The sequence below is a fragment of the Microbacterium sp. F2E genome, from assembly GCF_020905435.1.
GTDB classification, from domain to species: domain Bacteria; phylum Actinomycetota; class Actinomycetes; order Actinomycetales; family Microbacteriaceae; genus Microbacterium; species Microbacterium lacticum.
Genome location: NZ_JAJJIB010000005.1, coordinates 57,672 through 114,265, shown reverse-complemented (window position 1 = coordinate 114,265; position 56,594 = coordinate 57,672). Strand labels below are relative to the sequence as shown.

General features: G+C 70.9%; 53 protein-coding genes and 6 pseudogenes (1 of these 59 only partly in view). 38 read left to right on the top strand and 21 right to left on the bottom strand.

Annotated elements, in window-relative coordinates:
• Nucleotides 1–16: 16 nt before the first annotated feature.
• The 5 genes from LOK55_RS05985 to LOK55_RS05965 all read left to right on the top strand — a co-directional run bounded on the left by LOK55_RS05985 (nt 17) and on the right by LOK55_RS05965 (nt 5,908).
• On the top strand, nt 17–1,291 hold the full coding sequence (locus tag LOK55_RS05985; protein WP_229934652.1) for an ABC transporter substrate-binding protein: 1,275 nt from the start codon (nt 17–19) through the stop codon (nt 1,289–1,291).
• Nucleotides 1,292–1,354: 63 nt separating this feature from the next.
• Nucleotides 1,355–2,437, top strand: a complete 1,083-nt coding sequence (locus LOK55_RS05980; RefSeq protein WP_229934651.1) for a carbohydrate ABC transporter permease — start codon at nt 1,355–1,357, stop codon at nt 2,435–2,437.
• Nucleotides 2,434–3,342, top strand: a complete 909-nt coding sequence (locus LOK55_RS05975) for a carbohydrate ABC transporter permease (RefSeq protein WP_229934650.1) — start codon at nt 2,434–2,436, stop codon at nt 3,340–3,342. The genes LOK55_RS05980 and LOK55_RS05975 overlap by 4 nt, the downstream gene beginning before the upstream one ends.
• Before the next feature lie 27 nt (nt 3,343–3,369).
• Nucleotides 3,370–4,884 carry a GH1 family beta-glucosidase gene (locus tag LOK55_RS05970; protein ID WP_229934649.1) on the top strand — a complete coding sequence of 505 codons (1,515 nt, stop codon included), beginning with the start codon at nt 3,370–3,372 and terminating at the stop codon, nt 4,882–4,884.
• Nucleotides 4,885–4,894: 10 nt separating this feature from the next.
• Nucleotides 4,895–5,908, top strand: a complete 1,014-nt coding sequence (locus LOK55_RS05965; RefSeq protein ID WP_229934648.1) for a LacI family DNA-binding transcriptional regulator — start codon at nt 4,895–4,897, stop codon at nt 5,906–5,908.
• A 164-nt stretch (nt 5,909–6,072) separates the two neighbouring features.
• Here the strand turns inward: LOK55_RS05965 and LOK55_RS05960 are convergent.
• The 3 genes and pseudogenes from LOK55_RS05960 to LOK55_RS05950 all read right to left on the bottom strand — a co-directional run.
• Nucleotides 6,073–6,468: pseudogene (locus LOK55_RS05960) on the bottom strand (VOC family protein); the annotation flags it as partial.
• A gap of 194 nt (nt 6,469–6,662) precedes the next feature.
• Nucleotides 6,663–8,003, bottom strand: coding sequence for a uracil-xanthine permease family protein (locus LOK55_RS05955; protein WP_229934647.1), 1,341 nt, complete (start codon nt 8,001–8,003; stop codon nt 6,663–6,665).
• Nucleotides 8,004–8,121: 118 nt separating this feature from the next.
• A complete protein-coding gene (locus tag LOK55_RS05950; protein ID WP_229934646.1) occupies nt 8,122–9,084 on the bottom strand; it encodes a phosphoribosylaminoimidazolesuccinocarboxamide synthase in 963 nt (320 codons plus the stop codon).
• Nucleotides 9,085–9,211: 127 nt separating this feature from the next.
• On the opposite strand from LOK55_RS05950, the gene LOK55_RS05945 reads away from it, so the two are divergent.
• Genes LOK55_RS05945 through LOK55_RS05935 form a run of 3 tightly spaced genes read left to right on the top strand, consistent with a single transcriptional unit; the run spans nt 9,212 to nt 12,166 of the window.
• Entirely contained in the window at nt 9,212–10,183 is a 972-nt protein-coding gene (locus LOK55_RS05945) for an intradiol ring-cleavage dioxygenase (RefSeq protein WP_229934645.1), read from the top strand.
• 4 nt (nt 10,184–10,187) lie between these two features.
• Nucleotides 10,188–10,685, top strand: coding sequence for a PadR family transcriptional regulator (locus LOK55_RS05940; RefSeq protein ID WP_229934684.1), 498 nt, complete (start codon nt 10,188–10,190; stop codon nt 10,683–10,685).
• Nucleotides 10,682–12,166: a DHA2 family efflux MFS transporter permease subunit gene (locus tag LOK55_RS05935; protein ID WP_229934644.1), complete on the top strand. Its 1,485-nt coding sequence runs from the start codon at nt 10,682–10,684 to the stop codon at nt 12,164–12,166. The genes LOK55_RS05940 and LOK55_RS05935 overlap by 4 nt, the downstream gene beginning before the upstream one ends.
• Nucleotides 12,167–12,341: 175 nt before the next feature.
• On the opposite strand, the gene purD is transcribed toward LOK55_RS05935, so the two are convergent.
• Complete coding sequence (gene purD, locus LOK55_RS05930) at nt 12,342–13,643, bottom strand: phosphoribosylamine--glycine ligase (RefSeq protein WP_229934643.1); 1,302 nt, start codon at nt 13,641–13,643, stop codon at nt 12,342–12,344.
• Between the two features lie 332 nt (nt 13,644–13,975).
• Here purD and LOK55_RS05925 point away from each other — a divergent pair, with 332 nt between their 5' ends.
• The 5 genes and pseudogenes from LOK55_RS05925 (at nt 13,976) to LOK55_RS05915 (ending at nt 15,528) form a co-directional block, all read left to right on the top strand.
• Nucleotides 13,976–14,365 carry a sterol carrier family protein gene (locus LOK55_RS05925; RefSeq protein WP_229934642.1) on the top strand — a complete coding sequence of 130 codons (390 nt, stop codon included), beginning with the start codon at nt 13,976–13,978 and terminating at the stop codon, nt 14,363–14,365.
• A 136-nt stretch (nt 14,366–14,501) separates the two neighbouring features.
• A pseudogene (locus LOK55_RS14395) lies at nt 14,502–14,579 on the top strand (hypothetical protein); the annotation flags it as partial.
• Nucleotides 14,580–14,625: 46 nt separating this feature from the next.
• Nucleotides 14,626–14,856: pseudogene (locus tag LOK55_RS14390) on the top strand (integrase core domain-containing protein); the annotation flags it as partial.
• A 146-nt stretch (nt 14,857–15,002) separates the two neighbouring features.
• Nucleotides 15,003–15,134 carry a hypothetical protein gene (locus LOK55_RS14030; protein ID WP_268252363.1) on the top strand — a complete coding sequence of 44 codons (132 nt, stop codon included), beginning with the start codon at nt 15,003–15,005 and terminating at the stop codon, nt 15,132–15,134.
• 52 nt (nt 15,135–15,186) lie between these two features.
• Nucleotides 15,187–15,528, top strand: coding sequence for a potassium transporter Trk (locus LOK55_RS05915; RefSeq protein WP_229934641.1), 342 nt, complete (start codon nt 15,187–15,189; stop codon nt 15,526–15,528).
• Nucleotides 15,529–15,576: 48 nt separating this feature from the next.
• On the opposite strand, the gene LOK55_RS05910 is transcribed toward LOK55_RS05915, so the two are convergent.
• Nucleotides 15,577–16,191, bottom strand: a complete 615-nt coding sequence (locus LOK55_RS05910) for a zinc-binding alcohol dehydrogenase (protein WP_229934640.1) — start codon at nt 16,189–16,191, stop codon at nt 15,577–15,579.
• 114 nt (nt 16,192–16,305) lie between these two features.
• On the opposite strand from LOK55_RS05910, the gene purM reads away from it, so the two are divergent.
• Genes purM through LOK55_RS05895 form a run of 3 tightly spaced genes read left to right on the top strand, consistent with a single transcriptional unit; the run spans nt 16,306 to nt 20,272 of the window.
• On the top strand, nt 16,306–17,436 hold the full coding sequence (purM, locus tag LOK55_RS05905; protein WP_229934639.1) for a phosphoribosylformylglycinamidine cyclo-ligase: 1,131 nt from the start codon (nt 16,306–16,308) through the stop codon (nt 17,434–17,436).
• Between the two features lie 37 nt (nt 17,437–17,473).
• The gene (gene purF / locus LOK55_RS05900) at nt 17,474–18,937 is read left to right on the top strand and encodes an amidophosphoribosyltransferase (protein ID WP_229934638.1); all 1,464 of its coding nucleotides are present in this window, start codon (nt 17,474–17,476) and stop codon (nt 18,935–18,937) included.
• Between the two features lie 39 nt (nt 18,938–18,976).
• Complete coding sequence (locus LOK55_RS05895; RefSeq protein ID WP_229934637.1) at nt 18,977–20,272, top strand: CynX/NimT family MFS transporter; 1,296 nt, start codon at nt 18,977–18,979, stop codon at nt 20,270–20,272.
• A gap of 54 nt (nt 20,273–20,326) precedes the next feature.
• On the opposite strand, the gene LOK55_RS05890 is transcribed toward LOK55_RS05895, so the two are convergent.
• Nucleotides 20,327–20,512: a DUF3073 family protein gene (locus LOK55_RS05890; protein WP_196323494.1), complete on the bottom strand. Its 186-nt coding sequence runs from the start codon at nt 20,510–20,512 to the stop codon at nt 20,327–20,329.
• A 244-nt stretch (nt 20,513–20,756) separates the two neighbouring features.
• Here LOK55_RS05890 and LOK55_RS05885 point away from each other — a divergent pair, with 244 nt between their 5' ends.
• Nucleotides 20,757–21,311, top strand: coding sequence for a universal stress protein (locus LOK55_RS05885; RefSeq protein WP_229934636.1), 555 nt, complete (start codon nt 20,757–20,759; stop codon nt 21,309–21,311).
• A 539-nt stretch (nt 21,312–21,850) separates the two neighbouring features.
• On the opposite strand, the gene LOK55_RS05880 is transcribed toward LOK55_RS05885, so the two are convergent.
• Nucleotides 21,851–22,486, bottom strand: coding sequence for a PadR family transcriptional regulator (locus LOK55_RS05880; RefSeq protein ID WP_141381218.1), 636 nt, complete (start codon nt 22,484–22,486; stop codon nt 21,851–21,853).
• 212 nt (nt 22,487–22,698) lie between these two features.
• A pseudogene (locus LOK55_RS05875) lies at nt 22,699–23,502 on the bottom strand (DUF4097 family beta strand repeat-containing protein); the annotation flags it as partial.
• A 159-nt stretch (nt 23,503–23,661) separates the two neighbouring features.
• Here LOK55_RS05875 and LOK55_RS05870 point away from each other — a divergent pair.
• On the top strand, nt 23,662–24,291 hold the full coding sequence (locus LOK55_RS05870; RefSeq protein WP_229934634.1) for a TipAS antibiotic-recognition domain-containing protein: 630 nt from the start codon (nt 23,662–23,664) through the stop codon (nt 24,289–24,291).
• Between the two features lie 94 nt (nt 24,292–24,385).
• Here the strand turns inward: LOK55_RS05870 and LOK55_RS05865 are convergent, their stop codons facing one another.
• The gene (locus LOK55_RS05865) at nt 24,386–24,547 is read right to left on the bottom strand and encodes a DUF2207 domain-containing protein (protein ID WP_141381220.1); all 162 of its coding nucleotides are present in this window, start codon (nt 24,545–24,547) and stop codon (nt 24,386–24,388) included.
• 151 nt (nt 24,548–24,698) lie between these two features.
• Between LOK55_RS05865 and LOK55_RS05860 the strand changes: the two genes are divergently transcribed.
• The 5 genes from LOK55_RS05860 (at nt 24,699) to LOK55_RS05840 (ending at nt 30,080) form a co-directional block, all read left to right on the top strand.
• Entirely contained in the window at nt 24,699–24,968 is a 270-nt protein-coding gene (locus LOK55_RS05860; protein WP_141381221.1) for a Rho termination factor N-terminal domain-containing protein, read from the top strand.
• Nucleotide 24,969: 1 nt separating this feature from the next.
• Complete coding sequence (locus tag LOK55_RS05855; protein ID WP_229934633.1) at nt 24,970–25,932, top strand: DNA topoisomerase IB; 963 nt, start codon at nt 24,970–24,972, stop codon at nt 25,930–25,932.
• A gap of 20 nt (nt 25,933–25,952) precedes the next feature.
• Nucleotides 25,953–26,381, top strand: coding sequence for a CrcB family protein (locus tag LOK55_RS05850; protein WP_229934632.1), 429 nt, complete (start codon nt 25,953–25,955; stop codon nt 26,379–26,381).
• The gene (gene crcB, locus LOK55_RS05845; protein ID WP_229934631.1) at nt 26,378–26,752 is read left to right on the top strand and encodes a fluoride efflux transporter CrcB; all 375 of its coding nucleotides are present in this window, start codon (nt 26,378–26,380) and stop codon (nt 26,750–26,752) included. The genes LOK55_RS05850 and crcB overlap by 4 nt, the downstream gene beginning before the upstream one ends.
• A gap of 91 nt (nt 26,753–26,843) precedes the next feature.
• The gene (locus LOK55_RS05840) at nt 26,844–30,080 is read left to right on the top strand and encodes an efflux RND transporter permease subunit (protein WP_229934630.1); all 3,237 of its coding nucleotides are present in this window, start codon (nt 26,844–26,846) and stop codon (nt 30,078–30,080) included.
• Between the two features lie 18 nt (nt 30,081–30,098).
• Here LOK55_RS05840 and LOK55_RS05835 read toward each other — a convergent pair whose 3' ends face one another.
• Nucleotides 30,099–30,743 (bottom strand): antibiotic biosynthesis monooxygenase, encoded by a 645-nt coding sequence (locus LOK55_RS05835; RefSeq protein WP_229934629.1) that lies wholly within the window; start codon nt 30,741–30,743, stop codon nt 30,099–30,101.
• 350 nt (nt 30,744–31,093) lie between these two features.
• Between LOK55_RS05835 and LOK55_RS05830 the strand changes: the two genes are divergently transcribed.
• Both LOK55_RS05830 and LOK55_RS05825 read left to right on the top strand, forming a co-directional pair.
• Complete coding sequence (locus tag LOK55_RS05830) at nt 31,094–32,986, top strand: DEAD/DEAH box helicase (protein ID WP_229934628.1); 1,893 nt, start codon at nt 31,094–31,096, stop codon at nt 32,984–32,986.
• 99 nt (nt 32,987–33,085) lie between these two features.
• A complete protein-coding gene (locus tag LOK55_RS05825) occupies nt 33,086–33,739 on the top strand; it encodes a hypothetical protein (RefSeq protein WP_229934627.1) in 654 nt (217 codons plus the stop codon).
• Nucleotides 33,740–33,765: 26 nt separating this feature from the next.
• Here LOK55_RS05825 and LOK55_RS05820 read toward each other — a convergent pair whose 3' ends face one another.
• Nucleotides 33,766–35,829 carry an intein-containing Rv2578c family radical SAM protein gene (locus tag LOK55_RS05820; RefSeq protein ID WP_374107625.1) on the bottom strand — a complete coding sequence of 688 codons (2,064 nt, stop codon included), beginning with the start codon at nt 35,827–35,829 and terminating at the stop codon, nt 33,766–33,768.
• 93 nt (nt 35,830–35,922) lie between these two features.
• On the opposite strand from LOK55_RS05820, the gene LOK55_RS05815 reads away from it, so the two are divergent.
• Entirely contained in the window at nt 35,923–36,927 is a 1,005-nt protein-coding gene (locus tag LOK55_RS05815; RefSeq protein ID WP_229934625.1) for a M15 family metallopeptidase, read from the top strand.
• Nucleotides 36,928–37,060: 133 nt separating this feature from the next.
• Nucleotides 37,061–38,224 (top strand): acyl-CoA dehydrogenase family protein, encoded by a 1,164-nt coding sequence (locus LOK55_RS05810; protein WP_141381229.1) that lies wholly within the window; start codon nt 37,061–37,063, stop codon nt 38,222–38,224.
• Nucleotides 38,225–38,254: 30 nt separating this feature from the next.
• Here LOK55_RS05810 and LOK55_RS05805 read toward each other — a convergent pair whose 3' ends face one another.
• The gene (locus tag LOK55_RS05805) at nt 38,255–38,512 is read right to left on the bottom strand and encodes a hypothetical protein (protein WP_229934687.1); all 258 of its coding nucleotides are present in this window, start codon (nt 38,510–38,512) and stop codon (nt 38,255–38,257) included.
• A 21-nt stretch (nt 38,513–38,533) separates the two neighbouring features.
• Here LOK55_RS05805 and LOK55_RS05800 point away from each other — a divergent pair.
• Nucleotides 38,534–38,972 (top strand): annotated as a pseudogene (locus LOK55_RS05800) (transposase); the annotation flags it as partial.
• Nucleotides 38,962–40,052, top strand: a pseudogene (locus LOK55_RS14220) (hypothetical protein). The pseudogenes LOK55_RS05800 and LOK55_RS14220, both read left to right, overlap by 11 nt.
• Before the next feature lie 256 nt (nt 40,053–40,308).
• On the opposite strand, the gene LOK55_RS05785 reads toward LOK55_RS14220, so the two are convergent.
• Both LOK55_RS05785 and LOK55_RS05780 read right to left on the bottom strand, forming a co-directional pair.
• Nucleotides 40,309–40,494, bottom strand: a complete 186-nt coding sequence (locus tag LOK55_RS05785) for a hypothetical protein (RefSeq protein WP_268252350.1) — start codon at nt 40,492–40,494, stop codon at nt 40,309–40,311.
• Between the two features lie 100 nt (nt 40,495–40,594).
• Nucleotides 40,595–41,131, bottom strand: a complete 537-nt coding sequence (locus LOK55_RS05780) for a hypothetical protein (RefSeq protein WP_229934621.1) — start codon at nt 41,129–41,131, stop codon at nt 40,595–40,597.
• Here LOK55_RS05780 and LOK55_RS05775 point away from each other — a divergent pair.
• Nucleotides 41,130–41,963, top strand: coding sequence for a hypothetical protein (locus tag LOK55_RS05775; RefSeq protein ID WP_229934620.1), 834 nt, complete (start codon nt 41,130–41,132; stop codon nt 41,961–41,963). The genes LOK55_RS05780 and LOK55_RS05775 overlap by 2 nt on opposite strands.
• Nucleotides 41,870–42,220, top strand: coding sequence for a TetR/AcrR family transcriptional regulator C-terminal domain-containing protein (locus LOK55_RS05770; RefSeq protein WP_229934619.1), 351 nt, complete (start codon nt 41,870–41,872; stop codon nt 42,218–42,220). The genes LOK55_RS05775 and LOK55_RS05770 overlap by 94 nt, the downstream gene beginning before the upstream one ends.
• A gap of 66 nt (nt 42,221–42,286) precedes the next feature.
• On the opposite strand, the gene LOK55_RS05765 is transcribed toward LOK55_RS05770, so the two are convergent.
• The 7 genes from LOK55_RS05765 to LOK55_RS05735 form a co-directional block, all read right to left on the bottom strand.
• Complete coding sequence (locus tag LOK55_RS05765) at nt 42,287–42,907, bottom strand: ECF transporter S component (RefSeq protein WP_141381110.1); 621 nt, start codon at nt 42,905–42,907, stop codon at nt 42,287–42,289.
• Nucleotides 42,907–43,788 carry a siderophore-interacting protein gene (locus tag LOK55_RS05760; protein ID WP_229934618.1) on the bottom strand — a complete coding sequence of 294 codons (882 nt, stop codon included), beginning with the start codon at nt 43,786–43,788 and terminating at the stop codon, nt 42,907–42,909. Before LOK55_RS05760 ends, LOK55_RS05765 begins: the two co-directional genes overlap by 1 nt.
• Before the next feature lie 110 nt (nt 43,789–43,898).
• Nucleotides 43,899–44,708: an energy-coupling factor transporter transmembrane component T gene (locus tag LOK55_RS05755; protein WP_229934617.1), complete on the bottom strand. Its 810-nt coding sequence runs from the start codon at nt 44,706–44,708 to the stop codon at nt 43,899–43,901.
• Nucleotides 44,705–46,561: an ABC transporter ATP-binding protein gene (locus LOK55_RS05750; RefSeq protein WP_229934616.1), complete on the bottom strand. Its 1,857-nt coding sequence runs from the start codon at nt 46,559–46,561 to the stop codon at nt 44,705–44,707. The genes LOK55_RS05755 and LOK55_RS05750 overlap by 4 nt, the downstream gene beginning before the upstream one ends.
• A gap of 206 nt (nt 46,562–46,767) precedes the next feature.
• Complete coding sequence (locus LOK55_RS05745) at nt 46,768–47,322, bottom strand: ECF transporter S component (RefSeq protein WP_229934615.1); 555 nt, start codon at nt 47,320–47,322, stop codon at nt 46,768–46,770.
• Between the two features lie 95 nt (nt 47,323–47,417).
• Nucleotides 47,418–47,936, bottom strand: a complete 519-nt coding sequence (locus LOK55_RS05740; protein ID WP_308066641.1) for a pirin family protein — start codon at nt 47,934–47,936, stop codon at nt 47,418–47,420.
• Entirely contained in the window at nt 47,933–48,304 is a 372-nt protein-coding gene (locus LOK55_RS05735) for a GNAT family N-acetyltransferase (RefSeq protein WP_229934614.1), read from the bottom strand. The genes LOK55_RS05740 and LOK55_RS05735 overlap by 4 nt, the downstream gene beginning before the upstream one ends.
• Nucleotides 48,305–48,507: 203 nt before the next feature.
• Between LOK55_RS05735 and LOK55_RS05730 the strand changes: the two genes are divergently transcribed.
• The 7 genes from LOK55_RS05730 to LOK55_RS05700 all read left to right on the top strand — a co-directional run.
• Complete coding sequence (locus LOK55_RS05730) at nt 48,508–50,799, top strand: carbon starvation CstA family protein (protein ID WP_229934613.1); 2,292 nt, start codon at nt 48,508–48,510, stop codon at nt 50,797–50,799.
• Between the two features lie 36 nt (nt 50,800–50,835).
• A complete protein-coding gene (locus LOK55_RS05725) occupies nt 50,836–51,129 on the top strand; it encodes a YbdD/YjiX family protein (protein ID WP_374107624.1) in 294 nt (97 codons plus the stop codon).
• Between the two features lie 272 nt (nt 51,130–51,401).
• A complete protein-coding gene (locus LOK55_RS05720) occupies nt 51,402–52,604 on the top strand; it encodes a sensor histidine kinase (protein WP_229934612.1) in 1,203 nt (400 codons plus the stop codon).
• The gene (locus tag LOK55_RS05715; RefSeq protein ID WP_229934611.1) at nt 52,601–53,323 is read left to right on the top strand and encodes a LytTR family DNA-binding domain-containing protein; all 723 of its coding nucleotides are present in this window, start codon (nt 52,601–52,603) and stop codon (nt 53,321–53,323) included. The genes LOK55_RS05720 and LOK55_RS05715 overlap by 4 nt, the downstream gene beginning before the upstream one ends.
• Nucleotides 53,320–53,733: a heavy metal transporter gene (locus tag LOK55_RS05710; RefSeq protein WP_141381099.1), complete on the top strand. Its 414-nt coding sequence runs from the start codon at nt 53,320–53,322 to the stop codon at nt 53,731–53,733. The genes LOK55_RS05715 and LOK55_RS05710 overlap by 4 nt, the downstream gene beginning before the upstream one ends.
• Nucleotides 53,730–55,187, top strand: coding sequence for a cation acetate symporter (locus LOK55_RS05705; protein ID WP_229934610.1), 1,458 nt, complete (start codon nt 53,730–53,732; stop codon nt 55,185–55,187). Before LOK55_RS05710 ends, LOK55_RS05705 begins: the two co-directional genes overlap by 4 nt.
• 120 nt (nt 55,188–55,307) lie before the next feature.
• Nucleotides 55,308–56,594: the 5' portion of an RNA helicase gene (locus LOK55_RS05700; protein WP_229934609.1), read on the top strand. 1,239 nt of this gene lie beyond the right edge of the window; 1,287 of the gene's 2,526 nt are visible here — the first part of the coding sequence; its start codon is at nt 55,308–55,310; its stop codon lies off the right edge, out of view.

Here is a 56,594-nt window from a genome sequence, read left to right as displayed (position 1 = left end):
CACAAAGGAGTGACACGTGAACACACGCGCACTGCGTCGCATCGGCCTCGTCGCCGGCGTCGCCGCCACCTCCGCCATCGTCCTGGCCGGCTGCGCCGGCGGCAGCGGCGGCGATGCGACGGCAGACCCCAACGAGAAGGTCGAACTGACCGTCGCCACCTTCAACGACTTCGGGTACACCGACGAGCTGCTCGCCGAGTACACGAAGGAGCACCCGAACGTCACGATCGTGCACAACAAGGCCGCCACCTCGAACGACGCGCGCGCCAACTACTTCCAGAAGCTCGGCAAGACCGGCCTCGCCGACATCGAGGCCATCGAGATCGACTGGATGCCCGAGGTCATGAAGTACGCCGACCTGCTGGCACCCGTGCCCGACAGCCTCAAGGGCCGCTGGCTCGACTGGAAGGAGAAGGGCGCCACCGACTCCGAGGGCAACCTCATCGGCTACGGCACCGACATCGGCCCCGAGGGCGTCTGCTACCGCTCCGACCTGTTCGCTGCGGCGGGCCTGCCCACCGACCGCGACGAGGTCGCGAAGCTGCTCGAGGGCGACTGGGCGAAGTACTTCTCCGTCGGCGCCGACTACACCGCCAAGACCGGCAAGGCGTTCTTCGACTCGGCCGGCGGCACCTACCAGGGCATGATCAACCAGGTCGAGGCGGCCTACGAAGACCCCTCGAGCGGCAAGATCGACATCGACCCGCAGGTCGAGAAGCTCTACAATCAGGTGCTGGGCGCCGCGTCGACCCAGTCGGCGCACTTCAGCCAGTGGTCGGATGACTGGTTCGCGGGCCTGTCCAACGGCGCGTTCGCGACGATGCTCTGCCCGGGCTGGATGCTCGGTGTCATCTCCGGCAACGCCAAGGACGTCAAGGGATGGGACATCGCCAACGTCTTCCCCGGCGGCGGCGGCAACTGGGGCGGTTCGTACCTGACGGTCCCCGCGAACGGCAAGCACGTCGCGGCGGCGCAGGAACTCGCTGACTGGCTGACGAGCCCGGAGACGCAGCTCAAGGCCTTCACCAACGCGGGCACCTTCCCGAGCCAGCTCGACGCCATGAAGTCGGACACGCTGCTCAGCGCGACCAACGAGTTCTTCAACAACGCCCCGACCGGTCAGATCCCCACGGATCGCGCCAACGCGGTGACGGTGTCGCCGTTCAAGGGCCAGTTCTACTTCCAGATCAACGACGCGATGCAGAAGGCTCTCACGCGCGTCGAAGAGGGAACGCAGGACGCGGCCGCCTCGTGGGCCCAGTGGAAGACCGAAGTCGACGCCATCAAGTAACCCCCTTCTCACCGGCCGCCCCCGCGCGGGGCGGCCGGTGAGACCCCGAAAGGACCGGTCGACATGACCAGCACCGCGGCACGCCCGACGAAGCGCATCGGCTTCGGCAGCAAGATGAGCGCGTGGGACCTGAAGATCTCGCCGTACCTCTACATCTCGCCGTTCTTCATCCTCTTCTTCGTCGTCGGACTGTTCCCCCTCGGGTACACCGCGGTCATCTCGTTCATGGACTGGGACCTGGTGCGGGGCTCCGGCACGTTCGTCGGCTTCGACCAATACGCCACCGTGCTCGCCGACCCGAAGTTCTGGACGGCCCTGCGCAACACGTTCAGCATCTTCCTGCTGTCCACCGTGCCGCAGCTGATCGCGGCGGTGTTCATCGCGGCGATGCTCGACCAGAACATCCGCGCCAAGACCTTCTGGCGGATGGGCGTGCTGCTGCCCTACGTGATGGCGCCCGTGGCCGTCGCGCTCATCTTCTCGAACATGTTCGGCGACCAGTACGGCATCGTGAACACCTGGCTCGGCGCCATCGGCCTCGACCCGGTGAGGTGGCACTCCAACGCGTTCGCGAGCCACATCGCGATCGCGACGATGGTGAACTTCCGCTGGACCGGCTACAACACCCTGATCCTCCTCGCCGCGATGCAGGCGATTCCCCGCGACTACTACGAGGCGGCGACCGTCGACGGCGCCGGCAAGGTGCGCCAGTTCTTCGCGATCACCCTGCCGAGCCTGCGCCCGACGCTCATCTTCGTGATCATCACCTCGACGATCGGGGGCCTCCAGATCTTCGACGAGCCGCGCATGTACGACCAGTACGGCACCGGCGGCGCGAATTACCAGTGGCTGACGATCACCCTCTGGCTCTACAACATCGGCTGGGGCGAGTGGAACTTCGGCCGGGCCGCGGCGCTCGCCTGGATCCTGTTCCTCATCATCCTCGTCATCGGCGTGATCAACCTCTTCATCACCCGCAACCTCGTGCGCGACGAGGGCAGCCGCAGCGACCTCACGCGGGCTCAGATGCGCGCCGCGCGACGGGATGCCAAGGCATCCGTCGCGGCGGATCGCGTGGCATCCCGCACCGCATCCGCGCAGCGCACCGCGCATACCACCCACCACACCGAGGAGGTCTCGCGATGACCGTTCTCAACGAGCAGCCCGTCGCCGTCGTCGACGACGACGTGGTCGCCACCACGAAGACCCGGCGCCCGCGCCACGTGAAGGGCACCCGCCCCGGCTGGTTCATCTACGCGTGCCTGGGCGTGGTGCTGCTGGCGAGCGTGTTCCCGTTCTACTGGTCGCTGCTCATCGGGTCGGGCGACTCGTACACGATCCGCGACCCCCACATGTCGTGGATCCCGGGCGGCAACTTCTTCTCCAACGCGGCGAAGGTGATCAACGACCCGGCAGTGAACTTCTGGGTCGCCCTGTGGAACTCGATCATCAGCTCGGGCCTCATCGCCCTGTCGGTCGTGTTCTTCTCGACGCTCGCGGGCTGGGCGTTCGCGAAGCTGAAGTTCCGCGGATCGAGCTGGCTGCTCGTGTTCGTCATCGCGACGATGGCCGTTCCCACGCAGCTCGGCGTCGTGCCGCTGTACATCCTGTTCAGCGACCTCGGGTGGACGGGGCAGCTCGGCGCGATCATCGTGCCGGCCCTCGTCAGCGCCTTCGGCGTGTTCTGGATGACCCAGTACCTGCGCCAGGCCGTGCCCGACGAGCTCATCGAGGCCGCGCGCGTCGACGGGGCGACCTCGTTCCGCACGTTCCTGACCGTCGGCCTTCCCGCCGCCCGACCGGCCGCCGCGATGCTCGCCCTGTTCACCTTCGTCTCGGCGTGGAACAACTTCTTCTGGCCGTTCATCGTGCTCGACCGGCAGAACCCGACCCTGCCGGTGGCGCTGTCGCTCTTGCAGTCGAACTACTTCGTCGACTATTCGATCGTGCTCGCCGGCGTGCTGCTGGCGACCATCCCGCTGCTGATCCTGTTCGTCTTCGCCGGCAGACAGCTCGTCAGTGGCATCATGCAAGGTGCGGTCAAGGGCTGACGCCCGACCGGCCTCGGAAGGATCATCATGAGTGAGAACCCCCGCGCCTTCGCGCCCGGATTCCTCTTCGGCGCCGCGACGGCCGCCTACCAGATCGAGGGCGCCGCCTTCGAAGACGGCCGTACCGCCTCGATCTGGGACACGTTCAGCCGCGAGCCCGGCGCCGTGCTGCACGGCGACACCGGCGACGTCGCGTGCGACCACTACCACCGCTACCCGGCCGACGTCGCGATGATGCGCGAGCTCGGGCTCGACACCTACCGGTTCTCGGTGTCATGGGCGCGGGTGCGACCCGACGGCGGTGCGGTCAACCAGAAGGGCCTCGACTTCTACAAGCGGCTCGTCGACGAGCTGCGCGAGAACGACATCCTGCCCTGGCTGACGCTCTACCACTGGGATCTGCCGCAGGCGATCGAAGACCGCGGCGGTTGGACGGCGCGGTCGACCGCCGAGCAGTTCACCGAGTACGCGCTGTCGGTGCACGACGCGCTCGGCGACCGGGTGCAGCACTGGACGACCCTCAACGAGCCGTGGTGCTCGTCGTTCCTGAGCTACACCGCAGGCATCCACGCACCAGGTCGCACGAGTGTCACCGACGGCGTGCTCGCCGCGCACCACCTGCTGCTCGGCCACGGGCAGACGGTGCGCGAGCTGCGCGCGCGCGACGCGTCGCTCGACCTCGGCATCACGCTGAACCTCACCGTCGCCGAGCCGGTCGACCCGGGCGTGCCCGCCGACGTCGACGCCGCCCGCCGCATCGACGGTCAGTTCAACCGCTGGTTCCTCGACCCGATCTTCCGCGGCGCCTACCCGACCGACGTCGTCGAAGACATCCGCGCCGTCTCGCCCGCCGCGATCGCCGCTCTCGACGAGGCGACCCTCCCCGGCGACCTCGAGGCCATCGCCACGCCGCTCGATGCGCTCGGCGTGAACTACTACCACGGCGAGTTCGTCGGCGGATCACCCGACCCGCACGCGCCCGCCTCGGGCGACGCGCCCACGACGCGCGAGATCACCTCGCCGTTCCCCTCGCACGAGCGGATCTTCTGGCACGACCGGGGTCTGCCGCGCACCAACATGAACTGGGAGGTCGACCCCGCCGGCCTCACCACGCTGCTCGAGCGGGTGTGGCGCGAGTACGCGCAGCCCGCCGGCACCGTGCTGTACGTCACCGAGAACGGCGCGTCGTACGACGATGTGGTGGATGCCTCGGGATCGGATGCTGCCGACGGGTCGGGCGCCGCGGCGCGGCGCGTGCACGACGTCGAGCGCACCGCGTTCCTGCGGGCGCACCTCGGCGCGATCCGCGACGCGCAGGACGCCGGCGTCGACGTGCGCGGCTACTTCTACTGGTCGCTCATGGACAACTTCGAGTGGGCGTGGGGTTACGGCAAGCGGTTCGGCATCGTGCACGTCGACTACGACACCCAGGAGCGGACGCTGAAGGACAGCGCGCTGGAGTATCGTCGGGTGATCGCCGCGCGCGCCATCGATGTGGCCCCGGCATCCCCCGTCGGCGAAGCCGCCGCCGCTCAGAGATAGGCCTGCCCACGTGACCATCGAGACGCCGCGTGCGGCAGCGACGATCGAAGAGGTCGCGGCGGCCGCCGGAGTGTCGCGCTCGACGGTGTCGCGGGTCGTGAACGGGTCGACGGCGGTCAGCCCGGCTGCGCTCGAGGCCGTGCAGCGGGCGATCGCCGAGCTCAGCTACGTGCCCAACCGGGCGGCGCGTTCGCTCGCCTCGCGGGCGACGATGGCGATCGCGCTGGTCGTGCCCGAAGACACGACCCGGTTCTTCGGCGATCCGTTTTTCGCGGCGGTGGTCTCGGGCATCAACGCGCGGCTCAGCCGGTCGGACTACGTGCTGAACCTCATCATCGCGAGCGACGATCCCCGCGACAAGACGGCGGCGTATGTGCGCAGCGGCGCGGTCGACGGGGCGATCGTCGTGTCGCACCACACGAGCGACACTTTCATCGACCGCATCGCCACGTCGGTGCCGGTGGTCTACGGCGGTCGGCCCGCGCGGGCGCGCGAGAACGACTACTACGTCGACGTCGACAACACCGCCGGGGCTTACGACGCGACGAAGTACCTGATCGACAAGGGTTTCCGGCGGATCGCGCACATCTCTGGACCGGTCTCGATGCCCGCCGGGATCGACCGTCTCGCCGGGTTCCGCTCGGCCCTCGCCGACGCCGGCATGGTGCCCGTCGCCGTCGAGGACGGCAACTTCACCGCCGACGGCGGGTCGGCGGCGATGGCGCGGATTCTCGAGTCCGCGGCCTCCTTCGACGCGCTCTTCATCGCGAGCGACCTCATGGCGCGCGGCGCTCTGGCCGTGCTCGGCCGGGCGGGCATCCGCGTGCCCACCGACGTCGCGATCATCGGGTTCGACGATTCGCCGGTCGCCACGGCGGTGCAGCCGAACCTCACGACCGTGCGCCAGCCCTCGCACCAGCAGGGCCAGCAGATGGCCGAGGTGCTGCTGCGGCTACTCGCCGGAGGCACGCCCGAGCACGTGACCGTGCTCGACACCGAGCTCGTGGTGCGCGCCTCGGCCTGAGGGGCGGGGCGGGCTGGGAGAGCGCGCGGCGCGGACTGTTCGCCATTCAGTCTCCCGGGGCGGGTGTGACGGAACGTTCCGCGGAAACACGCGGTTCGTGCGGCGCGCGGCGGCCGCGGAGACTGAATTGTGCACGGGTTCCGCCCGGAACCGACCCGGATGCCTCAGGCGAGGGCCGCGCGCAGCTCGTTGTTCCAGGGGTCGACGAACGTCACGGCGCGGCCGTCGTCGCGCACGGCGACGCCGTGGTCGCGGAGGCGCTCGGTGAGGGCGCCGAGGCCATCGGCATCCGGCAGCGCCAGTTCGACGCGACCGAGGCCGAGCGCGGGCATCCGCGGCCCCGCACCGCGGGAGTTCCAGACGTTCATCGCCATGTGATGGTGGTAGCCGCCGGCGCTGACGAACAGGGCCGATCCGGGCATGGAGGCCGTGGTCTCGAACCCGAGCGCGTCGACGTAGAACGCGCGGGCGGTGGCCACGTCGCCGACCGACAGGTGCACGTGGCCGATCGCCGCGGCGTCGCCGGCCGTCGCGCCGTCGGCGGCCGCTTCGCTGAGGTGGGGCGGCGGCCGGCTCCCGCTACAAAAACCAGCATCGGCGCTAGAAGAATCCTGTCGCGGATGCTGGTTGTTGTCGCGCCTCCGGCGAGGGGCCGCGGAGTCGCAGCAAGGTCGGGTCCCACGGTGCATCTGACCCAGGGATGCCTCGCGCGCGAGCGGCTCGCGCGCGAGGCATCCGGGTCGGTTCTGGCGGGTTACTCCGGGTCGCCGCCGAGCTGGCCGATGGGCACGATGGGGCCGCCGTCGTCGGCGCCGGTCTTGCGCCAGCGGGCGATCGCGTTGCCGCCGTGGTAGATCACGAGCGCGGCGACCGTGCCGAGGACGATGGCCGAGAACGTGAGCGAGCCGATGCCCATCGTGAACCCGGCGATCGCGATCACGAACGAAACGGCGACCGTGTACTGGTTGACCGGGCGCGAGAAGTCGACCTGGTTGTCGACCCAGATCTTGATGCCGATCACGCCGATGAGGCCGTACAGCGCGGTCGTCGCACCGCCGATGACGCCCGCCGGGATCGTGTTGATCACGGCGCCGATGGCGGGGGAGAACGACAGCAGCACGGCGATCGCGCCGGCCACCCAGTACGCCGCCGTCGAGTAGACGCGGGTCGCCGCCATGACGCCGATGTTCTCGCCGTACGTGGTCGTCGCCGAGCCGCCGAACAGGCCCGCGAGGGTGCTCGCGACGCCGTCGGCGGTGAGCGCGCGGCCGGTGCTCGCGTTGATGGTGGGGTCGCCGGTCATCGTGGCGACGCCGCGCACGTGCCCGACGTTCTCGGCGACGAGCACGAGGATCACCGGGAGGAAGATCGGCAGCAGGCTCCACGAGACCGGGTCGCCGAAGGCCGGCAGGTGGAACTCGGGCAGGCCGACGAGCGGGGCCGCGGCCACGGCATCCCAGTTGACCTGGCCGGTGATCGCGGCGATCACGTATCCGACGACGACGCCGAGGAAGATCGAGATGCGCCCGAGGAATCCGCGGAACAGCACGCTGAACAGGATGATCGCGACGAGGGTGACCGTGGCCACGAGCGGCTGGAGCGTGAAGTTGTTCCACGCGGCGGGGGCGAGGTTCAGACCGATCAGGGCGACGATGGCGCCGGCGACGACCGGCGGCATGAGCTTCTCGATCCAGCGGGTGCCGACCTTCTGCACGAGCAGGCCGACGAGCGCGAGCAGCACGCCGGTGACCGCGACGCTGACCATCGCCTGCGTGATCTGCTCGGTCGTCTCGAGCGTCTTGCCGCCGTTGTAGGCCTGGATCGGGGCGATGAACGCGAACGACGACCCGAGGTAGCTCGGCAGCTTGTTGCGCGTGATCACCAGGAACAGAATCGTGCCGACGCCCGAGAAGAACAGCGTCGTCGAGACGGGGAATCCCGTCAGGATCGGCACGAGGAACGTGGCGCCGAACATCGCGACCACGTGCTGCGCGCCGATCGCGATGGTACCGGGCCAGCTCAGGCGCTCGTTGGGCTTGACGACGGCGCCGGGTTCGACGGTGCGGCCGTCGCCGTGCAGGGTCCAGATGGGCATGCGGGTGCTCCTCGAGGGTGGAGAGTGCGGCGGTCGGCGAGGGATGCCGCCGCTCAGGCTACCTGGGAATCCCCTGTGCGCCGCGCATGCGCGCCGCGGTGGCGTGCGGCCGCGCGGGTCAGGCGGTGAGGCGGGCGAGGAGTTCGCGGTACTTGTCCGCGGTGCGCTCGACGATCTCGGCGGGCAGCTCGGGTGGAGCGCCGGCGCCGTCCCAGTGCGCGGACAGCCAGTCGCGGACGATCTGCTTGTCGAAGCTCGCCATGCGCTCGGCGGGCGTCCCCCCAGCGGCCCACGCCGAGGCATCCCAGTACCGCGACGAATCGCTCGTGAGCACCTCGTCGGCGAGGGTGAGCACGCCGTCGTCGTCGAGTCCGAACTCGAACTTCGTGTCGGCCAGGATCAACCCGTGCGCCTCGGCGGTCGCCGCCGCGCGACGGTAGATCGCGAGCGACGTGTCGCGCAGCTCCGCCGCATGCTCGACGCCCACGAGTTCCTCGGCCTGCGCGAACGAGATGTTCTCGTCGTGCTCGCCCATCGGCGCCTTGTATGCGGGCGTGAAGATCGGCTCGGGCAGGCGGTCGCCGTCCGCCAGGCCTGCCGGCAGCGGGATGCCGCAGACGGTGCCGGATGCCTGGTACTCCTTCCAGCCCGACCCGGTGAGGTAGCCGCGCACCACGCACTCGATCGGCAGCATGTCGAGACTGCGGACGACCATCGCGCGCCCGGCGACGGCCGCGGGGATGAGGTCGACCAGGTCGTCGGCGGTGTTCGCCTCGCCGTCGGCGCCGAGGGTGAGCACGTGGGAGGGGGCGAGGTGGTTCGGCACCCGCTCGCCGCCGTCGGCGCCCGCGAGCTGGTCGAACCACCACAGGCTGAGCGTCGTCAGCAGCACGCCCTTGCCCGGGATGCCCGGGCTCAGCACGTGGTCGAACGCGCTCACACGGTCGCTCGCGACCACCAGCATCCGCTCGTCCGCTCCGGGTCCGACCGCGCCCGGCCGGGCGTGGTCGGGGCGGTAGAGGTCGCGCACCTTCCCCGAGTACACGTGGGTCCAGCCGGGCAGGTCGAGGGGATCCGTCACCGCTCCATTATCGCGAGCGCGCGGCGTCGCCGTCACCGGCCGCTCGCGCCCGCCCCGCCCCACCCCGCATCGCCAACCCATAGCCGCGCCATAGCCCGGTGATCGGCGGCGAGAGGATGCTGGGCGCATGATTCCCGAAGCCGACCCCACGCCCGACGGCCCCCAGTACGAGGGTCGACCGCTCGATCGCCCCGACGACGAGGTCGTCGATCAGGGTGCGGGGTTCGATCTGCGCACGCTCGTGTCGCGGCGGGGCATCCTCAGCATCGCCGGCCTCGGCGTCGGCGCGGCGGCGCTCGCGGCGTGCACCGCGGTCGGAAACGCCGCGGCCTCGCCGTCGGCGACGGGCGCCGCCACGCCCAGCCCGACACCCACGCCCACCCCGACCCCGACGCCGACCGCGACCGCGCCGCTGCCGGCGGGCGAGATCCCCGACGAGACGGCCGGCCCCTACCCCGGCGACGGGTCGAACGGCCCCGACGTGCTCGAGCAGTCGGGCATCGTGCGTTCCGACCTCCGCAGCTCGATCGGCGGCGGAGCCACCGCCGACGGAGTGCCTCTGCAGTTCACGCTACGCATCACCGACATGGCGAACGGCGACACCCCGTTCGCCGGCGTCGGTGTCTACGCCTGGCACTGCGACGCACAGGGACGCTACTCGATGTACTCCTCCGGCGTCGAGAACGAGAGCTACCTGCGCGGCGTGCAGGTGACGGATCCCGACGGTCAGGTCACCTTCACCTCGATCGTTCCGGGGTGCTACTCGGGGCGTTGGCCGCACATCCACTTCGAGGTCTACCCCTCCGTCGACGCGATCACCGACTCCGCCAACGCGATCGCGACGTCGCAGCTCGCCTTCCCCGAGAGCATGCTCGGCGGCGTATATGCCCTCCCCGCCTATGACGGGTCGGCGGCGAACCTCGCCGGGGTCACCCTCGCGAGCGACAACGTGTTCGGCGACGACGGCGGCGCGCTCCAGGTCGCGACGGTCACAGGCGACGCGTCGAGCGGCTTCTCCGCAATGCTCGTGGCGCGAGTCGACACCACCACCGCGCCGACCGGCGGCTCGATGCCCGGCGGCGGCCCCGGCGGGCGCTGACCGCATCATCGCGCTCACCAACGGCACGGTCTACCACACGGTCGCGCGCCTCGAACGGCTCGGCCTCGTCTCCGAGGTGGGCGTCGACCGCGAGGGCAACCGGCCCGAGCGCACGACGTACGCCCTGACGGATGCCGGTGACGCGGCCATCACCGACTGGGTGCGTCGCGAGCTGCCGCGCCTCGGCCGGCCCACCGAGTATCGCGTCGCTCTCGCCGAGGCGCACAACCTCGGCCGCGAGGAGACCCTCGCCCTGCTGCGCCGCCGGCTCGCCGCCCTCGAGGAGGCCCTCCACGTGTACCGGACCGGGCTCGCGAAGGCGCGCGGCGGCACCGTGTTCGAGCAGTACCTCGTCGAGGCCGACCGGGAGTTCGCGCTCCTCACGGCCGACCGCGCCTGGCTCGCCGCCTTCCTCGACCGGCTTGCCCACCCCGACTTCGTGTGGGGACCACACGAGACCGACGACCGTTACCTGGCTCAGAGAGAGGCCGCACGGCAATGACCGAATCATCCACCACTCGCGACACGGGGGCGGCGACCACGCCCGCCCGCAGCCCATGGCCGGCGCTCTGGGCGCTCGTCATCGGGTTCTTCATGATCCTGGTCGACACGACCATCGTCTCCGTGGCGAACCCCGCCATCAAAGCCGCCCTCGACCCCGACACCGCCAACCTCGACAACGTCGTGTGGGTCACCTCGGCGTATCTGCTCGCCTACGCGGTGCCGCTGCTGATCACGGGACGCCTGGGCGACCGGTTCGGCCCGAAGAAGATCTACCTCATCGGGCTCGCGATCTTCACCCTCGCCTCCCTCGGCTGCGGACTGTCGTCGACGCTCGAGATGCTCATCGTGTTCCGCGCGGTGCAGGGCTTCGGGGCATCCCTCATGACGCCGCAGACGATGGCCGTCATCACCCGCACCTTCCCGCCGAACCAGCGCGGCGCGGCGATGGGCCTCTGGGGCGCGACCTCGGGCGTCGCGATGCTCGTCGGCCCGCTCGCGGGCGGCCTGCTCGTCGACGGGCTCGGCTGGGAGTGGATCTTCTTCGTCAACCTGCCCGTCGGGATCATCGGCTTCGTGCTGGCCTGGATGCTCGTGCCGAACCTCGAGATGCACCGCCACCGCTTCGACATGGTCGGCGTGTTGCTGAGCGCAGTGGGACTCTTCCTCGTCGTGTTCGGTCTGCAGGAGGGCGAGCACTACGACTGGGCGCCGTGGGTGTGGGCGATGATCGTGGGCGGCGTGCTCGTCATGGCGCTGTTCATCTGGCAGCAGTCGCGCACGAAGAGCGAACCGCTCGTGCCGCTCGCGCTCTTCCGCGACCGCAACTTCTCGGTCGCGAACATCGGCATCGCGACCGTCGGCTTCGCCGTGACCGCTATGTCGCTGCCGATGATGTTCTTCTACCAGCTCGCCCGCGGGCTCACCCCGACCGAGTCGGCACTGCTGCTGATCCCGATGGCCGTGTTCGCCGGTGTGCTCGCCCCGATCGCCGGACGCGTGCTCGACCGCGTCGACCCGCGGCTGCTGCTCGTGCCCGGGCTGCTGCTGAGCGCGATCTCGATCTTCTGGTACTCCGCGCTGATTCACCCCGACACCCCGATCTGGATGTTCCTCCTGCCCTCGGCGCTCATGGGCATCGCGCAGGCCGGGATGTGGGGGCCGCTCGCGACCACCGCGACCCGCAACCTGCAGCCGCGCCAGGCCGGCGCCGGCTCGGGCATCTACAACACGACCCGCACGATCGGGTCGGTGCTCGGCTCGGCCGCCATCGCCGCGCTCATGCAGGGCCGGCTCGAGGCGAACCTGCCCGGTGCCGCCGAGGCCGGAGGCGACTTCGCCGCCGGTCAGCTGCCCGACATGGTCGTCGGAGGATTCTCGGATGCCATGGCGCAGACCATGCTCCTCCCCGGCATCGTGCTCCTGGTCGGCGTCGTCGCGGTGCTGTTCATGCAGCGGCCCCCGCACCTCGGGGAGCGCTGAGGGGCGCTGGCGGGGGCTCGCGCCGGCCGCGTCCCGCGGGTGCGGCCGGCGGCCGGCTGGTGTGGCCGCCGGCGGGCTCGCTGGATTCGCAAACTCGCCACAGAATCGGATGCCTCGGCATCCATTCTCCGAATCTGTTGCTGATCTCCGATTCTGGTGAGGGCCGGCGCGGGGCTTACTCGGCGGCGGTGCGGGCGACGACGGCGGCGATGTCGGTCCGGAAGTGCGCGCCGTCGAGGGTGATCTCGTCGAGCGCGGCGTACGCGCGCTCGCGCGCCTGCGCGAAGGTGTCGCCCGTCGCGATGACGTTGAGCACGCGGCCGCCGGTCGAGATGAGGTCGCCGCCGGGGGCATCCGGCCCCGCGGTCGCCGCGTGCGCGAGGTGCACGCCGGGGGTGGCGGCCGCGGCATCCAAGCCGCCGATCGTGCGGCCTGTCACGGGCGCCTCGGGGTAGCCCTCGCTCGCGAGCACGACCGTGATGGCGGCGATGTCGGCGAAGGTCGGCTCGGGCTCGTCTTCGAGGGTGCCGGATGCCGCGGACATCAGGAGTCGCGACAGCGGGCTCGTCAGGCGGGCGAGCACGACCTGCGTCTCGGGATCGCCGAAGCGCGCGTTGAACTCGATGACCTTGATCTCGGTCGCCTCGCCCTCGCCGGTGAGGATGAGGCCGGCGTAGAGCAGTCCGATGAAGGGGGTGCCCTCGGCATCCAGCTGTCGGATGACGGGTTCGGCCACCTCTGCGGTGACGCGCTCGATGAACGCGCGTTCGCTGCCGAATCGCTCGGCGAGCCACGGCAGCGGAGAGTATGCGCCCATGCCGCCGGTGTTGGGGCCGGCGTCGCCGTCGTAGGCGCGCTTGAAGTCCTGCGCCGGCGCGAGCGCGCGGACGGTGTCGCCGTCGCTCACGAAGAAGAGCGAGACCTCGGGGCCGGAGAGGAACTCCTCGACGAGCACGGGGCCCGTGGGGAGGAACGCGTCGGCGTGGGCGAGCGCGGCGGTGCGGTCGTCGGTCACGATGACGCCCTTGCCCGCCGCGAGCCCGTCGGCCTTGACGACGTAGGGCGCGCTGTAGGCGTCGATCGCCGCCTCGACCTCGGGGCGGGTGGTCGCGCGGGTGGCGCGGCCGGTGGGCACGCCCGCGGCATCCATGATGCGCTTCGCGAAGGCCTTCGATCCCTCGAGCGCCGCGGCGGCCTTGCCTGGGCCGAAGACCGGGATGCCGCGCTCGCGGAGCGCGTCAGCGACCCCCGCGACCAGCGGCGCCTCGGGGCCGATGATGACGAGGTCGATCTGCTCGTCGTTCGCGTACTCGGTGACGGCCGCGGGAGAGTTCGCGTCGAGCGTCGACACGAGCGTCGCGTCGGCGGCGATGCCGGCATTGCCCGGCGCCGCGAAGAGCTCGTGGCCGCCCTCGGCCTTCAGAGTGAGGAGCAGGGCGTGCTCGCGGGCACCGGAACCGAGGACGAGAATGCGCACGCCGCCAGCCTACCGAGCGGCCGGGGGCGGGCGTCGGGGTGTTCGGGCGTCGGGCGGCTCGGTTGCCGGGGTCGGGCGGTGGGGGCGTCGCCCCGATCTGTACCGTTTGCAGGATCTATCGACGAGTCGGCGGGGCGGACCTGCGGAATTCCGCGGGTCGAGGCGCGTGGGAGGGGCAGCGATCCTGCAAACGGTACGCGCGGGGCGGGGGAAGGCGGTTCGCCATTCGGTCTGCGCGCGGGTGAGGGGGACGCGACGTCGCGGAATGACGGGGCGCGACGGGCGCGCGCGGTGCGGGGAGACTGGATTGCGGACGCACTACCGTGGATGCCATGGCGCGGAAGATCTCCACCGAGGACGGGCGCGCGGCGCTCGCCGCGGTGGCGGCGGCGCGCGAAGCCGCGGGCGGCAGCGGTGACGGCGGGCTGGCCCTGCCCCGCGCCCAGACGGCGACGGCGGTGCGGTATCTCCTGCAGCTGCTCGCCGAGAAGGAACCGGGCAACACGGTCGAGGTGCGTGTGCCGCCGTTCGGCGCCGTGCAGGTGATCGAGGGGCCCCGTCACACCCGCGGCACCCCGCCGAACGTGGTCGAGACCGATGCGGCCACCTGGATCGACCTCGCCACGGGCGCCGAGGCCTGGCCGGATGCCGTCGCCGCGGGCCGCATCGCGGCATCGGGCACCCGCGCCGACCTCGCCGCCCTGCTGCCGCTCCGTCCCTAGATGTACTGACCCGGATCGTTGTTGACGTAGGAGAGACCTCCGTAGTCGAGTTGGAGCTGTCTAGGTTCCCTCGAGTCCACGGAGGTCTCTCGTGTCCCACGCTAACGCCCGGCTGACTCCGGCCGGCAGGTTGATCATGGTCCAGCGCATCGGGTCGGGGCGTGCGGTCGCGCACGTCGCGGCGGAGAGGGGGATCTCCCGCACGACCGCGTGGCGGTGGTGGCGTCGGTTCCGGGAGCACGGCACAGCGGGGTTGGTGGGTGGCGCCTCCACGGCCGCGGGCAGTGCCCTGCGAGGACAACGCGTTCGCCTACCGCCACTCCGCCGCGTTCAAAGCCGTGATCGACACGCACGCCATCAAGCAGCGCTTCATCAAGCCGCACTGCCCCTGGACCAACGGGAAAGTGGAACGCCTGAACCGCACTCTCGCCACCGAGTGGGCCTACGCCCGCCCCTGGACCTCCAACGACGACCGCAGAGCAGGCTTGACGACCTGGCTCGACCACTACAACCTAGACAGAGCCCACCTCGGCATCGGCGGCAAGACCCCCATCGACCGAATCAACAACGGTCGAGGCCAGTACACCTCGGCCCCGCGAACACGCCGATCACCGCGCAGCCGCAGCGCGCGGGCCTGGTGCCGAACGCCACGAACGGCGTGCCGCCGATCGTGCCGCCGCTGCTGGCGTCGGCCGCGGCCCTCAGTATCGCGATCGTGTCGGTGCTGAGCATGATGCGCGTGCTGCCGTGGCAGCGCCGGCTGGGCTGATCGCGCGAGACGGGCGGCCGCCGAGGCGACCGGCCGGTGGGACAATGGAGGGATGACCGAGCGCGCCCAGCACCAGATCGAGACCGCGCACGTGCGCCGGAGCCCCCGGTACGCGATCTTCTTCGTGCTCGGCGCGATCCTCGGCATCCTCGCCGCGCTCATCCTCACATTCGCCTTCGACGGCACCGAGGAGAAGAGCGCGTCGACGCAGGTCATCTACTCGACCTCGCAGGTCTTCGGATTCCTGTGCCTCGTGTGCATCCCGATCGGCATGGCCGTGCTCGGCGCGGTCGCGCTCATCCTCGACCGCCGGCTGTCGCGCCGCCAGCACGAGGTGCGCGTCGACCACGAGCGCGTCGAGGTCGACTACCCCGACGACGACACGACGGTCTGACGCCGGAAGACCGGGCACCGAAACACCCGGGCGCCGAAAGACCGCCCGTCAGGCGATGTCGGCGATGACCGGCGCGATCGCCGCGTCGAAGGCCACCACGTCGCTGCGCAGCGAATCGGTGACGGCGACGGTGAGGGCGCCGATCCACCACACGCCGCGCTGCGTCAGCGGCAGCACCTGCACGTTCAGCTCGAACGAGTGCGCCCGGCGGCCCGCGTGCCGCTCGTGCTGGGCGATCGCGCTCGCGTACGCGCGGTAGGCCGACCCGCCCGACCGGGCGTCGGCGTGCGCGCGGGCGTGATAGCGCTCCGACGCCGCGCGGGCGTAGGCCACGGCATCCTCGCCGTACGGCGTAATCGCGGCGATCAGCGGGTCGAAGCCCTCGGTGGGCAGTGCCACCAGCATCTCGAAGCCGGGCACCAGCTCGAGCGGCACCGGCGACGTGTGCGCCTGCGGCTCGACCGTCATCTCCCAGTACGTGCGCCAGAGGCGATCGAGCGTGGCGGTGTCGTCGTACTCGCTGGATGCCGCGGGCGGCATATTCCGCAGATGCGGCAGCTCCTCGGGCGAGCGGATCCCGAGCACCTGCCGCAGGTACAGCGCGACGAGCACCGGCATGCCGGCGTCTTCGCGCACGACCCACTCCGGTGTCTCCGCTGCCATGCCGCCATCCTAGGCACCGCGCTCCTCGCGCCGCCCCTGCTCGCCCGCGCCGGCGCCCCGTCCCCCCACCCGGAGACGGCCGGCGGCACCCGCGCGGGCCGGTAGGCTGTTCGCGTGGCCCCGTCCCCACAGAACCCCTACACCGCAGCCGGCGTCGATACGGCGGCGGGCGACCTCGCCGTCGAACTGATGAAGTCGGCGGTGCGCCGCACCCACGGCCCCGAGGTGCTCGGCGGCGTGGGCGGGTTCGCCGGCCTCTACGACGCGAGCGCGCTGCTCGGCTTCACGAAGCCCCTGCTCGCGACCTCCACCGACGGCGTCGGCACGAAGGTCGCGATCGCGCAGGCCATCGACAAGCACGACACGATCGGCCAGGACCTCGTCGGCATGGTCGTCGACGACATCGTCGTGGTGGGTGCGAAGCCCCTCTTCATGACCGACTACATCGCCTGCGGCAAGGTGGTCCCCGAGCGCATCGCCGACATTGTGCGCGGCATCGCGACCGGCTGCGAGCTCACCGGCACCGCCCTCGTCGGCGGCGAGACGGCCGAGCACCCGGGTCTTCTGGGTGTGAACGACTACGACGTCGCCGGAGCCGCGACCGGCGTCGTCGAAGCGGACGCCGTGCTCGGGGCCGAGCGGGTGCGCCCCGGCGACGTCGTGCTGGCCCTGGCATCCAGCGGCCTCCACTCCAACGGCTATTCGCTGGTGCGCCACATCGTGAGCCGCGCGGGCATCACCTATGCCTCGGATGCCCCCGAGTTCGGCCGCACGTGGGGCGAAGAGCTGCTCGAGCCGACCCGGCTCTACACGCTGCCGCTCCTGCGTCTGCTCGAGGCGGTGCCGGAAGGCATCCACTCGCTCAGCCACGTCACGGGGGGCGGCATCGCCGCGAATCTCGCGCGTGTGCTGCCGGTCGGCACGTGGGTCGAGGTCGACCGGTCGACCTGGTCGCCGGCACAGGTCTTCCGCGTGCTCGCAGACCTCGGCGGACTCGAGCTCGAGAGCACCGAGGGCACGTGGAACCTCGGCATCGGCTTCCTCGCTGTCGTCGCCGCGGAGCGGGCGGATGCCTCGATCGCGGCCCTCCAGGCCGAGGGCATCGACACGTGGCAGGTCGGCGTCGTGCGCGAGGGCGCACTGCCGGAGGACGGCGCCGACGGCTTCGGACACTTCGAGCAGGGCGCCAAGGGTGTCGACGGGGGCGCCGTGCGTCTCGTCGGGTCTTACGCGCACACCGCCTGAGCGCGTCAGCCAGGCAGAAACGGACTGAGCAACACAGATGTGCGGAATCGTCGGTGTCGCCTCGCAGGCGAACGTCAACCAGGAGATCTACGACGCGCTTCTGCTGCTGCAGCACCGAGGGCAGGACTCGACCGGCATCGCGACGGCGGAGCCGAACGGCGTCTTCCACCTCTTCAAGGCGAAGGGCCAGGTGCGCGAGGCGTTCCGCACGCGCGACATGCGGGCCCTCCTCGGCAACATCGGTCTCGGCCACGTGCGCTACGCGACGAAGGGCACCGCGTCGAGTGAGGAAGAGGCGCAGCCGTTCTACGTCAACGCGCCCTACGGCATCGTGCTCGTGCACAACGGCAACCTCACCAACACGCGGGAGCTCACCGACGAGCTGTTCCGCAAGGATCGCCGCCACCTCAACACCAGCTCCGACACCGAGCTTCTGGTCAACGTGCTGGCGAACGAGCTGCAGGCATCCATCTCCGGTCTCGATCTCGACCCGACGCAGATCTTCCAGGCCGTCTCGCGTGTGCACGAGCGCGTCGAGGGCTCGTACGCGTCGATCGCGTTGATCGCCGGATACGGGCTGCTCGCCTTCCGCGACCCGTTCGGCATCCGGCCCCTGATCCTCGGGGTGCGCCGCACCGACGAGGGGCACGACGAGTGGGTCGTCGCGAGCGAGTCGCTCGTGCTCGAGAACGCCGGCTTCGAGGTCGTCCGCGACGTCGAGCCCGGCGAGGCGGTGTTCATCGACCTCGACGGCGCCCTGCACACGCAGCAGTGCGCCGCGAACCTGAAGCTCGTGCCGTGCTCGTTCGAGTACGTCTACCTCGCCCGACCCGACTCGGTGATGAACGGCATCTCGGTCTACGAGGCGCGGCTCCGGATGGGCGACCGGCTCGCCGACACGATCGCGAAGTACACGCCCGCGGGTGCGATCGACGTCGTCATGCCGATCCCCGACTCGTCGCGGCCGGCCGCCATGCAGGTGGCCCGCAAGCTCGGTATCGAGTACCGCGAGGGCTTCTACAAGAACCGCTACGTCGGCCGCACGTTCATCATGCCGGGCCAGGCGGTGCGCAAGAAGAGTGTGCGCCAGAAGCTCAACGCCATGTCGAGCGAGTTCAAGGGCAAGAACGTGCTGCTCATCGACGACTCCATCGTGCGTGGCACGACGTCGAAGGAGATCATCCAGATGGCGCGGGATGCCGGTGCCGAGAGTGTCACCTTCGCGTCGGCCGCGCCCCCCGTGCGCTACCCGCACGTGTACGGCATCAACATGCCCTCGCGCCACGAGCTCGTCGCTTACGGCCGCACGATTCCCGAGATCGCCGCCGAGCTCGGCGCCGACTACCTGGTCTACCAGGAGATCGGCGACCTGAAGGCGGCGATCCTCGAGGGCGCGACGGGCGTCGACGACCTCGATCTGAGCTGCTTCGACGGTCGCTACGTCACCGGCACCGTGACCGAGGAGTACCTCGCCTGGGTCGAGGGTTCGCAGGAGAGCTGACCGCCCGACCCCCGCTCCGGCGGCGATAGGCTGGATCGAGTGACAGACCCGCGCCCCCTCTCCCTCTGGCGCGGCAGACTCCTCGCCTGCACCGGCATCGTGCTGGTCGCCTTCTCGCTGCGTTCGGCGGTCGCCTCGCTCTCGCCGATCCTCGCCGAGATCGAGGCCGACTTCGCGGTGCCGTCGTGGATCCTCGGACTGATCGGAGCCGCGCCGCCGGTGTGCTTCGCGGTGTTCGGCATCGTGACGCCCGCCCTCGAGCGGCGCTTCGGCCTGGAACGCCTCGCGGTCGCCGCGATGGTCGTCGCCACCGGCGCGATGGTCGCGCGCGCCCTGGCATCCGATGCCCTCGCCCTTCTTCTCGGCACGGCGGTGTTGTTCGCCGCGATCGGCGTCGGCAACGTCGTGCTGCCGCCGCTCATCAAGAAGTACTTCCCCGACCGCGTCGGCACGATGACGGGGCTGTACTCGTCGCTGCTCGCCGTCGCCGCGTTCGTGCCGCCGCTCGTGGCGGTGCCGGTGGCGGATGCCGCGGGCTGGCGCTTCTCGCTCGGCATGTGGGCGGTGTTCGCGCTCGCCGCGATCGTGCCGTGGGTGGCGCAGCTGGTCGTGGATGCCCGCGAGCGCGCGGCGGGTCGGGCCGCGGCGGCGCGCGGGCTCGACGGGAACGGCGCCGGCGATGCGGTCGGCGCCGACGTCGAGATCGACGAGCCGACGCCGCGGGTGCTCGGGCGGCTGCCCCGCATCCCGCTGGCGTGGGCGCTGGCGGTGACGTTCGCGATCTCGTCGGCGAGCGTCTACGCGTGCTTCGCGTGGCTGCCGGTGGTGCTCGTCGAGATGGCGGGCGTCTCGCACGCGGCCGCGGGCGCGCTGCTGTCGCTGTTCGGCGCGATGGGGCTGCCGTGGTCGATCCTCGTGCCGATGGCCGTCACGCGCTGGAACCGGGTCGGCGTCGTGTACGTCGTCGCACTGGTCGCGGGTGTCGCCGGTGTGCTCGGCATGGTGCTCGCCCCGACCGCGGCGACGGTGCTGTGGGTCGTGCTGCTCGGCACGCCGCAGGGGCTCTTCCCCGCGGTGCTCGTGATGATCCAGCGTCGCTCGCGCACGCACGAGGGCGCGGTGGCGCTGTCGAGCTTCAGCCAGAGCATCGGCTACGCGATCGCGGCGATCTTCCCGCTGGCGTTCGCGGTGCTGCACGAGACCACGGGCGGCTGGCAGGCGCCGCTGGTGCTGCTCGGCGTGCTGTTCCTGTTCGCGATCCCGGCGGGGTACGTGGTCACCCACACCCGCACGATCGAGGAGGAGTGGGAGAAGCGCACCGGCCGCACGTGGTGACGCGGACGCGCGCGGATGTCGCGCGGGCGCGGCGGGAAGCCGACGTGGGGGAGATCAGGCCGTTTCGACCTTGTCGTCCTCGTCTTCGTCGGCGTACTGGTCGGCCCACTTGTCGACGTACGGGTCCTCGTCGTGGTGACCGAGTTCCTTTTCGAGCGCGGAGTAGTTCACGTTGTACGTGTCGTACTTGAGTTCGCGAGCGATCTTGGTGTGCTTCGCCTTCTGACGGCCACGCCCCATGCGAGACCCCCTCATTTCTGAGTCACGGGCGGTGCGGCTGCGTTTCGCACACTCACCCGATGCATTCACGATGCGTTTCGAACCGGCCCGAGGCCGGGAAGAGTAGCATTCAGGATAACACGGTGGCCTCCGACCCCTCGCGGTTCGTGACGACCTGGTTCGTTCCAGCCGGGTTCGTGACGATGCGGTTCGTGCCGGCCGGGCCACGCGGGTGAGTGGTCACGTCGATCGAGCGGAGTGTGTGATGGCGGATGCCCAGTCGGGCGCGGATGCCCAGTCCGGCGCTGATTCAGAGTCTCGCGCTGTGCCGCATCGCGCGGTGATCGTGGGGGTCATCCCCGATCAGCCGCAGCGGGTGCTGACCGAGGCGGCGCGCTATGCGCGGCTGCTCGGGGCGCCGCTGATCGTGGCGCACGTCGACGTGACCCGGTTCGTCACGTATGAAGACCCGGGCGGCTACGTGCACACCGCGCCGATCGACCTCGACAATTCGGCGGGGGAGGCGCAACTCGCGCGCGTGCGCGAAGCGGCGGTCGCCGCCCTCGGCGGCGCGGGCGTCGAGTGGACGACGGCGCAGCTCGTCGGCGATCCCGCGCTGGCGCTGAAGCAGCTCGCCGAGCGGGCCGAGGCCCGGCTGATCGTCGTGGGCACCCGCCGTCGCGGCTTCGGCGAGACGGTGCGTGAGTTTTTCACCGGCTCGGTCGCGGCGCGGCTCGCGCACCGCCAGTCGCGCCCGATCCTCGTGGTGCCGCTCGACGACCCCGTGCAGGGCAACGACGACCCCTGGGCCGAGACCTGACAGCCGCGACGCGATTTCTCATTGGATGGCCTCCGCGATCATGACCTGCTTGCGCGCGTGTACCCAAGTGGATGCGCCACAGTTGAGTTTCGGTGAACACGTGTTGCCCTTCCGGGAGCGGTGGGCACGTCCGAGAAGGCCGCTACTCACCGGGCGGTTCCGCGCACGTCGATTGGCCGAGAATGTCGATGCTGGAGAAGCCGTCCTCCTTCTGCACCGCAGTCACGGTCACCAGGACGTCGTCGGGGCGAGACAGAAACCGTGCCCGGGACGACGCCAGGGTGGACTGCGGTTCGAAGTCGGAGCCGAGCTGGCCGGCGAGGCTTTCGACGAATCCGGCGGCGTCGTAGTCGGTGGGGGTGCGGACGGCCCAGTGTCCGGTGAAGAAGACGCCGTCCTTATCGCCGCACGCGAACGGCGAGTCCTTAGAATCACCCGAAGCGAGGCCCCGCCCCCGCCGCTGTCGGCTGGATAGGGGACAGAAGTGAGTGATCTCGGCGCCGGACCGCGCCTCGACGAGCGGCGGTCCGGCACCGGGATCAGCGGCGCAGGGCCCGCGCCAGGTCGCGGAGCGTGTCGTCGAGCGAACGAGCGAGGTCGTCGACGACGGATGCCGCGAGCGAGCCGCCGCGTGCCAGGTGGGTGCGCAGGTCGGTGCGCACGGACGTGCGGAAGTCGGTGACGATCGCCTCGGCGCGGCGCACCTGCTCCCGTGCATCTGCGCGGGAGGCCGATCGCGCGTCGGCGCGCGCCACGTCGTCTGACTGCGCCCGCTCCTTCGCCGCGCCCTGTTCGGCCTGTGCGGCGGCGGCGAGGTCGGCGCGCAGGCTCTTCATGGCCTCGCGCACGCTGCCGCGCACCTCGTCGGCGATGAGGCGCACGCTGTCGGCGAGCCCGGCCTCGATGCCCTCGAGGTCACCCGCGCGCGCGACGACTTCGGCGTGCCCGGCCTCGGTGATCGCGTAGATCGTCTTGCGACCCTCGACGCTCTTGGTGACCAGCCCCTCCTCCTCGAGCTTCGCCAGCCGCGGATAGATCGTGCCGGCGCTCGGCGTGTACGTGCCGCCGGTGCGGTCGGAGAGCGCCTGCATCAGGTCGTATCCGTGCCGCGGTGACTCGTCGAGCAGGTTCAGCAGGTACAGGCGCAGGTCGCCGTGAGAGAAGACGGGAGGCATGCTCACGCCTCCCGATCGGTGTCGAGGCGATCGGTGTCCGGGCGCTCGCCGTCGGGGCGCTCGGTGCCGAACCCGTCGCCGTCGAGGCGGTCCGGGTCGGCGGCGGCCTCGACCGACGCGCCACCCGAGGCATCCTCGACGGAGACCTCCTGCAGGGCGGGCTCGTCGACGTGCGGAGCCACCTCGTCGAACGAGTTGTGCTCGACGGATGCCGCGCGGCGCAGCACCGTGATCGCGCCGGAGACCGAGTTGACGCGCACGTCGACGAAGCTGCCGCTGAGCTCGCCGTCGGAGTCGACCCAGTTGGTCGGGCCCGAGCTCGATCGCTTGATGCCGTCGACGAGCACCCGACCGCTCACCGAGCGCAGCACGTAGTTGGCGGCGTGCCCCTCGTCGAGGCGCACGGTGCTCTCGCCCGACACGGTGTTGAGATTCACCGTGTCGACGCGTCCGGTCGAGTCGACGAGCAGATCGCCCGAGACCGTGTCGATGGTGGCCTTGCGGATGCTGCCGGTCGCGGCGACCTCGCCCGACACCGAGTTCGCGCTGAGCGCGCCGTCGAGACTGCGGACCTGCACATCGCCCGACACCGCGTTGACCGAGAGGTCGCCGACGAGCCCGTCGACGATGATGTCGCCCGACACCGTGTTCAGACGCGCACCCGAGCGCAGACCCGACACGAGAGCGCTCGCCGAGACGACGCCCAGATTCAGGGTGATGCCGCGCGGCACAGCGACGCTCACCTCGGCCTTGGGGCCGGCGGCGCCGAAGTTGCGGAACATCTCGAGGAAGTTGTCCCAGCGCAGCTGTGCGTGGTCGATCTCGACGACGTCGCCGGATGCCTCGATGCGGAGGTCTTTGCCGGTCACCGCGTGCACCTCGATGCGCACGCCCGGTTCGTCGTGGGCGACGACGTCCACCTGGCCGCCGACGAGGCCGATCTTGAGCTTGCGGATGTCTTCGAGGTCGATCACGCGGGACTCGCCCGGCTTGATGAGCCACTTCTCGATCGTCATGGTCTGTCTCCTGCGTTGCGCGAATCGAGATATATCGCGTTGATCCGATCAAACACGATATATCTCGACTTTGTCAACACCCCGCTTTCCAAGCCCGCGACCGAGCGCCGCGAACGCGAGGTTGACATTGACGCGGCGTCAACCTTTACCGTGGCATCCATGAACGAATGGTCGACCCACGAGGTCGCGCGTCTCGCCGGAACGACGAGCCGCACGCTCCGCCATTACGACGTGCTCGCGCGGCCGGCGACGGTCGACGAGGCGCTCGTGCAGCACCTCGCCTGGCTGCGAGAGGAACAGGGGCGCCTCGCGCGGCAGATCGCCTCGGTGGAATCGACCCTCGAGACACGGAAGAAAGGAGAAGAGCCCATGGCAGAGCAGATGTTCGACGGGTTCGATCACACCGCCCATCGGCGCGAGGTCGCCGAGCGCTGGGGAGAGCAGGCCGCGGCCGACTCCGACCGGTGGTGGCAGGGACTCGACGAGGCCCTGAAGGGCGACGGGAAGGCCCAGACCGCGGCGCTCGGCGCCGCGTGGACGGATGCCGCGACGCGGGCGATCGCGCCGGACGGCGCCGAGGCGCACGAGCTCGCCGCCCGCCACGTGGCGTGGCTGCGCGGCATCCCGGGCACACCGGCCGCCGATCCCGACGGCGACGTCGCCGGGTACGTGCGCGGGCTCGGCGAGCTGTACGTCGCCGACCCCCGCTTCGCGGCGAACTACGGCGGACAGGCGGGCGCGGAGTTCGTGCGCGACGCCCTCGCCGCCTACGCCGACGCCCACCTGTGATCGGCGGCTGCGCCATGGGCGCACCCGCACACACGACGACGCCCCTGCGGAGTGATCCGCAGGGGCGTCGCCCTTGTGTTCTCGGGACGAGGCGTTACGCCTTGCCGCCCCGCACGACTCGCAGCAGGAACGCGATCAGCGCGATCACTCCGACGATCAGCGCGACCCACAGCAGCCAGCTCAGAGCGGTGTTCATGCCGCCGACGATGGCGAGCACGATGGCGACGACGATGATGATCAGAAGAGCGATGTTCATGGGGAGGCTCCTTTTTCCTTCGGGGGGAGGTCATGGGAACTCCATGACGCCACGGCCACAATGGGCCACCGTGGCTCCCCGAAAATACCCTCGATCGGCAATCGTGCGGACCCCCTTGCCAAGCGGCCCCGCGGTGCGATAAGGCCGAAGTATGCCCCAGAACCGCACCCCCTCCTCGCTCAAAGATCCGCACCTCTACGAAGAGCTCCGGAAGGACGGCGCCTCGAAGCAGAAGGCCGCCCGCATCTCCAATGCCGTGGCCCGCGACGGCGCGAAGGCGGTCGGTCACCGCGGCGGCGAGGCGGGGTCGTACGACGACTGGACGGTGTCCGAACTGCGCGCCCGCGCGAAGGAGCTCGGCCTCTCGGGCTACTCCGGCAAGCGCAAAGCGGAGCTCATCGACATGCTGCGACACTCCTGACGTGCCGCGGCTGCGAAAAGTCCGCCCGGGGGTCGACCTCGGGTACCGGCGGGTGCGCGCCGGTGAGGCGTTCCGATACACCGACGCCCACGGTGCGGCCCTTCCCGCCGACGAACGCGAACGGGTCGCCGCCCTCGTCATCCCGCCCGCGTGGAGCGAGGTCAGGATCAGCGCGGCACCCAACGGGCACATCCAGGCCACCGGCATCGACGACGCCGGGCGGCTGCAGTACCTGTACCACCCCGACTGGGCGGCCGGGCGCGACAAGGGCAAGTACGCCCGCGCGCTGCAGCTGGCGGGGTCGCTGCCGCGCGCGCGAGGGCGGGTCACCACGTCGCTGCGCCGCGCCGACCTCGACCGCGAGCGCGTGCTGGCGGTCGCCTTCCGCATGCTCGACCTCGCCGCCCCGCGGGTCGGCAGCGAGCGCTACCTCGTCACCCACGGCAGTCGGGGCCTCACGACCCTTCGCCGACGGGATGCCGCGACCGCGGCATCCATCGTCAGCCTGCGTTTCCGCGGCAAGAGCGGAAAGATGCAGCACCTCGAGATCGACGACGCCGAGCTCGCCGAGGTGGTGCTGCTGCTCTCGGCGGGCCGCCCCGCCTCGCCGCTGCTCGCCTATGAGCGCGGGCGGCGCCGCGTGCCGCTGCACCCGAAGGACGTCAACGCCTACGTCCGCACGATGACCGGGGGAGCGTTCACCGCGAAGGACTTCCGCACCCTGCGCGGCACGATCCTCGCCGCCGACGCCCTCGCGCGCATCGGTCCGGCCTCGACGAAGACCGACCGCAAGCGCGCCGAGGTGCTCGCGGTGAAGGCCGCCGCCGAGGCGCTCGGCAACACCCCGACCGTCGCGAAGAGCTCGTACATCGACCCCCGCGTGTTCGCCCGCTACCGCAAGGGGATGCTGCTCGACACGTCGGTGTCGCCCGAATCGGCGATCCGCACCCTGCTCCTCGGCTGATCGCGCCCTATCCTGCCCACATGGTGCAGCGCGCGTGGTTCTCCCCGGCCGTGCTCCTCCTCGTCATCGCGGGCGGCGCGATCGGGGTCGCGGTGCGCGCGGTGATCGTCGTGCCGCTCGGCGACGTGGCGAACCCGCTGGTCGTGCCGGTGGTGACTCTGGCGGTGAACCTCCTCGGCGCGTTCACGCTCGGCGTGATCGTCGGGCGCCTCGATGACCATCACCCGCGGCTGCGCGCCTTTCTCGGCACCGGCGTGATGGGCGGATTCACGACCTACAGCGCGTTCGCGGTGCAGTCGGTGACCGTCTCGAGCGCCTCGCCGCTCATCGGGATGCTGCTCATCGCGGTGTCACTGTTCGGCGGCGTCGTGGCCGCCGCGGCCGGGCTCGGCGTGGGGCGCGGCCCCACCCGCCGCCCGGGCGCCGAGTCGCCGGAGAGCGCCGAATGAACGTCCTGGAGTGGGGCGCGCTCATCGTGGGCGGCGGCATCGGTGCGGGCGTGCGCTACCTGCTCGACGGCGCCATCATTCGCGGGAGGAAGGATGCCTTTCCCCTCGGCATCCTCGTCGTGAACATCGTCGGATCGTTCCTGCTGGGCCTTCTCGCCGGCGTTCCGCAGGTGTCGCCGGCGTGGCTCGCGATCATCGGTGCCGGCGTGCTCGGGGGATTCACGACCTTCAGCACCGTCGCCGTCGAGACGGTGCTGCTCGCGCAGCGCCGCCGCCGCGACTGGGCGTGGGTGAATCTCCTCGGCACGTTCCTCGTCTGCCTTGTGGCCGCCGCGGTCGGCCTCACGATCGGCGGGCTCTTCCCGCGCTGAGCGGGCCCGTCGGCACGCCGACGCGTGCGACAATGGCATCCGATACATCTCTGTATCGAACCTCGCGCCCGCCACCCCGCAAAGGCTATCCGTGTCGCATCTCGCCGTCTTGAGTCTGAAGAACCGGGCGCTCATCGCCCTCGTCACGATCGTCGCGGCGATCTTCGGCGGGCTGGCCCTCACGAACCTCAAGCAGGAGCTCATCCCGTCGATCGAGTTCCCGCAGCTGTCGATCCTCTCCACCTACCCGGGTGCGTCGCCCGACGTCGTGAACAACGACGTGTCGACGCCGATCGAGACGGCGATCCAGGGGGTGCCGGGGCTCGAGTCGACCACCGCGACCAGCACGACGAACGCGTCGATCGTGCAGGCGTCGTTCACCTACGGCACCGACCTGGCGACCGCGGAGCAGAAGATCCAGCAGGCGATCAACCGCATCGCATCCACGCTCCCCGACGGCGTCGAGCCGAACGTCGTGTCGTTCTCGATCGACGACCTGCCGGTCATCGCGCTCGCCGTCACGGGGTACAGCGACGAGAAGACGATTCAGGCCCAGCTCGAGGCGAGCGCGATCCCCGACCTCGAGGACGTGAAGGGCGTCAGCGCCGCCTCGATCGTCGGCGGTCGCGGGCAGCGGGTGACGATCACCCCCGACCAGGCGAAGCTCGCCGCCGCCGGCTTCACACAGACCGCGATCACCGATGCGCTCGACCAGAACGGCGTGCTCTTCCCGGGCGGATCGGTCACCGAGGGCGACCAGACCCTCACGGTGCAGACCGGCGCGAAGATCACGAGCGTCGACGAGATCGCCGCCCTGCCGCTCGTGCCCACCTCGCCCGCGCAGGCCGCCGGCGGCGCCCGCACGATCGGGGATGTCTCCGCCGTCGCGCTCGCGCAGGACCCGGTCACCTCGATCTCCCGCGTGAACGGCGAGCCGGCGCTCACGATCTCGATCACGAAGCTGCCCGCCGCCAACACCGTCGACGTCAGCCGCGCGGTGACCGCGCTGCTGCCGCAGCTGCAGGACGCGATCGGCGACGACGCGCAGTTCACCGTCGTGTTCGATCAGGCGCCGTACATCGAGCAGTCGATCGAGGCGCTCGCGCAGGAGGGCCTGCTCGGCCTCGTCTTCGCGGTGCTCGTGATCTTCGTGTTCCTGCTGTCGGTGCGCTCGACGCTCGTCGCCGCCATCTCGATTCCGACGAGCGTGCTCATCACCTTCGTCGGCATCCAGGCGTTCGGCTACTCGCTGAACATCCTCACCCTCGGCGCCCTGACGATCGCGATCGGGCGCGTGGTCGACGACTCCATCGTCGTCATCGAGAACATCAAGCGACATTACGTGGGCGACGCCGATAAGGGCGATGCCATCCGCCTCGCGGTGCGCGAGGTGGCCGGTGCCATCACGGCATCCACCATCACGACCGTCGCGGTGTTCCTGCCGATCGCGTTCGTCGGCGACATGACCGGCGAGCTCTTCCGCCCGTTCGCCCTGACCGTCGCGATCGCGATGACCGCGTCGCTGTTCGTCGCGCTCACGATCGTGCCGGTGCTCGCCTACTGGTTCCTGAAGCCGGGCAAGGCGGTGCACGATGCGGACGGCGAAGAGATCGACCCCGAAGACCCCGCCGCGCCGCCCTCGCGCCTGCAGCGCGGCTACCTGCCGGTGCTCAGCTGGACGCTGAACCACTCGTGGGTCACCCTGCTGATCGCCGTCGTCGTGCTGGGCGGCACGGTCGCCCTGGCCCCGCTCATGAAGACGAACTTTCTCGGCGACAGCGGCCAGAACACGTTCACCGTGACGCAGGAACTCGCCCCCGCCGCCTCGCTCGACGCCGAGGACGCCGCGGCGCAGAAGGTCGAGGCGGTGCTCACCGGCATCGACGGCGTCGAGACCGTGCAGACCTCGATCGGGTCGAGCGGCTCGGCGATCCGCGACGCCTTCTCGGGCGGCGGCGCCGGCATCACCTACTCGATCACCACCGACGCGAGCGCCGACCAGGTCGCCGTGCGCGAGAACGTGCAGGACGCGCTCGCCGATCTCGACGACGTCGGCACCGTGACGGTCGCCTCGGGACAGGGCGGATTCGCCTCGAGCGACATCGAGGTCGATGTGACCGCCCCCTCCGCCGACGCGCTGCAGACCGCCACGGATGCCGTGGTCGCGGGCCTCACCGGACGCGACGGCGTCGGCCAGGTCACCTCGAACCTGTCGGCCTCGCTGCCGTACGTGGCCGTGTCGGTCGACCGCACCAAGGCAGCCTCGCTCGGGTTGTCGGAGGTCGCCATCGGCGCGCTCGTGTCGAACACGATGCAGCCGCGCCAGGTCGGCACGGTCGAGATCGACGGCACCACGCTGACGGTCTACCTGCAGGCCGCGTCGGTGCCGAAGACGATCGACGAGCTGAAGGCGCTGCCGATCGCGTCGGGCGCGGGCCTCATCCGCCTCGACGAGGTCGCCACCGTGCAGCAGAGCGAGGGCCCCACCTCGATCACGACGCAGCGCGGGCAGCGCACCGCGACCGTGACCGTGACCCCGTCGACCGACGACCTGAACGCTGCGTCGGCGACGGTGCGGACCGCGATCCAGGACGTCGACCTGCCCACCGGCGCTGACGCGAAGATCGGCGGCGTGCTCACGCAGCAGCAGGATGCCTTCGGTCAGCTCGGCCTCGCGATGCTCGCCGCGATCCTCATCGTCTACATCGTCATGGTCGCCGCGTTCAAGTCGCTCCGTCAGCCGCTGCTGCTGCTCGTCTCGGTGCCGTTCGCGGCGACCGGTGCGATCCTGCTGCAGATCGCGACGGGCGTGCCGCTGGGCGTGGCATCCCTCATCGGCGTGCTCATGCTGATCGGCATCGTCGTGACGAACGCGATCGTGCTCGTCGACCTCGTGAACCAGTACCGCACCAAGGGGCTCTCGGCGCACGACGCGACCATCGCCGGCTCGTCGCGACGCCTGCGGCCGATCCTCATGACCGCGCTCGCGACGATCTTCGCCCTGACCCCGATGGCGCTCGGCATCACCGGGCACGGCGGGTTCATCTCGCAGCCGCTCGCGATCGTCGTGATCGGCGGACTGGTGTCGTCGACCGTGCTGACCCTGCTCGTGCTGCCGACGCTCTACAACCTCGTCGAGGGCGCGCACGAGCGCCGCCTCAACCGCCGGATCGCGGGGGATGCTGGGGCGTCGGCTTCGGGTGCTGGTACTGAGGCGGGTGCGGGCGCTGAGGCGGGTGCGGGCGGCGAGGCGGGTGCGGGTTCGGCCTCACCCGATGCAGCCGAGCATCCGCGTCGCGCGCGCCGCGGCCGGGACTCGCGCGGCTGACGTCGAACCCGGGACGGATCAGCCGCGCTCGCGGCGCGGGCGGGTGAGCCAGGGCCGCAGCATCCGCGTGACCCACGGCAGCACCCAGAACACCATGATCGGCGTGAAGATCAGCGTGCTGACGCCGACGCGCAGCGCCAGCGGCCAGTCGGCGAACGTCGGCACCATGAGCAGCAGCCAGCTGCCGACGAGGTTCACCGGGAAGAAGCCCAGCCAGATCGTGACGGCCTGCTTCCACGCCGGGGGAGCCGCGGGGATCGGCAGGGCGACCGGGCCGGTCTCGACGGGGGCGAGGATGTCCGCTGCCGCGAACGCCTCCACGGACGACGCGAGCGGCGCGTCGAACCAGCCCTCGATGCCGGTGCGTCGCTCGATGCGCACCTCGCGGGCGAACACCCGGCCCGAATCGAGCCACCAGCTGCGCTGATCCGATCGCTCCCACGCCTCGAGCGTGTCGAGGTCGCGGAACCGGTAGAGCATGTACCAGAGGTCGCTCTGCTCACCGGTGCGCACCCAGCCCGAGCCGAGGTAGCCGTCGAAGCGCGCCGCGAGGTCGGTGCCCGCCTGCATCCAACTCGTCGCCTCGACCGACCGCGCGGGGTCGACCCGGCGTTCGATCGCCACCGTGATGGGGTGGGTGGGGGTGGCCTCGGTCTCCAGCACGTGACCATTGTGCACGGTCATTGTTGCGTCGATGTTTCAGGATGCCTCGCAGTGGGCGCACCAGCTGGGCAATTCGGAGAATCGAGCGGAAGTGGTCGTGCAGGGACGGTTCCCAGGCGCGCCGGGTAGACTGGCCGTGTCGGCTCTGGACACCGCGCAAGCGCGGGTGGGTGCCACACCCTTGTGAGTTCAGCGGGGCCGATGGTGAGCGTCGATCGACGCTTATGAACCATCACGTGAATGGCCCCCGGCCGACGAGTGTCCGGGTAACTCCTCGTCGCGATCACCGCGACCGCGCCAGTGTGCGCCCGCGGAGTGCTGTTCTCACATGAGGAACCCAGAAGGACACCATGCCCAAAAACAAGAAGCCCGCCGGCGGCAGCCGCGCGCAGAGTTTCGAGCCGCGCTACGGCGCGAAGAAGACGTCATACCAGGACGCCAAGCGCCGCCCCGGCCAGTCATCCGCCGGCAAGCCCGGAAGCAAGAGCCCCAGCCATCGCGGCTACCGCCCCGAGGCGGAGGAAGCGGCCCCGAAGAAGCAGCGCTGGTCCGCGCAGGAGCGCGCCGGCCGCAACGAGGCCCGTGGCATCCGCTCGCAGGCGCAGGGCGACCGCCCCCGCCGCGATGACCGCTCGGACCGCCCCGCCCGCTCGGACCGCCCCGCCCGCTCGAACCGCCCCGCCCGCTCGTACGACGACCGCCCGGTTCGCAACGTCGGAGATTCGGGCCGTCGGGGCTCGGATCGGGCCCGTTTCGACGGCGGAGACCGGAATGTCCGACGTTACGAACGCGACGACCGCCGGCCGCAGGGCGAGCGGCGCAGCTACGGTGACGCCCGTCCGTCGTTCCGCGACGACCGCCCCCGTTATGAACGCGACGATCGCCCGCGCCGCGACGACCGCCCTGCTCGCTCGTACGACGACCGCCCGCGTCGGGCCGAGCGTCCCACGTACGGCGGAAACCGCTCGGACTGGAAGCAGGACGAGAAGGATGCCGCGAAGCGCAAGGCCTACGAGCAGCACGCCGACACGGTGCACGAGAAGCTGCAGGCGCAGGCCGTCCAGGCCGAGGAGGTCGCCGATGTGAGCTTCGCGAGCCTCGGCCTCGGCGACAACATCGTGCGTGCGCTCGAGGGTCTCGGCGCGGCATCCCCCTTCCCGATCCAGGCCGCCACGATCGTTCCGATCCTGGAGGGCAAGGACGTGCTCGCCCGCGGCCGCACCGGCTCGGGCAAGACCATCGCGTTCGGCGCGCCCCTTGTCGAGTCGATCCTGCGCAGCCAGGCGGGCAAGCGCCGTGAGTTCGGCCGCAGCCCCCAGGCGCTCATCCTCGCGCCGACCCGTGAATTGGCGTTGCAGATCGATCGCACGGTCCAGCCGATCGCCCGCAGCGTCGGCCTGTTCACGACGCAGATCTACGGCGGCGTGCCGCAGGCGCGCCAGGTCGGCGCGCTGAAGAAGGGCGTCGACATCATCATCGGCACCCCCGGCCGCATCGAAGACCTGCAGGAGCAGGGCAAGCTCGACCTCTCCGAGATCCGCATCGTCGTGCTCGACGAGGCCGACCACATGTCCGAGCTCGGCTTTCTGGAGCCGATGCAGCGGCTTCTGCGCCTCGTGCCCGCGGATGCCCAGAAGCTGCTCTTCTCGGCGACTCTCGACCGCGAGGTCGCGGCGCTCGTCGACGAGTTCCTCGTCGACCCCGCCGTCTATGAGGTCGCCGGCGAAGACCAGGACTCGGGCACGATCGAGCACCGGGTGCTCGTCATCGACCACCGCGACAAGGCCGAGATCCTCACCTCCCTCGTCGACCGCGAGGGCAAGACCCTCGTCTTCGCCCGCACCCGCGCCTACGCCGAAATGCTCGCCGAGCAGTTCGACGACGCGGGCATCCGCGCCGTGGCCCTCCACGGCGACCTCAACCAGGCCAAGCGCACGCGCAACCTCGAAAAGCTGACGTCGGGGCGGGTCGACGTGCTCGTCGCGACGGATGTCGCGGCGCGAGGCATCCATGTCGACGACATCGACCTCGTGATCCAGGCCGACGCACCGGACGAGTACAAGACGTACCTGCACCGGTCGGGCCGCACGGGGCGTGCGGGTCGCACGGGCACGGTGGTGACGCTCATCACGCGCCAGCGCCGCCGCCGCATGACCGAGATGCTCGAGCGTGCCGAGATCGAAGCGCCGTTCGACGACGCGCGCCCGGGCGACGACGTGATCGCGGGCCTGCGCGAGGTCTGAGCGCCGTCTTCGACGCCGCGGGGCGCCGATTCTAGGGCGGTCGAGATGATCGCACGAGGGGGTCCCGCGGCGGCGGCGACGCTGCGTACCGTGTCGGGCGTGAACCGATACGCACACTCCGTCGGTCTCGTCGCCCTCGCTCCAGGGATGGTGATCGGGATGGCCGGGTGCGCCGCCGGCTCGGAATCGCCGACGCCCACCGAGACCGTGACGGTCACGACGACCCCTTCTCCATCGAGCGCGCCGCCGAGCCCCGCGCCCTCCGGGTCGGGTGCCGCGGGGCGCAGCATCCCCGACTGCGAGACGCTGGTTCCCCTGGACGTGGTGCAGGCTCAGCCCGGGTGGGAGCGCTACGAGTTCGTCGGGCAGTACCTCGACGCGGCAGAGCCCGCGCCGCTGCCCGGTCCGGTCGCAAGCGAGGTGGCCGCCGGGGCGAGATCGCGCCAGGACTGCATCTGGGGCGTGCCGAACTCCGACAGCGGCATGGGAGTTGACATCCTGCAGATCGACGAGGCGGCGCAGTCGAAGCTCGTCTCGGCGCTCGCTGCCGCGCCGGACGAGTACACGTCGTTCTCGATCGACGGTCACGACGCCTTCCTCACCCACGCCCCGTGGGGCATCGGCGAGGGGGTCGTGGTCTATGCCTTCGACGGCGGCGTCTGGGTCGTCATGGGCGGTCACGAGTACGACCAGCAGGTGGCGACCGCCGTCGTGGGCTCAGCTCTCGACGGCATCCGCGCCGCCAACCCGTGACAGGCGATCGACGGAGCTGTCGGCGGTCAGAACAGCCGGTCGGCGACCGGGGTCTTCGTCATCCGCACCGGACCGGGGCGGGACGGACGGGTCTCGACCTCTTCTTCGGCGCCGCCCGCCAGCCGGTGCCGTCGCAGCATCGGTCGCACCCGCGCCGCGAGCCACGTGCGGTAGCCCGCCGGGGCGTAGACCGAGGCGCGCGGGTACAGGCCGCGGTAGGCGGGCACGAGTTCGGGGTGTTCGCGCTCGAGCCACTGCCAGAACCACTCGCGTGCGCCAGGCCGTAGGTGCAGCGCCCCGAACACGACGCGACGTGCGCCGGATGCCGCGATGCGCGCCAGCGCGTCGTCGAGCACGGCGACCGAGTCGGTCAGGTGCGGCACGATCGGCATCAGGAACACGGTCACCGCGAACCCGGCGTCGGCCGCCGCGCGCACCGTCTGGAGGCGCGCCTCGAAGGTCGGCGCCCCCGCTTCGAGGGTCTGCCGCAGCCGCTCGTCGGGCATCGCGATCGACATGGAGATCGACACGGGCACGGACGAGCGGGCCTCCGTCAGCAGCGGCAGATCGCGCCGCAGCAGCGTGCCCTTCGTGAGGATCGAGAACGGCGTGCCGCTCGAGGCGAGCGCGTCGATGATCTCGGGCATGAGCCGGTATCGCCCCTCGGCTCGCTGGTAGGGGTCGGTGTTCGTGCCTAGGGCGACCGATTCGCGCCGCCAGCTCGGCGCGGCGAGCTCGCGGCGCAGCACCTCGGCGACGTTCACCTTCACGACGATCTGCTCGTCGAAGTCGCGCCCCGCGTCGAGGTCGAGATAGGTGTGCGTGTTGCGGGCGAAGCAGTTGTGACTGACGACGCCGCCGGCGATGAAGTCCCCAGTTCCCGTCGTGATGTCGACCATGTCGATCTCAACACCGAGGTCTTCTATTGAGGCGACACGCAGATCGGCGGCGGTCTTCACGGCGGTGCCGAGTATGTCCAGTTTTCGAGTGATCGCTGGGGCGACCGAGGTGAAGAACCGCTCGTGCGAGGGCAGGCCGCCGACGACACGAACAGTGATCACACCGTTCGGGCGAGCGGGCTCAACGACGTGAGGAACCTCGAGGGCGGTGAGCGCGTGCGTGGTGATGGCGATGATCTGGCGGTCCTTGTTGCAGATGCGGAGGATGCCTCGCGAGAACGAGCCCTCTGCATCGAAGATGCCGCTGAGGAACCCGCACAGCCACCCGACGGAAGGCTGGGTGGGAATTTCCACGAGCTCTTCGATGCGGGCGACGTCGGCTGATCGGGCGGTGTGGAGCGCCGACATCGAGCGCCGCGTGTCCGACGCGGCGACGAAGGGCCGCGTGCGCGTCGGCACCCCTTCGTGCTCGAGGAAGGTACGCGTACGGGTCAGCGCTTCATCGTCGACGAGGGCCAGCCGGAATCGATGGATGTCTCGCACGCGCGTGGCGTCGCTGTACCGGCCGTGGAAGATCATGCCGTCACCGCGGATCATGCCGGTGAGGTACCCGAGCCGGAATTCAGCGCTCAGGAGGTCACCATCGGCGATGGTCCGCGCGTCCCGCAGGCCGAACCCCTGAAGTCGGTGACTCATCGTGAGGAACGGGCGGCGCCCGGCCCCGCTCATGGCGCCGATCACGTGCTTCCACCCACGTTCGGTCAGAAACCGATGATCGCCGCTCGCCACGAGTTCCGTGCCGTCCGCGAGACTCACGCGATACGCACGCTTGCGCGTCGTCCACGCGGCGCGGACTTCCGTCTTCACGTACCGCCGGTAGGCGCCCTGCTGGCTCGTACCGACGACCTCGTCGCCCACGGACAACTCGCCGATGGGGCGATGGCGACCGTCCCCGCACAGCACCGGGGTATCGGGTGAGAGGCAGTAGGAGCATGCATGACTGCAGCCCCGGTAGGGGTTCACCGTCCAGTCGAACGGCATCGCCGACGCGCCCGGCACGTGGTTCAGCGCGGAGCGGGCGGCGACCTCGTGGAAGGTCATTCCGGCGAACTCGGGGGTCTTGACGCTGCGCACGAGACCCTCGACCGTCTCGAGGCCGGGGAGGGCGGAGGCATCCCGTTCTCCGATCATCTGTCCACTCCACCGCATGTCGGTAGTAGAACATAGGTTCGAGAACATGGCAAGCGGAGCGGACGATCAGCCGAGGCGGGGCAGAATAGGCGGGTGCCGCAGCCCGAGCAGCCGACGACCCGCCGCGCGGCCCGACGCGACGCGGTCCGTCATGGACGGCTCCGCGCGCTGCGGGCGGGCGCGCTCGTCGTGGTGCTGGCGCTCGTCGTCATCGCCGCTGTCGCGATCGCGGGCTCCCTGGGAGGGCCTTCTGCCGCCCCGGTCGCGCAGGCGACCGGGGCTACCGCGCCGACCGACGCCGTCGACCTCCCGGACGGGGCGGGTGGGTCAGCGGGCCCCGCCACCGGGCTGCCCGCGCCCGCTCAGACCTCGGTCGCCGCCGCGTCGTGCGGCGACCCCGCCGTCGCGCAGGCGCTCGCGAGCGGCAGCGATGCCGACGTGCTCGCGGCGTTCGGCGGCGCTGCGGCTTTCCGCGCCGCGGTCGCCGGCGGCACGGCGCCGTGCGTCGACCTCTCCGACTCGCGGCGGGTGTGGGTGATCGTCGACAAGCAGCGGCCGCTCGTGCCGATCGACTTCGAGCCCGCCGAGGTGACCGCCCCCGCGAACATGCCGCGCACGGTCGACGGGCGGCTGCAGCCCGCGGCATCCGATGCGCTGTCGGCCCTGGTCGCGGCGGCGGCCGCGGAAGGCGCCGGCTCGATCGGGCTCAACAGCGCCTACCGCTCCTACGCGTCGCAGACGCGCACCTACAACGGCTACGTCGAGTCGATGGGGCGCGACCAGGCCGACCTGCAGAGCGCGCGCCCGGGATTCAGCGAGCATCAGACGGGGCTCGCCACCGACGTCGCCGCGTGCGACGGCGGGTGCTCGGCGATCGAGTCGTTCGGCGGCGCGACCCAAGGCGCGTGGGTGGCCGCGAACGCGTGGCGGTTCGGCTTCGTCGTGCGCTACGAAGACGGGTACACGCCGATCACCGGCTATGAGTGGGAGCCGTGGCATCTGCGCTACATCGGCACCGACCTCGCGCAGGTCTACCACGATGGCGGGTTCCACACCCTCGAGGACTTCTTCGGTCTGCCCGCGGCGCCCACGTACTGACGATCGCCGCCGCGCCTCGCGCACGCGGTGAAACCCAGTACCATGGATGCTGAGATGGCATGCCACCGGCATCCCGCACCTCGACCGACTTCGGCACTCGATCACACACTCAACGAAGAGAGGCAGGCGCACCATGGAGCGCAATATCTACGACGAAGACCACGAGGCGTTCCGCGACGTCGTCAAGGAGTTCGTCAAGCGCTACGCCACGGAGGAGAAGCGCAAGCAGTGGGAGGCGGACGGCGAGATCGACCGCGCCACGATGCTCGCCGCGGGCGAGGCCGGCATTATCGGGCTCTCCGTGCCGGAGGAGTTCGGCGGCGCGGGCATGCTGCAGGACTACCGCTTCCGCGCGATCGTGCTCGAAGAGGTCATCAAGGCCGGCCAGGGCTCGCTCGCGGGCGCCCTCGGCATTCAGGACGACCTCGCCGTGCCGTACATCGTGCACATGGGCACGCAGGAGCAGAAGGAGAAGTGGCTGCCGGGCATGGCGACCGGCGAGATTCTCGGCGCCCTCGCGATGACCGAGCCCGGTGCCGGATCCGACCTCCGCGGCATCAAGACGACCGCCAAGAAGGTCGACGGCGGCTACCTCGTCAACGGCGCGAAGACGTTCATCTCGTCGGGCAAGACCGCCGACATCGTCGTCACCTTCGTCAAGACCGGTGAGGGCAACCGGCCGGATGCCTTCAGCCTGCTGATCCTCGAAGACGGCATGGAGGGCTTCGAGCACGGCAAGAAGCTCGAGAAGATGGGCTTCCACGGGTGGGACACCGCCGAGCTCAGCTTCACCGACGTGTTCGTCCCCGAGGCGAACCTCATCGGCGGCAAGGAGGGCCTCGGCTTCATCCAGCTCATGATGAACCTGCCGCTCGAGCGCCTGTCGATCGGCGTCGCGGCGGCTGCCGCTGGCGAGGCCGCGTTCGACTGGACCCGCGACTACGTGATCAGCCGTGAGGCGTTCGGCGAGCGCGTCGCCGACTTCCAGAACACCCGCTTCCGCCTCGCCGACATGGCGACGACGGTCGACGTGATGTGGGCCTACATCGACCGCGCGATGGAGCTCTACAAGGACCAGAAGCTCACCGCCGAAGAGGCCGCGAAGGTCAAGTTCTGGGCCACCGACCGCGAGGCGGAGCTGCTCGACGTCGGCGTGCAGCTGCACGGCGGCTACGGCTACATCACCGAGTATCCGATCGCGCGCGCCTACCTGGATGCCCGTGTGCACCGCATCTACGGCGGCACCAACGAGATTATGCGCGACCTCGTCGCGCGCCAGATCGTCGGCAAGCGCTGACGCGGGCGCCGCACAGCCGCCCGCCCCGCCTCACCGAAGCGCGAGGCTCACGCACAGCAGGGTGCGTACGAGACCCTGGATGACCGCGCGCAGCACGATCACCGAATCCCAGCGCTCCCGCAGCGCGCGGGCGTCCCGCGGAACGTCGCCGGCGTAGGCGGCGGCGCTGAGCCTTTTGTTGATCGGCGCCGAGATGCGCGCGAAGATACCCAGCCACGCGAGCAGCCGCACGAGCGCGAGCGTCGCCGCCACGCCGCTCGCCCAGGCGTGCTGGAGGAAGGCCAGCACCGCGGCGACCGCCGATCCGGCTCCGTTTACGAACAGCCCGACGCTGACGCGGTGAACGCGCAGTTCGACCGGCTGCGGGACTACGTCGACGGCAAGCTCCCTGACGCGCACGGCCACCTCGATACCGCCCGGGCGGACATCCTCGCGTTCACCGGGTTCCCCGACGGGCTCCGGCAGCAGATCTGGTCCAACAACCCCAACGAGCGATTGAACCGGGAGATCCGCCGCCGCACCGACTCCGTCGGGATCTTCCCCAACCGTGACGCGATCATCCGCCTCGTCGGCGCAGTCCTCGCCGAACAGACCGACGAATGGGCCGAAGGACGCCGCTACCTCGGCCTCGACATCCTCGCCAAGTCCCGCCTCACCCTCGTCGCCGACCGGAACGGAGGCGACCACCGACACCGTCCTCGAACTCAGCGCCAAGCCCCGTCGCCTACCATGGAGCGGTGACTGCTGAGCGTTGCCGATCCACCGCCGATCCTGCCGAACCCCTTTCCGATGCCGAGCTGCTCATCGGCCTGGTGGTCTCACCATCCCTGAGTGCGGTGCTCGGCCCCGAGGTCACCACCTCGGTGCGCAAGATTTTGGTGCAGCAGTATCCGGGAGTGCGCTGGCAACTGAAGATGGCCGAAGACCGGCTGGTCGATCCACCCGCCGAGACCTTGGACCTGCTGGAGGCGGCCCGAAACCGCGTGCTGGAGGAGAACTGGGATTTGGCCGTGGTGCTCACCGAGATCCCCTGAAGACCAGCCGACGTCCGGTGCTCACCCAGCTCAGCCCCGTGCACGGGGTGGGACTGGTCTCCGTCCCAGCCCTGGGAGCCGTGCACGTGCGGCAGAAGGTGCAAGAGACCACCGTGCACGTGGTCGGGCAACTCCTGGGCTACGACGCCGAAGACCCCAACGCCCAGCGGGATCTTGCTCGAAGAGCCCACCAGCTGTCCACCGATCTCGACGAACGCCCGGACGACAACGTCGTGCAGTTCACGGCCCGAGTGCTGAGCGGCAACGTGCGGTTGCTGCTGGGCATGATCCGCGCCAACCAGCCTTGGGCCTTCGTGGCCCGGCTCTCCCGGGCGATGGTCGTGGCAGCGGCCACCGGCATGGTGACATTGGTGGCCTCGGACCTATGGGTACTGGCCATGGCCTACGGGCCGGTGCGCCTGGTCCTGCTGGCGGTGATGGCGATCGGGGCGGTGAGTGCCACCCTGATCCTGGGAGCCGACTTGTGGGAGCGCCCACGGCGGCGAGCCCAACGTGAGCAGGTGATCCTGTTCAATTTGGCCACCACCGCGACCGTGGCCATCGGGGTTGTGGTGTTCTACCTCGTCTTATTCATCCTGTCCTGGGTCGGCGCGCTGCTGCTCATCGACGAGCAGGCACTGGCCGGTATCGCCGGTCACCCAGTGAACGCTTTGGACTACGCGAAGATCAGCTGGCTCACCGCCAGCCTGGCCACCGTGGGCGGAGCAATAGGAGCTGGACTGGAGGACGAAGATGTGGTGCGCGCCGCTGCCTACACCCGGTCCAGCACCTGACACAGCCCCAGCACAGAAGAAACTGAAACATCTACGCGTTGATGCCACGTTGAACCGCCCTGGGTTTCGTTCCGTTCCTTTATCGAGAGGATGGGAACGTGCCCGCGAAGTATCCGGAATCGTTCAAGGACCGTGCGGTCCGGATGGTGCTGGACAGGCTCGAGGCCGATGAGGGGCCTTGACCCCGGATCGTGGACACGGTGTCCTTGATTTCGCCATCAGTCATGGGCTTCTCCGTTTTCGGCCTCGTCGTTCCTCACTCCCCCATCGGTCGACCCTGGGGCAGTTCTCGAGCCCCGACGGGTGGGAACGGCTTGCCGTTGTTGTACTTCGCTTCCAGCCGCTCGACTTCCTTCATCGCGGCTCCACTGAGGAACTGCGACAGGCTGCGCACGCCCTCGTAGGGGATCGTGTGCATGATCGCGCCGCGGGGCCGGCTCAGGCGCCGGAGGCGCGGCCACGCCGATGACGGCGAGGATGGTGACGATGTCGAACAGGGCGGTGGCGAGGGTATCCATGGGTGATCCTTTCCGTGCGAGGGATCAGCGGGCGTTTGCGACGGGCGCGTCGTAGCGGGGGAGCTCGATGGCCTCGGATCTGTCGAGCATGCGCGCCACGAGCTGCTTCATCGGCCAGTGGTGCATGAACCGGGCGGTGAGCACGCGCATCCGCAGCATGAACCGGCTGCGCGGCAGGAAGCCGTCGGCGCCGCCGGGAGGAAGCGTGTGCGCGGCCTTCACGAGCGGGCGCATGATCTCCTCGTAGCGCCGGACCGCCGCGGTGTGGTCGACTCCGCCGCCGTCGGATGCCGGGCCGCGGTCGGATGCCCGGGCGCCGTCGGATGCCGGGGCGGCGTCGAGTGCGACCTCGCGGGCGAGTTCCCCCGCGAGCACGTACGCGCCGACGAGCGCGAGACTCGTGCCCATGCCGGTGAGCGGCGAGCCGCAGTACCCGGCGTCGCCCAGGAGCGCGACGCGTCCCGTCGTCCAGGCATCCATGTGCACCTGACTCACCGTGTCGAGGTGGAACTCCGGGTCGGCGTCGGCGGCGGCGAGAAGCTCGGGCGCACGCCATCCCATGCCCGCGAAGACCGTGCGGAGCAGACGCTTCTGGCTCGGCACGCCACCCCATGCCCGCGACGACCGTGTCGGCGGCGAACGCCAGCATCGCCTTCGCGGTGCCGCCCCGCTCGGAGCGCAGCCCCAGCATGCGACCGGGCTCGTTGTGCATCTCGAACCAGTCGTCGAGCGGGCCGGCGTCGGGCACGGTGCAGTAGCCGAGATAGAGTCCGAGGTGGGTGACGAAATCGGACTCCGGTCCGAAGGCGAGCGCGCGCACGCCGGAATAAATGCCATCGGCGCCGACCACCAGGTCGTAGGTGCGGACGGCTCCGCTCCGGAAGGTGACCTCGACGCCGCCCGGTGTCTCGTCGAGCGCGCTGATGCGGTCGCCGTAGACGATGTCGGTCTCGCCGGCGATGAGCTCGTGCAGGATGACGGTGAGGTCGCCTTTCATGATCTCGAGCTCGGTGACGGGGCTGCCGTCGCCGGTGAAGAGGTCGGCCGGCATGGTCGCAAGCTCTCGACCGTCGCGGTCGACGTAGCGGAGGCCCTTCTCGGGCACGAGCAGTTCGCGGACGCGCGGCAGGATCCCCATCCGCTCGGCGACGATCTCGCCGAGTCCGTGCAGGTCGACGGCCTGGCCGCCGAGCCGCAGCGTCGTCGCCTGTTCGACGATCGTCGATCGGATGTCGTGGGTGCCGAGCCAGTAGGCGAGGGCCGGACCGGCGATTCCGCCGGCTCACGCGTCCCCAGCTCGTGCCGCACGGCCTGCGCTACACCGAGTGGGCTTTGCAGGCGTTGGCGCCGCTGGGCCTCGACCTTCGGCAGATGGTGCACATCTGCGTGCTGATCTTCAGCCACACGAAGGGGCTCGCGAACGACATCGCCGCGGAGTCGGAGCAGCAGCAGGACACCGGTCTCACCGCGGACGAGTTCATGTCGACCCGCGCCGGCGACATGGCGGCGCTGATCACGCCGGAGAACCTGCCGATGCTCCCGGCGCTCGTGCGCAGCGACGACTTCGACCTCGACGTCGATGAGCTGTTCGAGTTCGGTCTGCAGCGTCTGCTCGACGGTCGCGAAGGATGGCTCGCCGCGCGCGGGTGATGGCGGTTCGGGCGCTGAGGTCGGCGTCTCGTCGGGCGTGAATGCCCCGCGCCGCCGCGGGCCGCGTCAGTCGGTCGCCGCAGCCGCGGATGCCCCGGTCGCCCCGGTCGCCGCAGCCCCCGCCTCGGCCACCCCGACCGTCGCCGGCCGACGCCGCGCGAGCCGGGCGACGCCCGCAGCGCGCAGCCGGTCGGCGATGACGATGCCGAGGGCGACGGCGCCGAGCTCCGACGCGAACAGCGCGACGACGTAGAGCACGACCACCCAGACCGGGAAGGCCTGCATGTTGGCTGCGGTGACGGTCCACACGGCGTAGAACGTGGCGAGCAGCGTCGCCCCGACGTAGTACAGCCAGCGCGACCAGCGACGGTAGAGCGTCACCAGGAACGGCAGCTCGATGAACGCCGCGAACATCACGTTGGTGATCACGATCGCGGGCCCGGTCGTCGACAGCGGGGTCGCGACGAGCCCCGAGATGAGTCCGGTGAGCAGGGCCGCCCCGGGGCGCTCGATGAGCCGCATCGCGATCACGAAACCGATCACCCACGCCCCCGCCACGAGCGCCGACACCGGCGGCAGGGTCGCGTAGGTCGCGGTCGAGAACGCCGTCGCGGGGATGATCAGAAGCCCCGTCGCCACCCCGATCGCGGCGCAGGTCAGCAGGTACGCGGTCGTCACGCGGCCCATCAGTGCGCCCCCTCCGCCGCGGGGCGGGCTTGCTCCGACTTCGGGGCGGGCGAGGCCGCGCCGACGCGCCAGTACCCGACGAAGCTGATCCGATCCTTGCCGAGACCCTGCGCGACGAGGTGCCGCCGTGCGGCGGTCGGCAGCGACTGCTCCCCGACGATGAAGGCGTGCGTGTCGGATGCCGGTGCCGCGAGCTCCTCGAGCGCGGCGAGCGCCAGCGAACCGGGCTTCGCCGAGGCATCCCGCACCAGCCAGCGCACCTCGATGCCCGCCGGCGCGTCGAAGGGGAGGATGTCGTCGGCCGACGGCGCCTCGATGATCGCGAGGCCCGTCGCCGACGGCGGCACCGAGGCGCAGATGCCGGCCACAGCCGGCGCCCCGGTCTCGTCGGCGACGAGCAGCACCTTCTCGACGCCGTTCTCGGGATTGAAGCCGAGCCCCTCGTCGATCACGACGACCGACTCGCCCGGCGCGGCGGCCTCGGCCCAGCGCGAGGCCGGGCCCGCCGTCGGTCCGCTACCGTGCAGCACGAAGTCGACGTCGATCTTGGCGCCGCCGCTCGGGCCGGCCGCGCGGAAGGCGCGCACCGTGTAGTTGCGCATGACGGGGCGTACCCCGTCGGGGATGCGCAGGTACTTCAGGTAGCCGAAGATCTTGTTCGCCTTCGCGGGGATGCGCGCGAGGGCCTCCTCGCCGCCCTCGCCGCTGTGCGGCAGGAACAGGCGGAACCACTGGTCGAACCCCAGCGGTGCGAACCGGTCGATCTCACCGGCGCCGAGCGTGATGCGGATCCAGTGCGGGCTCAGCCGCTCGGTGCGCAGCACCTCGAGGCGCACGAGCTCTTGCGAGGCGGGCTTGACGAGTCGGGAGAACCGGGCCATGCGGGTGTCCTTTCGAGGCGGATAACGCGGCGGAGTCGGAGCGGGTCAGCGGCGGTCGTGGAGGGTCAGGGGAGAGGGTCAGCGGCGGGTGAACGGCGGGTCGGCGCGGGTCAGAGGGTCCACGGGAAGAAGGCGATGAGGATGCCCGCGCTCGCGACCCAGAACGCGGCGACGAACACGGTGTCGCGCACCCGCCACGGCACGAGGTGCCGCTCGGTGCGGTCGGGGTGGGCGCCGAAGGCGCGGGCATCCATCGCGAGCGCCACGCGTTCGGCGTGCCGGATCGCCCCCGCCAGGAGCGGCACGATGTAGCCCCACCAGCGGGCGAGGGCCGCGAACGGGCCGCGGCCGCCGTGCGCACCGCGCACCCGGTGCGCCTGCCGGATCACCTCGAGCTCGTGGCCGAACCGCGGCACGAACCGGAACGCCGCCAGCGCCGTGTAGCCGATCCGATACGGCACGCGCAGCTGCTGCACCGCGGTGCGCACGAGGTCTGGTCCGGTGCTCGTGAGCCCCGCGATGAGGGCGAGCGCGATGATCGCCACGAAGCGGAGGCCCGTCGCGAGCCCCACCGCGAGGGCGCCGCCGTAGAGGCTCCAGCCGCCGATCTGCAGGATCGTCACCGAGGTGTCGACGCGCGAGGCATCCGTCCAGAGCGCCATGCCGAGCCCGATCACGGCCGCGCCGAGCGGCAGCGCGACGACGAGCAGCAGACCGAGCCGCGCGGTCAGGCGCGCCCCGGCGAGGAGCACCGCGTAGGCGAGCACGATGAAGGCGAGGGGTGTCGCGAGGTCGCGCACGAACACCAGAACGAGCATCGCGGGCAGCGGCGCGGCGAGCTTCGCGAGCGGGTTCAGCCCGTACAGGAAGCGCCCCGACGGGGCCGCGGTGGCGTACGGGTCGATCGTGACGGCGCTCATGAGGCACCCCCGGTCGCGGTTTCCTCGGGGGTTCCGGCCGGGGTTCCGTCGGGGGTCCCGGCCGCGCCCGCGAGGTCGGCGAGGCGCGTGACGGCGGCGAGCGACGGATGCCTCGTCAGACCCGCGAACGCACGACGCAGCGGCGGGAGTCGGAGGCCAGCCGTGCGCAGCAGCGCCTCGTCGGCGAAGACATCGGGCGTCGGGGCATCCGCGACGACGCGCCCGTCGCCGACGATCACCGTGCGGTGCGCGTACTCGGTGACCAGCTGCATGTCGTGCGTGACGACGAGCACCGTCGTGCCGTCGCGGTTGAGTCCCTGCAGCAGGGTCAGCAGCTCGTCGGCGCGGGCGCGGTCCTGGCCGAACGTCGGCTCGTCGAGGGCGAGCACGGGCGCTCCCGCGACGAGCGCGGTGCCCACCGAGAGGCGCCGCTTCTGGCCGCCGGAGAGGAGGAACGGATGCACGTCGGCCTGGTCTTCGAGCCCGAACCGGCGGAGCACGTCGAACGCGCGCTCGCGCACCTCGGCCTCGGGCAGCCTCTGCAGCCGCAGGCCGTGCGCGAGTTCGTCGTAGACGGTGTGCGCGATGAACTGGTGCTCGGGGTTCTGGAACACGAACCCGATCCGCCGCGACAGGATGCGGAGGTCGGTGCGGGCGATGTCGGTGCCGCCGACGCTGACCTGTCCGCGCGGCACGGGCACCACCCCGGCGATCGACTGCAGCAGGGTCGTCTTGCCGGCGCCGTTCGCGCCGACGATCGCGACGAACTCGCCGGCGGCGACGTCGAGGTCGACGCCGTGCAGGATCTCGGTCTTGCCGCGCCGGGTGCGCAGGCCCCGCACCCGGATGAGCGGTTCGGCACTCCGTCTCCGCGCGTCGCCGGGGGCAGAATCCGGCCGAGTCGGGGTTTCGGCCGCCGGTGGCGGGGCGGGCTCGGCGGCCGGCGGCGGGGCATCCATCGTCTCGAGCGCGGCGTGCAGCTCGGCGGGATCGAGCGGGAGCGGATCGAGAGGCCAGCCCGCGTCGCGCAGGCGCAGCGCGGCGAGGGTCGAGACGGGCAGCCAGACGCCCATCGCGTGCAGCTCGTCGGCCCGCCCGCGCAGCACCTCGTCGACCGAGCCGTCGGCGACCGTGCGCCCCGCGTGGTCGAGCACCACCACGCGATCGGTGATCGCGGTCGCGGCGTCGAGGTTGTGCTCGACCAGCACGATCGCCCGGTCACCCGCGGCGACGAGCTCCCCGAGCGCCGCGTAGACCTCCTCGATGCCCCGCGGGTCGAGGTTCGCGGTCGGCTCGTCGAGCACGAGCAGGGGCGATCCCATCGCGAGGGCGCAGGCGATCGCGAGGCGTTGCCGGCCGCCGCCGGAGAGACGGTCGGGGTTCTCGGTGCGCCGCTCCCACAGGCCCACCCGGCGCAGGGCGTCTTCGGCGCGGGCGAGCACCTCGTCGACCGGCAGGCGCAGATTCTCGGGGCCGAACGCCACCTCGTCGAGGAGGGTTCCGGTCACCAGCTGCGCATCCGGGTCCTGGAACACCATCGCCACACGCGTGCTCAACTCGGCGACGGGGGTCACCGCGGTGTCGAGCCCGTCGATGAGCACCGAGCCCTCGAGCGTCGCGGGCACGGCGTGCGGGATCAGGCCGTCGAGCGCGAGCGCGAGCGTCGACTTGCCGGCGCCGCTCGGTCCGAGCAGCAGCACGACCTCGCCGCGCGCGACGTCGAAGGTCGCCGCGGCGGGGGCGGCGTGCGTCGCGCCGTCGTGGCGGATGCCGAGGTCGCGCACCCGGACGAGGGGCGTCGGGGTCTCGCCGAGGGGTTCCGCGGCGGCCGCTCCGAAGACGGCAGAGGTCACGGGAATTCCCAGCGGTCAGGACAGTGGAGTCATCCCAGGTTAGCCGAACCTAACTTCCGCGGCCAGTCGCGGGCGCGCCGGTGCTCACGCCGCGTCACGGACGCAGGAGAAATCACGAACGCAGGATGCCTGGGCGCCGAGCCGTCCTGCGTCGGTGATTTGTCCTGCCTCGGTGATGTGGCGACCGGCGCGAAGCGGCGGCCAGGTCAGCGCGCCGCGCCCTGCCGGGCGACCCCGGCGCGGCGAAGCGACGCGCCGATCGCGAGGCCGATCGCCGTCCAGGCGATCGGGCCGCACACCGACAGCGCGAGGTACGCGATCTGCGCCCACAGCGGCAGCGCGCTCAGGTGCGCCGCGAAGAACACCACGACGGCGACGATCACGCCGATGATGAATGCCGAGATGAAGAAGCGCCACGCGCCCCACGCGCGGTACCGGGTGAGGGCGGCCACGCCCTCCTGGATCGCACCGAAGAGGAGCGCCGTGCCGAGGAACCGCATCGTCCACGCCGGGTTGAAGGCGCTCGAGACGAGCGCGGCGAGCATGTGCGTGAGGATCGCTACGAGCGGCAGGCGCAGCACCTCCTGCGCGATGATGCCGGGCAGCACGTGCGCACCGAGCAGCAGCCCGTAGGCGAACGGCACCGTCGCGAGAACGACGGGGGTCAGCAGTCCCGCGATGCCGCCGACGATGCCCGTCGCGACGCCGATCGCCGCGCACACCAGCAGAACGCGCGTCGAGAGGATCGGGTGTCGGGCCACGCTCCCAGGGTACCGGGGCGGAAACCCGCTCCGACCGTGATAAACCAGCCCTGCGCCATGAACCCCACGCAGCCAACGGGCGGGCGGCGCCCCCGTCAGGGCCGGCGCCGCCGCCGGGTGAGGCGCACCGCGGGCAGCGGCGGGGCGGGAGCGCGCTCGTCGCCGTGACCGACGACGTGCCCGAATCGGGTCGGAGCGGCCCCGGGCGCACCCTCGGCGTCCACGAGCGCGTATTCCCACGCGGGCTCGAGCGGCAGCGTGATGGATGCCTCGGCCGGAATATTCACCTCGACGCCGGCGATCGGGGTGTACATCGTCGCGGGGGAAGAGGCGCCCCCGAACGCGCCGACGACGACCGTCGCCCGGGCGCCGCCGCCGAGATCGACGACGGGGAGATCCTCGTGCCGCTCGAACGCCTGCGCCCCGTCGCGCCGGCTCTCGGGCAGCGCGACCCAGAGCTGCAGCGCGTCGAGGGGCACCGCGTCATCGCCCACCGAGTACTCCGAGTGTGCGATGCCGGCACCGCTCGTCATGAGGTTCAGCACTCCGCGTCGCACGATCACGTCGCTGCCGAGCACGTCGCGGTGGCGCGGACCGGCGTCGAGCCGGGTCATCCCCGCCCGTCTCCGACGACCTCGTCGCCGGGCTGCTTCTCGTCGGTGGGGGCGGACTCGGCGACCTCGACGTCGCGCGGACGCCACTCGATCTTCAGGCCCGGCACGTCGTGCGACTTGAGGTACTTGATCACGAACGGGCACACCGGGATCACCGTGTTGCCGCGGCGCGCCTCGTCGGCCATCGCCTCGCCCACGAGGGTCGTCCCGAGACCGCGCCCGCCGAAGGCCGGGTCGATCTCGGTGTACGGGTAGATGACGCGCCCGGGCGAGGCCAGCACGAACTCGATGTACCCGGCCACTCCGCCGTCGACCGTGATCTCGTACCGCTCCTTCTCGTCGCTGCGCACGACCTCGACATCCGACATGGCGCTTCCTCTCCACCGGGCCGGGGCCGTTCCCCCGGCTCGTCACCTCCAACGTAGGCGGGGCCGCCCCTGTTCCGCCAGAACCGCCGCTCGTCGCGGCATCCGTGCCGCTCGTCGCATCGCGGCGGCACGAGGCATCCATCTCACCTCCGCCCTCCTTAGCGTGGACGCGCGCGACGATGCGCCTATCCCAGGAGGATCCGATGACAGCACCCTCTTCGCGCGCCCGAGACGGCGCGCTCGCCGACGACGAGCCCGAGATCGTCAGCGATCCGAACCTTCCGCCGACGTCGCTGACGCCCGAGCAGGATGCCCGTGATAACCGCTGGACGCCGACGAAGATCGTGATCTGGATCGCGATCGCCCTGCTCGGCGGTCTCGCGTGGGTCATGCTCGCGCTCGTGCGCGGCGAGACCGTGAACGCGATCTGGTTCGTGTTCGCGGCAGTCTGCACGTATCTGATCGGCTACCGGTTCTACTCGAAGGTGATCGAGCGGTACATCACGCGGCCGAACGACAAGCGGGCGACTCCCGCCGAGGTGAAGTCCGACGGCAAGGACTACGTGCCCACCGACCGGCGCGTGCTCTACGGCCACCACTTCGCCGCGATCGCCGGCGCCGGACCGCTCGTCGGCCCCGTGCTCGCCGCGCAGATGGGCTACTTGCCGGGCACGATCTGGATCATCGTCGGTGCCGTGCTCGCCGGCGCCGTGCAGGACTACACGGTGCTCTTCTTCTCGATGCGCCGCGGCGGTCGCACGATCGGCCAGATGGCCCGCCAGGAGCTCGGCCGGATCGGCGGCACCGCGGCGATGATCGCGTCGCTGCTGATCATGCTCATCATCGTGGCGATCCTCGCGCTCGTCGTCGTCAACGCTCTCGGCGAGAGCCCGTGGGGCGTGTTCTCGGTCGCCATGACGATCCCGATCGCGCTGTTCATGGGCGTGTACCTCCGGTACCTCCGCCCCGGAAAGGTCACGGAGGTCTCGATCATCGGCTTCGTGCTGCTGATGGCCGCCATCATCGGCGGCGGCTGGGTCGCCGGCACCGAGTGGGGCCAGGCGCTGTTCCACCTCGACAAGACCACGATCGCGTGGGGCATCATCATCTACGGCTTCATCGCCGCGATCCTGCCCGTGTGGCTGCTGCTCGCGCCCCGCGACTATCTGTCGACGTTCATGAAGATCGGCGTCATCGTGATGCTCGCCGGGGCGATCCTCATCGCCCGCCCCGAGATCACGGTGCCCGCCCTCACCGAGATCGGCAAGACCGGTCTCGGACCGGTGTTCGCCGGGCCGCTCTTCCCGTTCCTGTTCGTGACGATCGCCTGCGGCGCCCTGTCGGGATTCCACGCGCTCATCTCGTCGGGCACGACCCCGAAGCTCATCGAGAAGGAGCGGCAGACCCGCTTCATCGGCTACGGCGGCATGCTCATGGAGTCGTTCGTGGCGATCATGGCGCTCGTCGCCGCCCTCTCGATCGATCAGGGCATCTACTTCGCGATGAACTCGCCCGCCGCCCTCACCGGCGGCACGGTCGAAGGCGCGGTCGCGTTCGTGAACTCGCTCGGGCTCACCGGCTCGCCACTGACCGCCGACATGCTGACGACGACCGCCGCGAACGTCGGCGAGGAGTCGATCGTCTCGCGCACCGGTGGCGCCCCGACCCTCGCCCTCGGCCTCGCGCACATCATGCAGCAGGTGCTCGGCGGCCAGGGGCTGATGGCCTTCTGGTACCACTTCGCGATCATGTTCGAGGCCCTCTTCATCCTGACCGCGGTGGATGCCGGCACGCGCGTCGCGCGCTTCATGCTGCAGGACTCGATCGGGGCCTGGTTCCCCAAGTTCCGCGACGTCACGTGGCGCCCGGGAGTCTGGATCTGCACGGCGATCATGGTCGCCGGCTGGGGGTACATCCTGATCCTCGGCGTCACCGACCCGCTCGGCGGCATCAACACGTTCTTCCCGCTGTTCGGCATCGCCAACCAGCTGCTCGCCGCGATCGCGCTCGCCGTGGTGATGGCGATCGTCGCCAAGCGCGGGCCGAGCTACGTGAAGTGGCTGTGGATCATCGCGGTTCCGATGGTCTTCACCGCCGTCGTGACGATCACGGCGTCGTGCTACAAGATCTTCTCGCCGGTGCCGGCGATCGGATACTGGGCGAACCACTTCAAGTACCGCGCCGCGCAGGATGCCGGTGACGGCAGCCTCGGCAGCCCTGAGGTGGTCGGCGCGGTCATCCGCAACACCGCCGTGCAGGGGACGCTGTCGATCGTCTTCGTCGTGCTCGCGATCGTCGTGATCATCGCCTCGATCGTGGTGACGATCCGCGCGATCCGGGACGGTGGCGGCGAGAACACCGAAGACGTGCCGGTGGCCTCGCGCCGCTACGCGCCGGCCGGCCTCATCCCGACCGCCTCCGAGCGCGAGCTCGAGAAGGAGTGGGAGCCGATCCTCGCCGAGGAGCGGCACGAGCTCGCCCGGCGGGGGCACTGATCCCGGGCATCCGGGTCGTGTAAGGAGAGGTTGACGATGAGCGCCGTTCACAACGTCGGAGATTCTGTCGCGGAGACGTGTTCCGAGCCCCTGATCGGGGGGTCGGGCGCCGATTCTCCGACGTTGTGGACGCGCGCCTGGCGGCAGACGGCGCGGGCGGCAGGCGCCGTCCGCTGGTACATGACGAGTCTGATGGGCGACAGCGCCTATGCGACCTATGTCGCGCACCAGCGGCGCCATCACCCCGACGCCCCGCCCGTCACCGAGCGGCAGTTCTGGCGCGACCGAATGGACGACCAGGACCGCAACCCCGGAGCCCGCTGCTGCTGAGCGGTCCGTACTCGAATGGCGTCGCCGGCAGGCGGCGCCATTCGCGGCTCCGCCGGGGCCGGTCGACGAGGGGTCCCGTTCAGAACGTCGGAGATCCGGTCGTGGGGACCCGGTTTGGGCCTCTCATCGGGGCGCGGGAGGCGGATTCTCCGACGTTGTGGACACGGGCCGGCGATGACCCCGGCGCCGGCCGCGGGGACAGGCCCCGCGACAGCCCCGCGACAGCCCCGCGACGGCGGGCCGGCGCGGAGCCCGATGCGTAAGCTCGGATCATGACCGAAGCCACCGCCTGGGCGGCCGTGCTCGGCGCCGCCAGCGGCGCGCTCATCACGGTGCTGCTCGTGCTCGCGCGGCGGCTGGCGAGGGGCGGGGGAGACCTCGGCAGCGACGCGGAGCAGGCCGCCTACCGGGCGCTCCACGAGGCCGGGCTCGCCGCGACGCACCTGCGGGGCGGGCTCGCCGGCGGCGACCTCGACCGCGCGGCGCGGCACCTGCGCTCCCTCCTCGGCTCGGCGACGGTCGCGCTCGTGCACGAGGGGCGCGTCGTCGCGCTCGACGGCGAGACGAGCGACGCGGTGCAGGATGCCGCGGTGAGCCTCGCGGCGCGAGTCGCCGACTCGGGGCGCCGGCAGGTGACCGGCGGCACCGACGGCGAGGGGAAGGGGATCGTCGGCGCGCCGATCGTCGTCGACGGCCGGGTGGTGGGGGTGCTCGTCGCGGTCGCCGACCCGATGCGCGCCGCGCTCGTCCGCGCCGTCGGAGAGGTCGCCGACTGGTGCGCGGCGCAGCTCGCCCTCGGCGAGCTCGACGCCTCCCGCGCGGCGCTCGCCGAGGCGGAACTGCGGTCGCTGCGGGCGCAGATCTCGCCGCACTTCATCTACAACGCGTTGACGGCGATCGCCTCGTTCATCACGACCGAGCCGGCCCGCGCGCGGGAGCTCGTGCTCGAGTTCGCCGACTTCACGCGCTACTCCTTCCGCCGGCAGGGCGAGTTCACGACGCTCGCCGAGGAGCTCCGCAGCATCCACTCGTATCTCGAACTCGAGCGGGCGCGCTTCGGCGACCGGCTGCAGGTGGTGCTGCGCATCGCGCCCGAGACGCTCGCGACGGTCATCCCGTTCCTGTCGGTGCAGCCGATCGTCGAGAATGCGGTGCGGCACGGCCTCGAGCCGGGCGAGCGCGGCGGCGGCATCCGCATCGAGGCCCGCGACGACGCGACCCACACCGAGATCCTCGTCGAAGACGACGGTGTCGGCATGGACCCCGAGGCGCTGCGCACCCTGCTCAACACCGAGGCCGACGGCGCTCACGTCGGCATCCGCAATGTCGACCTGCGCCTGCGGCAGCTCTACGGTCCGGCGGGCGGGCTCGTCGTCGAGACCAACACCGGCGCGGGGACGCTCGTGCGGATGCGCGTTCCCAAGTCGCAGCCGCAGCATGACCTGGCCCTGCACACCGGCGGGGTGCGCACGTGATCGACGTGCTGGCCGCGGATGACGAGGCGCCGGCGCTGGCCGAGCTCGCGCACCTGCTGCGTGCCGATCCGCGCGTGGGCGAGATCGTCACGGCGTCGTCGGGCGCCGACGCGCTGCGCCGGCTGAGCGTGCGACCGGTCGACGCCGCCTTCCTCGACATCCACATGCCCGGCCTCGACGGCATCGCCCTGGTCGCCGCGATGCACCGGCTGATGGTGCCGCCGGCGGTGGTGTTCGTCACGGCCGATGACAGCCGGGCCGTCGACGCGTTCGAGGTGCGCGCCGTCGACTACCTGTTGAAGCCGGTGCGCGCCGAACGCCTGCGCGGCGCTCTCGACCGCATCGTGGAGCTGCGCAGCACCGCACCCGACGACGAGGTCGTGCCGGTCACGCTCGGGTCGTCGGTGCGGTTCGTGCGCCGACGCGACGTGCAGTGGGTGCACGCCGAGGGCGACTACTCCCGCCTGCACACCGACGACGGCGCGCACCTCGTGCGCCTGCCCATCTCCGAGCTCGACGAGCGGTGGTCGCCGCACGGGTTCGTGCGCGTGCACCGCTCCTATCTCGTGCGGATCGCCGCGATCACCGAGGCGCGCCTCACCGGCGGAGAGCCGGTCGTGGTCGTCGCGGACGCCCCGCCGCTGTCGATCCCGGTCAGCCGGCGGATGCTGCCCGCCGTTCGGGAGAGCCTCGTCCGCGCCCGCGAGGCCGGCCGGTGAGCGACGCCCCGCGCCGGGTGCGGGTGTCGGCGGACGTTCGCGGCGACCGCCCGGCGCGCGCTCGCGGCGCCCCTCGCGGCTCGCAGCCGGGCACCGGCGCGCTCCGCGTTCCGGGCGGGGCCGGTGCGGGCTTCGACGAGGTCGACGCGGTGTATGCCACGGCGCTCCGCCGCACGCAGCTGCGCCTCGCCCTCGGCACCGTCGCGGGCTTCGTCGTCGTGATGGTCGCCGTCACCGTCGCGATCGTCCTCATCCCGGAGCTCGGCGTCGTCTCGGTCGGGGGAGTGCCGCTGTCGTGGCTGCTGCACGCCTTCGCGTTCTATCCCGTGATCGTGCTGTTCGCGGTGCTGTACACGCGTGCCGCCGCGCGCAACGAGCGCCGCTACCTCGCGCTCCGGGAGCGCGAGTGAACGCCGCGCTCGACCTCCTCGCGGTCGTGATGGTGATCGTCGCGACGGTGCTCATCGGGGCGTACGGCCTGCGCGTCTCGCGTACGACGAGCGACTTCTTCGTGGCATCCCGCACCGTCCGCCCCGTGTGGAATGCGTCGGCGATCAGCGGCGAGTACCTGTCCGCGGGCACGTTCCTGGGGCTCTCCGGCCTCGTGCTGCTCGACGGGGTGCGCGGGTTCTGGTTCCCGATCGGGTACGCCGCGGGGTACCTGCTCGTGCTCGCGTTCGTCGCCGCGCCGCTGCGCCGGAGCGGCGCGTACACGATCCCCGACTTCATCGAGGCACGGCTCGAGTCGCCGCTCGCGCGCCGCGTCACGAGCGTCGCGGTGCTCATCATCGGATGGCTGTACATCGTGCCGCAGCTGCACGGAGCGGGCATCACGCTCGACGTCGTCGCCGACGTGCCGCCCTGGGTGGGCGGAGTCGTGGTGGCCGTGCTCGTCGCGGCGCTCGTCGCCGCGGGCGGGATGCGCTCGATCACCTTCGTGCAGGGCTTCCAGTACTGGCTGAAGCTCACGGCGCTCCTGGTGCCGGTCGTCGCGATCGTGTTCTCGTTGCGCGGCGCGCCGACCGAGATCGACCCCGCCGTGGCGTTCCCCGCCGAAGCCGGCCCGAGCGGCATCGACGCCTATGCGACCGGGTCGCTCCTGCTCGCGCTCCTCCTCGGCACGATGGGGCTGCCGCACGTGCTCGTTCGCTTCTACACGAGCCCCGACGGCGCGTCGGCGCGGCGGACCACCGTGCTCGTCGTGGTCATGGTCAGCGCGTTCTACGCCGTCTCGAGCGCGATGGGCCTCCTCTCCCGCATCGCGGCGCCCGACCTCGCGCACCCCGGGGCCGCCGACACCGTCGTGCTCGTGCTGCCCTCGCGGATCTTCCCGGGGCTCGTCGGCGAGCTGCTCACCGCCCTCATCGTCGCGGGGGCGTTCGCGGCGTTCCTCGCGACCTCGGCCGGCCTCGTCGTGGCGCTCGCGGGCGTCGTCAGCCAAGACGTGTTCGGGGGAACCGTGCGATCCTTCCGCGTCTCGGCGCTCCTGTGCACCGCGGTGCCGCTCGTCATCGCGCTCGTCACCGCGCCCGCCGGGCTCGGGTCGAGCGTCGGGGCGGTGTTCGTCTTCGCGGCATCCTGCCTCTCGCCCATCGTGCTGCTCGGAGTGTGGTGGCGGCGCCTCACCGCGCGCGGAGCGGTCGCCGGGATGGTCGTCGGCGGCGGGGCGTGCGCGCTGTCTCTCCTCGTCTACACGGCCGTCGGCGGCGTGGGGCTCGCGGCGCCCTACCTCGCCGAGCCGGCGGCATGGACGATCCCGCTCGCCACGGTCGTCACGGTCGTCGTCTCGCTCACCGACCGCACCGGTCCGCCGGCGCGCACCGATCGCTACCTCGCGCGGCTGCACGTGCCGGAGCGCGGGTAGGGCGGGGGTCGGCGATACCGGGCCTCGTTCGGTCGCCGGCCCGACCCGCGCCGTCGCCCCAGGCAGCGCAACCCCGGCGCCGGCGGCCGGGGCGGGGCATCCGCCTGGCAGACTCGAGGGATGAGTTCGTCGATCCTCCTGCCCCAGGCCGTGCCGCCGGGAGCATCGGCGGATGCCGCGTATGACGGTTTCGTCACCTGGGCGGCCGGTCGCGGGCTGACGCTGTACCCGGCCCAGGACGAGGCGGTGATCGAACTCGTCTCGGGGGCGAACGTGATCCTGTCGACCCCGACCGGAACCGGCAAGTCGCTCGTCGCGATCGCGGCGCACGCCGCGAGCCTTGCCGGAGGTGGCCGCTCGTACTACACGGCGCCCATCAAGGCGCTCGTGAGCGAGAAGTTCTTCGCGCTTGTGGAGATCTTCGGCGCCGAGAACGTCGGCATGGTGACGGGCGACTCGTCGGTCAATCCCGACGCGCCGATCGTCTGCTGCACGGCCGAGATCCTCGCCAACATCGCGCTGCGGCAGGGGGCGGACGCCACCGTCGACCAGGTCGTCATGGACGAGTTCCACTTCTACGGCGACCCCGACCGAGGGTGGGCGTGGCAGGTGCCACTGCTACTTCTGCCGCGCGCGCAGTTCCTGCTGATGTCGGCGACGCTCGGCGATGTCACCGACATCGCCGACGATCTGGCGCGGCGGACGGGACGCGCCGTCGCCCAGGTGACGGGCGTCGAGCGACCCGTGCCGCTGCACTTCTCGTACGAGCGGAGACCCGTGCACGAAGTGCTCACGATGCTCGTCGACGAGCAGGAAGTCCCCGTCTACATCGTCCACTTCGCGCAGGCGGCGGCTCTCGAGCGGGCGCAGGCGCTGGCATCGGTGACCCTCACGACTCGGGCGCAGCGCGACGAGATCGCGGCGGCGATCGGCGGATTCCGGTTCACGACGGGGTTCGGCGCGACGCTGTCGCGCCTCGTGCGGGCCGGCATCGGCGTGCACCATGCCGGGATGCTGCCGCGCTACCGCCGGCTCGTCGAGACCCTCGCGCAGCGCGGGCTGCTGAAGGTGATCTGCGGCACCGACACGCTCGGCGTCGGCATCAACGTGCCGATCCGCACCGTCGTGATCACGGCGCTGTCGAAGTACGACGGGACGAAGATGCGCCAGCTGACGGCGCGCGAGTTCCACCAGGTCGCCGGGCGCGCGGGGCGGGCCGGCTACGACCCGTACGGCAACGTCGTCGTGATGGCGCCGGAGTGGGAGATCGACAACGCCGTCGCTCTCGCCAAGGCGGGCGATGACCCCGCCAAGCGCAAGAAGATCGTGCGCAAGAAGGCGCCGACGGGCGTCGTCAGTTGGGGTGAGGGGTCGTACGAGCGACTCATCGCCGCGGCCCCCGAGCCG

Coding starts and splice junctions, on each gene's coding strand:
- LOK55_RS05980 (WP_229934651.1), top strand. CDS start 1,355: ATGACCAGCACCGCGGCACGCCCGACGAAGCGCATCGGCTTCGGCAGC.
- LOK55_RS05975 (WP_229934650.1), top strand. CDS start 2,434: ATGACCGTTCTCAACGAGCAGCCCGTCGCCGTCGTCGACGACGACGTG.
- LOK55_RS05970 (WP_229934649.1), top strand. CDS start 3,370: ATGAGTGAGAACCCCCGCGCCTTCGCGCCCGGATTCCTCTTCGGCGCC.
- LOK55_RS05955 (WP_229934647.1), bottom strand. CDS start 8,003: ATGCCCATCTGGACCCTGCACGGCGACGGCCGCACCGTCGAACCCGGC.
- LOK55_RS05945 (WP_229934645.1), top strand. CDS start 9,212: ATGATTCCCGAAGCCGACCCCACGCCCGACGGCCCCCAGTACGAGGGT.
- LOK55_RS05935 (WP_229934644.1), top strand. CDS start 10,682: ATGACCGAATCATCCACCACTCGCGACACGGGGGCGGCGACCACGCCC.
- LOK55_RS05925 (WP_229934642.1), top strand. CDS start 13,976: ATGGCGCGGAAGATCTCCACCGAGGACGGGCGCGCGGCGCTCGCCGCG.
- LOK55_RS05915 (WP_229934641.1), top strand. CDS start 15,187: ATGACCGAGCGCGCCCAGCACCAGATCGAGACCGCGCACGTGCGCCGG.
- LOK55_RS05910 (WP_229934640.1), bottom strand. CDS start 16,191: ATGGCAGCGGAGACACCGGAGTGGGTCGTGCGCGAAGACGCCGGCATG.
- purF (WP_229934638.1), top strand. CDS start 17,474: ATGTGCGGAATCGTCGGTGTCGCCTCGCAGGCGAACGTCAACCAGGAG.
- LOK55_RS05890 (WP_196323494.1), bottom strand. CDS start 20,512: ATGGGGCGTGGCCGTCAGAAGGCGAAGCACACCAAGATCGCTCGCGAA.
- LOK55_RS05885 (WP_229934636.1), top strand. CDS start 20,757: ATGGCGGATGCCCAGTCGGGCGCGGATGCCCAGTCCGGCGCTGATTCA.
- LOK55_RS05880 (WP_141381218.1), bottom strand. CDS start 22,486: ATGCCTCCCGTCTTCTCTCACGGCGACCTGCGCCTGTACCTGCTGAAC.
- LOK55_RS05870 (WP_229934634.1), top strand. CDS start 23,662: ATGAACGAATGGTCGACCCACGAGGTCGCGCGTCTCGCCGGAACGACG.
- LOK55_RS05865 (WP_141381220.1), bottom strand. CDS start 24,547: ATGAACATCGCTCTTCTGATCATCATCGTCGTCGCCATCGTGCTCGCC.
- LOK55_RS05860 (WP_141381221.1), top strand. CDS start 24,699: ATGCCCCAGAACCGCACCCCCTCCTCGCTCAAAGATCCGCACCTCTAC.
- LOK55_RS05850 (WP_229934632.1), top strand. CDS start 25,953: ATGGTGCAGCGCGCGTGGTTCTCCCCGGCCGTGCTCCTCCTCGTCATC.
- crcB (WP_229934631.1), top strand. CDS start 26,378: ATGAACGTCCTGGAGTGGGGCGCGCTCATCGTGGGCGGCGGCATCGGT.
- LOK55_RS05830 (WP_229934628.1), top strand. CDS start 31,094: ATGCCCAAAAACAAGAAGCCCGCCGGCGGCAGCCGCGCGCAGAGTTTC.
- LOK55_RS05820 (WP_374107625.1), bottom strand. CDS start 35,829: ATGATCGGAGAACGGGATGCCTCCGCCCTCCCCGGCCTCGAGACGGTC.
- LOK55_RS05810 (WP_141381229.1), top strand. CDS start 37,061: ATGGAGCGCAATATCTACGACGAAGACCACGAGGCGTTCCGCGACGTC.
- LOK55_RS05775 (WP_229934620.1), top strand. CDS start 41,130: ATGCCCGCGAAGACCGTGCGGAGCAGACGCTTCTGGCTCGGCACGCCA.
- LOK55_RS05780 (WP_229934621.1), bottom strand. CDS start 41,131: ATGGGATGGCGTGCGCCCGAGCTTCTCGCCGCCGCCGACGCCGACCCG.
- LOK55_RS05765 (WP_141381110.1), bottom strand. CDS start 42,907: ATGGGCCGCGTGACGACCGCGTACCTGCTGACCTGCGCCGCGATCGGG.
- LOK55_RS05760 (WP_229934618.1), bottom strand. CDS start 43,788: ATGGCCCGGTTCTCCCGACTCGTCAAGCCCGCCTCGCAAGAGCTCGTG.
- LOK55_RS05755 (WP_229934617.1), bottom strand. CDS start 44,708: ATGAGCGCCGTCACGATCGACCCGTACGCCACCGCGGCCCCGTCGGGG.
- LOK55_RS05740 (WP_308066641.1), bottom strand. CDS start 47,936: ATGACCCGGCTCGACGCCGGTCCGCGCCACCGCGACGTGCTCGGCAGC.
- LOK55_RS05735 (WP_229934614.1), bottom strand. CDS start 48,304: ATGTCGGATGTCGAGGTCGTGCGCAGCGACGAGAAGGAGCGGTACGAG.
- LOK55_RS05730 (WP_229934613.1), top strand. CDS start 48,508: ATGACAGCACCCTCTTCGCGCGCCCGAGACGGCGCGCTCGCCGACGAC.
- LOK55_RS05725 (WP_374107624.1), top strand. CDS start 50,836: ATGAGCGCCGTTCACAACGTCGGAGATTCTGTCGCGGAGACGTGTTCC.
- LOK55_RS05720 (WP_229934612.1), top strand. CDS start 51,402: ATGACCGAAGCCACCGCCTGGGCGGCCGTGCTCGGCGCCGCCAGCGGC.